Source organism: Nocardioides sp. (assembly GCF_044226765.1).
Taxonomy (GTDB): Bacteria; Actinomycetota; Actinomycetes; order Propionibacteriales; family Nocardioidaceae; genus Nocardioides.
This window is the reverse complement of record NZ_JBGAGJ010000004.1, coordinates 336,644-393,731: the sequence shown is the minus strand read 5'-3', so window position 1 is coordinate 393,731 and position 57,088 is coordinate 336,644. Positions and strand designations below refer to the sequence as shown.

The 57,088-nt window shown below is 66.6% G+C and carries 53 protein-coding genes and 1 pseudogene (1 of these 54 only partly in view); 44 read left to right on the top strand and 10 right to left on the bottom strand.

Translation table 11 applies throughout. From position 1 onward, the window contains the following. A protein-coding gene (locus tag ACILRH_RS11950; protein ID WP_395693540.1) for a hypothetical protein crosses the window boundary here: on the bottom strand, positions 1-467 show its 5' portion. The gene continues 16 nt to the left of window position 1, outside the view; the window shows 467 of its 483 coding nt (coding positions 1-467); the start codon lies at positions 465-467; the stop codon falls past the left edge of the window. A 370-nt stretch (positions 468-837) separates the two neighbouring features. Here ACILRH_RS11950 and ACILRH_RS11945 point away from each other — a divergent pair, with 370 nt between their 5' ends. From ACILRH_RS11945 to ACILRH_RS11925, 5 genes are all read left to right on the top strand, one after another. After that, positions 838-1,194, top strand: coding sequence for a hypothetical protein (locus tag ACILRH_RS11945; RefSeq protein WP_395693538.1), 357 nt, complete (start codon positions 838-840; stop codon positions 1,192-1,194). Between the two features lie 137 nt (positions 1,195-1,331). Further along, positions 1,332-3,050: a hypothetical protein gene (locus ACILRH_RS11940; protein ID WP_395693536.1), complete on the top strand. Its 1,719-nt coding sequence runs from the start codon at positions 1,332-1,334 to the stop codon at positions 3,048-3,050. Positions 3,051-3,061: 11 nt separating this feature from the next. Then, positions 3,062-4,480, top strand: a complete 1,419-nt coding sequence (locus ACILRH_RS11935) for a hypothetical protein (protein ID WP_395693534.1) — start codon at positions 3,062-3,064, stop codon at positions 4,478-4,480. A gap of 129 nt (positions 4,481-4,609) precedes the next feature. Next, positions 4,610-6,040, top strand: a complete 1,431-nt coding sequence (locus tag ACILRH_RS11930; protein ID WP_395693532.1) for an MFS transporter — start codon at positions 4,610-4,612, stop codon at positions 6,038-6,040. Continuing rightward, positions 6,041-7,213 carry a lipase family protein gene (locus tag ACILRH_RS11925; protein WP_395693530.1) on the top strand — a complete coding sequence of 391 codons (1,173 nt, stop codon included), beginning with the start codon at positions 6,041-6,043 and terminating at the stop codon, positions 7,211-7,213. It begins immediately after the preceding gene. Between the two features lie 79 nt (positions 7,214-7,292). Here the strand turns inward: ACILRH_RS11925 and ACILRH_RS11920 are convergent, their stop codons facing one another. Further along, positions 7,293-7,754 (bottom strand): nuclear transport factor 2 family protein, encoded by a 462-nt coding sequence (locus ACILRH_RS11920; RefSeq protein WP_395693528.1) that lies wholly within the window; start codon positions 7,752-7,754, stop codon positions 7,293-7,295. A 115-nt stretch (positions 7,755-7,869) separates the two neighbouring features. Here ACILRH_RS11920 and ACILRH_RS11915 point away from each other — a divergent pair, with 115 nt between their 5' ends. The 8 genes from ACILRH_RS11915 (at position 7,870) to ACILRH_RS11880 (ending at position 16,037) form a co-directional block, all read left to right on the top strand. After that, positions 7,870-8,634, top strand: a complete 765-nt coding sequence (locus tag ACILRH_RS11915; protein ID WP_395693526.1) for an IclR family transcriptional regulator — start codon at positions 7,870-7,872, stop codon at positions 8,632-8,634. Positions 8,635-8,741: 107 nt separating this feature from the next. Further along, entirely contained in the window at positions 8,742-9,662 is a 921-nt protein-coding gene (locus ACILRH_RS11910; protein WP_395693524.1) for a cyclase family protein, read from the top strand. Continuing rightward, positions 9,659-10,381, top strand: coding sequence for a cysteine hydrolase family protein (locus tag ACILRH_RS11905; protein ID WP_395693522.1), 723 nt, complete (start codon positions 9,659-9,661; stop codon positions 10,379-10,381). Before ACILRH_RS11910 ends, ACILRH_RS11905 begins: the two co-directional genes overlap by 4 nt. After that, entirely contained in the window at positions 10,378-11,301 is a 924-nt protein-coding gene (locus ACILRH_RS11900) for a branched-chain amino acid ABC transporter permease (protein ID WP_395693520.1), read from the top strand. The genes ACILRH_RS11905 and ACILRH_RS11900 overlap by 4 nt, the downstream gene beginning before the upstream one ends. Next, positions 11,298-13,016 (top strand): ABC transporter permease subunit, encoded by a 1,719-nt coding sequence (locus tag ACILRH_RS11895; RefSeq protein ID WP_395693519.1) that lies wholly within the window; start codon positions 11,298-11,300, stop codon positions 13,014-13,016. Before ACILRH_RS11900 ends, ACILRH_RS11895 begins: the two co-directional genes overlap by 4 nt. A gap of 49 nt (positions 13,017-13,065) precedes the next feature. Further along, complete coding sequence (locus ACILRH_RS11890) at positions 13,066-13,716, top strand: ABC transporter ATP-binding protein (protein ID WP_395693517.1); 651 nt, start codon at positions 13,066-13,068, stop codon at positions 13,714-13,716. 159 nt (positions 13,717-13,875) lie between these two features. After that, positions 13,876-15,126 (top strand): ABC transporter substrate-binding protein, encoded by a 1,251-nt coding sequence (locus ACILRH_RS11885; protein WP_395693514.1) that lies wholly within the window; start codon positions 13,876-13,878, stop codon positions 15,124-15,126. Positions 15,127-15,128: 2 nt separating this feature from the next. Further along, positions 15,129-16,037, top strand: a complete 909-nt coding sequence (locus ACILRH_RS11880) for an alpha/beta hydrolase (protein ID WP_395693512.1) — start codon at positions 15,129-15,131, stop codon at positions 16,035-16,037. A 6-nt stretch (positions 16,038-16,043) separates the two neighbouring features. On the opposite strand, the gene ACILRH_RS11875 is transcribed toward ACILRH_RS11880, so the two are convergent. Next, positions 16,044-17,639, bottom strand: a complete 1,596-nt coding sequence (locus ACILRH_RS11875) for an AMP-binding protein (protein ID WP_395693511.1) — start codon at positions 17,637-17,639, stop codon at positions 16,044-16,046. Between the two features lie 5 nt (positions 17,640-17,644). Continuing rightward, a complete protein-coding gene (locus ACILRH_RS11870; protein WP_395693509.1) occupies positions 17,645-18,391 on the bottom strand; it encodes an enoyl-CoA hydratase/isomerase family protein in 747 nt (248 codons plus the stop codon). A gap of 134 nt (positions 18,392-18,525) precedes the next feature. Here ACILRH_RS11870 and ACILRH_RS11865 point away from each other — a divergent pair, with 134 nt between their 5' ends. After that, positions 18,526-19,329, top strand: coding sequence for a sugar phosphate isomerase/epimerase family protein (locus ACILRH_RS11865; RefSeq protein ID WP_395693507.1), 804 nt, complete (start codon positions 18,526-18,528; stop codon positions 19,327-19,329). A gap of 8 nt (positions 19,330-19,337) precedes the next feature. Here the strand turns inward: ACILRH_RS11865 and ACILRH_RS11860 are convergent, their stop codons facing one another. After that, entirely contained in the window at positions 19,338-19,925 is a 588-nt protein-coding gene (locus ACILRH_RS11860; RefSeq protein WP_395693506.1) for a TetR/AcrR family transcriptional regulator, read from the bottom strand. A 105-nt stretch (positions 19,926-20,030) separates the two neighbouring features. Here ACILRH_RS11860 and ACILRH_RS11855 point away from each other — a divergent pair, with 105 nt between their 5' ends. The 11 genes from ACILRH_RS11855 (at position 20,031) to ACILRH_RS11805 (ending at position 30,144) form a co-directional block, all read left to right on the top strand. Next, positions 20,031-21,668, top strand: a complete 1,638-nt coding sequence (locus ACILRH_RS11855; protein ID WP_395693504.1) for a class I adenylate-forming enzyme family protein — start codon at positions 20,031-20,033, stop codon at positions 21,666-21,668. Then, positions 21,665-22,180, top strand: a complete 516-nt coding sequence (locus ACILRH_RS11850) for a MaoC/PaaZ C-terminal domain-containing protein (RefSeq protein WP_395693502.1) — start codon at positions 21,665-21,667, stop codon at positions 22,178-22,180. Before ACILRH_RS11855 ends, ACILRH_RS11850 begins: the two co-directional genes overlap by 4 nt. Further along, on the top strand, positions 22,158-23,291 hold the full coding sequence (locus ACILRH_RS11845; RefSeq protein ID WP_395693500.1) for an ABC transporter substrate-binding protein: 1,134 nt from the start codon (positions 22,158-22,160) through the stop codon (positions 23,289-23,291). The genes ACILRH_RS11850 and ACILRH_RS11845 overlap by 23 nt, the downstream gene beginning before the upstream one ends. Positions 23,292-23,403: 112 nt before the next feature. Further along, on the top strand, positions 23,404-24,177 hold the full coding sequence (locus tag ACILRH_RS11840; RefSeq protein WP_395693498.1) for an ABC transporter permease: 774 nt from the start codon (positions 23,404-23,406) through the stop codon (positions 24,175-24,177). 10 nt (positions 24,178-24,187) lie between these two features. Then, a complete protein-coding gene (locus ACILRH_RS11835; protein ID WP_395693496.1) occupies positions 24,188-24,979 on the top strand; it encodes an ABC transporter permease in 792 nt (263 codons plus the stop codon). Next, positions 24,976-26,118 carry an ABC transporter ATP-binding protein gene (locus ACILRH_RS11830; RefSeq protein WP_395693495.1) on the top strand — a complete coding sequence of 381 codons (1,143 nt, stop codon included), beginning with the start codon at positions 24,976-24,978 and terminating at the stop codon, positions 26,116-26,118. The genes ACILRH_RS11835 and ACILRH_RS11830 overlap by 4 nt, the downstream gene beginning before the upstream one ends. Continuing rightward, positions 26,115-26,861, top strand: coding sequence for an SDR family NAD(P)-dependent oxidoreductase (locus ACILRH_RS11825; RefSeq protein ID WP_395693493.1), 747 nt, complete (start codon positions 26,115-26,117; stop codon positions 26,859-26,861). Before ACILRH_RS11830 ends, ACILRH_RS11825 begins: the two co-directional genes overlap by 4 nt. Further along, complete coding sequence (locus tag ACILRH_RS11820; protein WP_395693492.1) at positions 26,858-27,739, top strand: sugar phosphate isomerase/epimerase family protein; 882 nt, start codon at positions 26,858-26,860, stop codon at positions 27,737-27,739. Before ACILRH_RS11825 ends, ACILRH_RS11820 begins: the two co-directional genes overlap by 4 nt. Positions 27,740-27,743: 4 nt before the next feature. Then, the gene (locus tag ACILRH_RS11815) at positions 27,744-28,250 is read left to right on the top strand and encodes a nuclear transport factor 2 family protein (protein ID WP_395693490.1); all 507 of its coding nucleotides are present in this window, start codon (positions 27,744-27,746) and stop codon (positions 28,248-28,250) included. Between the two features lie 2 nt (positions 28,251-28,252). Next, complete coding sequence (locus tag ACILRH_RS11810) at positions 28,253-29,785, top strand: amidase (RefSeq protein ID WP_395693488.1); 1,533 nt, start codon at positions 28,253-28,255, stop codon at positions 29,783-29,785. Beyond that, positions 29,782-30,144 carry a YciI family protein gene (locus ACILRH_RS11805; protein ID WP_395693486.1) on the top strand — a complete coding sequence of 121 codons (363 nt, stop codon included), beginning with the start codon at positions 29,782-29,784 and terminating at the stop codon, positions 30,142-30,144. The genes ACILRH_RS11810 and ACILRH_RS11805 overlap by 4 nt, the downstream gene beginning before the upstream one ends. 8 nt (positions 30,145-30,152) lie before the next feature. Here the strand turns inward: ACILRH_RS11805 and ACILRH_RS11800 are convergent, their stop codons facing one another. Continuing rightward, the gene (locus tag ACILRH_RS11800) at positions 30,153-32,078 is read right to left on the bottom strand and encodes a thiamine pyrophosphate-dependent enzyme (protein WP_395693485.1); all 1,926 of its coding nucleotides are present in this window, start codon (positions 32,076-32,078) and stop codon (positions 30,153-30,155) included. Positions 32,079-32,161: 83 nt separating this feature from the next. On the opposite strand from ACILRH_RS11800, the gene ACILRH_RS11795 reads away from it, so the two are divergent. The 3 genes and pseudogenes from ACILRH_RS11795 to ACILRH_RS11785 all read left to right on the top strand — a co-directional run bounded on the left by ACILRH_RS11795 (position 32,162) and on the right by ACILRH_RS11785 (position 33,993). Next, positions 32,162-32,914, top strand: a complete 753-nt coding sequence (locus ACILRH_RS11795) for an SDR family NAD(P)-dependent oxidoreductase (protein ID WP_395693483.1) — start codon at positions 32,162-32,164, stop codon at positions 32,912-32,914. A gap of 40 nt (positions 32,915-32,954) precedes the next feature. Continuing rightward, positions 32,955-33,146: pseudogene (locus tag ACILRH_RS11790) on the top strand (helix-turn-helix domain-containing protein); the annotation flags it as partial. Between the two features lie 124 nt (positions 33,147-33,270). Continuing rightward, entirely contained in the window at positions 33,271-33,993 is a 723-nt protein-coding gene (locus ACILRH_RS11785) for an MBL fold metallo-hydrolase (RefSeq protein ID WP_395693481.1), read from the top strand. A gap of 320 nt (positions 33,994-34,313) precedes the next feature. Here ACILRH_RS11785 and ACILRH_RS11780 read toward each other — a convergent pair whose 3' ends face one another. Continuing rightward, positions 34,314-35,489, bottom strand: coding sequence for an acyl-CoA dehydrogenase family protein (locus ACILRH_RS11780; protein WP_395693479.1), 1,176 nt, complete (start codon positions 35,487-35,489; stop codon positions 34,314-34,316). Positions 35,490-35,691: 202 nt separating this feature from the next. Between ACILRH_RS11780 and ACILRH_RS11775 the strand changes: the two genes are divergently transcribed. The 5 genes from ACILRH_RS11775 (at position 35,692) to ACILRH_RS11755 (ending at position 42,486) form a co-directional block, all read left to right on the top strand. Continuing rightward, positions 35,692-36,252, top strand: a complete 561-nt coding sequence (locus ACILRH_RS11775) for a MarR family winged helix-turn-helix transcriptional regulator (protein ID WP_395693477.1) — start codon at positions 35,692-35,694, stop codon at positions 36,250-36,252. An 80-nt stretch (positions 36,253-36,332) separates the two neighbouring features. Next, positions 36,333-39,473: a fused isobutyryl-CoA mutase/GTPase IcmF gene (gene icmF / locus ACILRH_RS11770; protein ID WP_395693475.1), complete on the top strand. Its 3,141-nt coding sequence runs from the start codon at positions 36,333-36,335 to the stop codon at positions 39,471-39,473. A gap of 195 nt (positions 39,474-39,668) precedes the next feature. Further along, positions 39,669-40,487, top strand: coding sequence for an N-acyl homoserine lactonase family protein (locus ACILRH_RS11765; protein ID WP_395693473.1), 819 nt, complete (start codon positions 39,669-39,671; stop codon positions 40,485-40,487). Continuing rightward, the gene (gene ilvE, locus ACILRH_RS11760) at positions 40,487-41,482 is read left to right on the top strand and encodes a branched-chain-amino-acid transaminase (protein WP_395693471.1); all 996 of its coding nucleotides are present in this window, start codon (positions 40,487-40,489) and stop codon (positions 41,480-41,482) included. The genes ACILRH_RS11765 and ilvE overlap by 1 nt, the downstream gene beginning before the upstream one ends. An 83-nt stretch (positions 41,483-41,565) precedes the next feature. Beyond that, positions 41,566-42,486: an SMP-30/gluconolactonase/LRE family protein gene (locus ACILRH_RS11755; RefSeq protein WP_395693469.1), complete on the top strand. Its 921-nt coding sequence runs from the start codon at positions 41,566-41,568 to the stop codon at positions 42,484-42,486. A gap of 498 nt (positions 42,487-42,984) precedes the next feature. Here the strand turns inward: ACILRH_RS11755 and ACILRH_RS11750 are convergent, their stop codons facing one another. Then, positions 42,985-44,502: a PucR family transcriptional regulator gene (locus tag ACILRH_RS11750; protein ID WP_395693467.1), complete on the bottom strand. Its 1,518-nt coding sequence runs from the start codon at positions 44,500-44,502 to the stop codon at positions 42,985-42,987. 118 nt (positions 44,503-44,620) lie between these two features. On the opposite strand from ACILRH_RS11750, the gene ACILRH_RS11745 reads away from it, so the two are divergent. The 9 genes from ACILRH_RS11745 to ACILRH_RS11705 all read left to right on the top strand — a co-directional run bounded on the left by ACILRH_RS11745 (position 44,621) and on the right by ACILRH_RS11705 (position 54,481). Further along, positions 44,621-45,565, top strand: a complete 945-nt coding sequence (locus tag ACILRH_RS11745; RefSeq protein WP_395693465.1) for a polysaccharide deacetylase family protein — start codon at positions 44,621-44,623, stop codon at positions 45,563-45,565. Positions 45,566-45,616: 51 nt separating this feature from the next. Then, positions 45,617-47,071 carry a purine-cytosine permease family protein gene (locus tag ACILRH_RS11740; protein WP_395693463.1) on the top strand — a complete coding sequence of 485 codons (1,455 nt, stop codon included), beginning with the start codon at positions 45,617-45,619 and terminating at the stop codon, positions 47,069-47,071. Next, positions 47,068-47,982, top strand: a complete 915-nt coding sequence (locus ACILRH_RS11735; RefSeq protein WP_395693462.1) for an NAD-dependent epimerase/dehydratase family protein — start codon at positions 47,068-47,070, stop codon at positions 47,980-47,982. The genes ACILRH_RS11740 and ACILRH_RS11735 overlap by 4 nt, the downstream gene beginning before the upstream one ends. Positions 47,983-48,041: 59 nt before the next feature. Continuing rightward, positions 48,042-48,872, top strand: coding sequence for a polysaccharide deacetylase (locus ACILRH_RS11730; RefSeq protein WP_395693460.1), 831 nt, complete (start codon positions 48,042-48,044; stop codon positions 48,870-48,872). Between the two features lie 13 nt (positions 48,873-48,885). Continuing rightward, on the top strand, positions 48,886-49,683 hold the full coding sequence (locus tag ACILRH_RS11725) for an SDR family NAD(P)-dependent oxidoreductase (protein WP_395693459.1): 798 nt from the start codon (positions 48,886-48,888) through the stop codon (positions 49,681-49,683). An 86-nt stretch (positions 49,684-49,769) separates the two neighbouring features. Next, positions 49,770-50,549: a hydroxypyruvate isomerase family protein gene (locus tag ACILRH_RS11720; protein ID WP_395693458.1), complete on the top strand. Its 780-nt coding sequence runs from the start codon at positions 49,770-49,772 to the stop codon at positions 50,547-50,549. Between the two features lie 49 nt (positions 50,550-50,598). Then, the gene (locus ACILRH_RS11715) at positions 50,599-51,483 is read left to right on the top strand and encodes a 2-hydroxy-3-oxopropionate reductase (protein WP_395693457.1); all 885 of its coding nucleotides are present in this window, start codon (positions 50,599-50,601) and stop codon (positions 51,481-51,483) included. Positions 51,484-51,532: 49 nt separating this feature from the next. Continuing rightward, positions 51,533-53,326 carry a glyoxylate carboligase gene (gene gcl / locus ACILRH_RS11710; RefSeq protein WP_395693456.1) on the top strand — a complete coding sequence of 598 codons (1,794 nt, stop codon included), beginning with the start codon at positions 51,533-51,535 and terminating at the stop codon, positions 53,324-53,326. 6 nt (positions 53,327-53,332) lie between these two features. Then, the gene (locus ACILRH_RS11705; protein WP_395693454.1) at positions 53,333-54,481 is read left to right on the top strand and encodes a glycerate kinase; all 1,149 of its coding nucleotides are present in this window, start codon (positions 53,333-53,335) and stop codon (positions 54,479-54,481) included. 402 nt (positions 54,482-54,883) lie between these two features. Here the strand turns inward: ACILRH_RS11705 and ACILRH_RS11700 are convergent, their stop codons facing one another. Both ACILRH_RS11700 and ACILRH_RS11695 read right to left on the bottom strand, forming a co-directional pair. Further along, positions 54,884-55,141, bottom strand: coding sequence for a hypothetical protein (locus tag ACILRH_RS11700; RefSeq protein WP_395693452.1), 258 nt, complete (start codon positions 55,139-55,141; stop codon positions 54,884-54,886). A 447-nt stretch (positions 55,142-55,588) separates the two neighbouring features. Beyond that, on the bottom strand, positions 55,589-55,924 hold the full coding sequence (locus tag ACILRH_RS11695) for a rhodanese-like domain-containing protein (RefSeq protein WP_395693450.1): 336 nt from the start codon (positions 55,922-55,924) through the stop codon (positions 55,589-55,591). Between the two features lie 220 nt (positions 55,925-56,144). Between ACILRH_RS11695 and ACILRH_RS11690 the strand changes: the two genes are divergently transcribed. Beyond that, complete coding sequence (locus ACILRH_RS11690) at positions 56,145-56,597, top strand: MarR family winged helix-turn-helix transcriptional regulator (protein WP_395693448.1); 453 nt, start codon at positions 56,145-56,147, stop codon at positions 56,595-56,597. A 330-nt stretch (positions 56,598-56,927) separates the two neighbouring features. Then, positions 56,928-57,071 carry a hypothetical protein gene (locus tag ACILRH_RS11685; protein WP_395693446.1) on the top strand — a complete coding sequence of 48 codons (144 nt, stop codon included), beginning with the start codon at positions 56,928-56,930 and terminating at the stop codon, positions 57,069-57,071. The last annotated feature ends 17 nt before the right edge of the window (positions 57,072-57,088 follow it).

The window sequence follows — 57,088 nt, the reverse complement described above, 5'->3', positions numbered from 1 at the left end:
GCGATCACCGTGCGGCTCCGATCTCCCTTGCAGTAGCGAGAGGCCTTGACCTCTGCGTAGAAGCGGCCGGGCTGCCCGGTGTTGCCGATCGACCATCGGTAGGAACGACCCTGCAGCTGGGTGGTGTCGGAGGCCCAGAGGTGGGGCACACCGCCGATCAGCTTGTAGACGTTAACGGTCCGATCGGCCGCGCAAGCGAGTGGTCGGCTGCTCACGACCTGGCCGGACAGGTCGACACCGTCCGCACGGATGGTCACGGTGACCTCGGCCGGTCGCGCGCGGGAGTCGAGCCGCTGAGCCGCGTCCGCAGCGGTCATCGTCATCGACGATGTGACGGAGCCAGCCAGCAGGATCGACGACATCGCGGACGCGATCACGGCGGTCTTCAAGGTCTTGCTCATCTCAGTCATCTCCTCGAGTTGGTGTATCTGAGGGTGGTGGACGGCGATGGATGCGTAGGCCGCCATCGCCGGCTCGCACAAGGGATCCCGACGGCAGAGGGGGCACGCGATCCTCCTAGCGGGCGAGGACCATGACGCTTGTCCTGGCGCCTGTCAGCGATCTGTCAGATGAGGTGGCGCGGACCGAGTCGCCGCACATGTGGCGGACCCGGCGGCACCGACGTACGGCGCTGTGGCGGTGGCTTCGAAGGCGCCGTCGCTGCGCCGTCACTGCGACTCATGTCGCAGCCGCCGATGCGCTCAGAGCGTCTCGCGGGGCAGTGGCCGTTGACCGCTCGCCTTGCCGATCGCCCGGAGGGGACGCGACAGGTTCGGGACAGGAGGGCCGACCAGGCTGGGTCTTGCCCTAGTAGCCCACCATGGAAAGGCGGCCCACGTGACCGCGAGCCCTCACTCCTGGATCCTGCGCCTCGGCGCGGGATCCCTCCTCGCGATGGCCCTCGTCGCATGCGGCGGAGACGACGACCCGAAGGGGGCCGACGCGCCCAGGGACGCGGATGTCACTGAGTTCTGCAGCGTCGTGAGTGAGCTGACGACCGACGACGCCGACAAGTTCGTCGATGACTTGATGAAGATCGGCACCCCCGCGGGCATCCCGGCCCCCGCCCGGGAGGGCTTCGAGGTGATGATCGACCAGGCCACCGCAGACGAGATCAGCGAGGGCGACCAGAAGAAGGTTCTCGCTCTGACCACCTACCTCGGCAAGACCTGCGCTGCTGTGCCGGCGGGCTGAGCGCCCGGACCGGTGCATCGATGCCGCGCGAGCCCCTGCCGGCGGAGAGAGACGAGCGTCCGGTCCACGGCGTGCCGTCGGTCCCAGCTGCTGCCCCGCGACAGGACGCTGACAGGTCGACCTCGGAGGTTGTGCGCATGAACCTGCGTGCTCTCAAGATCGCCACCGCGTGCACCGTCGCCGGGGTGGCGGCGGTTGCCGCTGCTCCTGACGCCTCGTGGGCGTCCGCACCCGCGCCGGAACCAGATCGCGCCGGCAGGGTTGAGGGCGCCACCGTCCGGACGAGCCTCGTGCCGCTTGCCACTGCCTATGGCACGAACGGATCGGCTGGGAGCGCGGCCGTCGGCGGGCGCATGATCTTCTCGGCGGAGACCGAATCTGCTGGTGTCGAGCCATGGGTGACCGACGGGACGCCCGGTGGCACCCATGTGCTGGCGGACATCCGGCCCGGTGCCGAGGGGTCGGACCCCCGGCACTTCGTGCCGTTCCGGGGTCAGGTCTACTTCTTCGCCGAGACCGGACCACGGAGCAATGCGCTCTGGCGCACGGATGGGACGCTGTCGGGCACCAAGGTCGTCCGGGAGGTGCCCGAAGCGACCTATCTCGTGCGGTCTGGGTCTCGCCTGTTCTTCATCGGCTTCACCACAGAGCGCGGAGCCGAGCTCTGGGCCAGTGACGGCACAGCCGCCGGGACGAACGAGGTGACAGACCTGCTCCCAGGTCCGGAGAGCGGGGTGAACGTCGAGCACCAGCTCGTCCCGACCCGCGCCGGTGTGGTCTTCTCCGGGCGAGCGCTGGTCGGCGTGTCCAAGCTGTGGACGAGCGACGGCACGGCCGCCGGCACCCAGCGGCTCGATGCCTATCCCGAGGGAGTCGATCTCCAGGTCGGGGACTTCGGTGTCCGGGGTGATCGCCTCGTGGTCGCGGGCGGTGACGCGCGCAGTGGTGTGGAGCTGTGGGGCGGTGGCTTGTTGCCAGGATCGGTGGCCGGCGTGAAGGACATCTGGGAGGGAACAGCCGGCAGTCATCCGCGGGACTTCACCCCACTCGGTGACGAGTGGTTGTTCACTGCCGCCGACCCAGCTGCGGGTGCCGAGCTCTTCGTGACGGATGGCACGTCGGGGGGCACAGCCATGGTCCGTGACCTGCGGGCCGGAGCACAGGACAGCTTGCCGCGCAACTTCGTGCCTGCCGGGGCGCGCGTCTTCTTCGAAGCGGCTGGTCCCGACGCCGACGTCGTCCTCTGGGCCACCGGCGGCTCCGCTGCCACGACTCATCCGATCACGTTGCTGACCGGGATCGTTGACGCCTACCCAGCCGCGTCCCTGAGGAACGGCGGTGCGGTCCTCGTCGGCGTGACGGGCTCCGGGGCGCCGCGCATCATCACCACTGGTGCTGCGGCGACGAGCGCGCTTCGGATCGTGCAGAACGGGGCGGTGCGTCTTCCGTCGAAGTCGAGCGTCGACGTCCTCGGTCAGCTGGGCCGCCTCGTGGTCGCCGGCGTCTACGTGCCTGGTGGCCGCTCGACGATCGTTGCCTGGAGCACTGTGTCGTCGCGGACCACCGTGCCGCGGCGTCTGGTGTGCCGGGCGGGCCAGAGGCCGCACGTCCGGGTGGCAGTCCGCGCGGCCGGGCTGCGGCCGGGCGGCGGCACGGTCCTGCTGGAGGTCGCGGGCAGGACGGTTGGGCGGGCCACGCTGCGGCAAGGAACCGCGACCGTGCGGGCTCGAACGACGCTGCGACCCGGGCGCTACCGATTCAGGGCGCACTGGTCGGGATCCATCCAGGCCGCCGGGTCCTCCTCTGATGCAGGAGTCCTCCGAGTCCTGCGTAGCCGGTCGGGGTCCTGCTCATGAGGTCTTCGACCGTGCTCCCGAAGCTCGCCGGCGTCCTGCTGGCGACCGTCATGTCAGTCCTCCTCCCCGGTGTCACCTCGGGTGCCGCAGAAGCTGAGCGTCCTGCCCAGCGTGCCGCCAGTCCACTCACCCGACTCGCCGGTGCAGCCGGTTACGTGTCAGGCGAGCGTGCAAGCGTCCGGATCCGTGTCGACGGTCAGACGCGGTTGCTCTTCGCCGCGACAGACACCGAGCACGGGACGGAGCTGTGGACCAGCGACGGGACCCGCACCGGGACCAGGGTGCTCGCTGACATCTATCGCGGCAAGGAGTCCTCACAGCCGTCCGAGCTGACAGTGGTTGGATCTCGTGCCTGTTTCCGTGCGCGAGACGCACAGCACGGCTATGAGCTGTGGTGCACCGATGGCACGCGGAGCGGCACGAGCATGGTCGTGGATCTCGTCCCCGGGATCGAGAGCTCGTCGCCGAACGACCTCACGGCTGTCGCAGATCGGATCGTGTTCAGCGCGGAGACAGCGGCGGGAGGGCGCGAACCTTACGTGAGCAGCGGGCGCGCTCGGGACACCCGGCTGCTCGGCGACCTTCGGCCTGGTGCCGCCAGCTCGAACCCCGGCAACTTCTCAGCGGTCGGTCCGCGGGTTGTCTTCTCGGCAACGACTTTTGCGTCCCCCGCGGTCGAGGTCGTCAAGCCGTTCGTGACCGACGGTACGCCGAGTGGGACCAAACGCCTGGACAGCTACGCGGCCGACGTCTCCCTGACGGTCGGCGCGACCGGCAGGCTGGGGCGCCAGGTGCTCCTCGCTGCCGGTGACGACCGCAGCGGCCAGGAGCTGTGGGTGACCCGAGGTGTACCCGGCGACGCCGTCGGGGTCCGTGACATCAGGGTCGGTCCTATGTCGAGCAGTCCTCACTCCTTCACCGCGGTGGGGTCGGTCAGCTACTTCACTGCGGTGGAAGACCGCCACGGACGGGAGCTGTGGCAGACGGACGGTTCGGCCGGAGGCACGGTGCTGGTCCGAGACCTCGTGGAGGGCGTGGTTGGTAGCGGGCCGGACGACCTGACGCGATCCGGGCCTCGGCTCCTGTTCACGGCCGGCGACGTCACGATGCGTCGCTCCTTGTGGGTCACCGAAGGCTCGGCGCCGCGCACCACCAAGGTCGTGCTCCCGCGAGCGGACGCCGACAGCGGCCCCGCCGTCATCGGGACGGTGGGTGACCTCGTCGTCGTCCAGGGCCTCAGCGGCGGCCGCGCCAGGCTGTGGCTCACCGATGGGACGCCGGACCGGACCCGGGGCGGCCCGGCGCTCGGCGTCGGCGACGACGTCTCGGCGTACGTCCTCGGAACGCTCGGACACAAGGTGCTCCTTTTCGTCGGTGGACCTGACGCGGTCAGCCGCGGCCTCTTCTCCTGGTCTCCTTCCATGGGTTGAGGTCTGCTCTGCTCGACTCCGAGCCGTGCGGCGCAGGGCCGAGGTTGGGGCATGCCGATCGGTGTTGGCGGCATGTGTCCGGCTCGGTCATGACAGGTGCGTGACAGCCCGTCCGGCCACCGTGGGGCCATGACAGCGATCACCGGTGCGGCCGTCGGGAGCCGCAACACCTCGCCCAGCAGGTGGGCGGTGCCCCTCATCTGCACGGCCCAGCTCATGGCCACACTGGACGTCACCATCGTCAATTTGGCCCTGCCGGCGGTGAACGGTGACCTGCGCTTCAGCGACGCCGGCCTGGCCTGGGTCATCGACGCCTACACACTCGCCTACGCGGGCTTGCTGCTCGTCGGCGGTCGGCTCGGGGACGGTTACGGCCGGCGGCGGATTCTCATGGCGGGTGTCGGGTTGTTCACCGTTGCGTCTCTGGTCGCCGGTGTGGCCGGAAGCCCAGCCGTGCTCCTCGCGGCTCGTGCCGGTCAGGGTGTGGGTGCCGCGCTGGCGACACCGACGACGTTGTCGCTCATCACGACCTTGTACGTCGGTCGCGACCGCGCCCGGGCGATGGTCGCCTACGGCGCCATGGCAGGGCTCGGGATCACGCTGGGCCTGGTGCTCGGCGGAGTCCTCACCGAGCACGGCTCATGGCGCTGGGTCTTCCTGGTCAACGTCCCGATCGGGGTGATTCTCCTGGTCGCCGCGCCGCGGGTCCTTCCCGAGTCTCGAGGGCCTCGTCGACCACAGGACGTCCCTGGGGCGATCCTGGCGACGCTCGGTCTCGGGACGCTCGTCTTCGGGGTCATCCGTGCCGGCAGCCACCACTGGGGTGAGCGGACGTCGCTCGCAGCGCTGGCGCTCTCAGCCGTCTCGCTGGGAGCGTTCGTCGCGTGGGAGCGCCGGCGGTCTGAGCCGTTGCTGCCGCTCACCCTGCTACGGAACCGGGTCCGGTTCGGTGCCTACCTGGTCGCCGCGCTGCTGTTCGCATGTCTCTACCCCTGCTTCTTCATCCTCAGCCAGCTCTTGCAGCAGGTCCAGGGCCTCGGCCCACTCGCCGCAGGACTCCGGTTCCTCCCGATCGGGATCGGCGTGCTGGCCTTCGCGATCCTTGCCAGACGGCTGTTGGAGCGAGTCGGTGCCCGCCCCCTCGTCCTCGTCGGCACGATCGCCACCGCCGCAGCCACGCTCGGGCTCACTCGGCTCGATGCCGACTCCCGATACGCAATCCTGCTGCTGCCGTGCTTGATCGGTCTCGGAGCGGGAGTGGGTACGACCTTCGTAGCAAACGCCGCTCTCGCCATGACCGACGTCCCCGAGACAGACGCCGGGGTCGGGTCCGGACTGCTGAGCACGTTCCAGGCAGTCGGCGGCACCATCGGGGTCGCCGGCGTCGCGTCACTCGTGGCCTCGACGACATCTCGCGCGCTCGACGGTGTCGCAGCGTCGTCCCCCGCCGTCCAGACCCAGGCGGTGATGGACGGTTTCACCAGCGGGTTCGTCGCTGCGGCGGTCCTCGCGACGCTTGCCGTTGGGGTGGCCTTCGCCACGGCACCGAGGAGGCGTTGAATGTCCGCGCAACCGGCTACCCGCTCCGCCGCGGTCCCACCCAGCGCGGACCCGTTCTACGGACCCGTGTCGCGGGTGCCCGATCCCGGCATTGTCATCCGGTCACGCAGGGTTTCGGTGGTGCACGAGACCGTGGCCCGAGCGTGGCAGCTGGTGTACTCGTCGACCGGGTCTCGGGGCCAGTCGATCGCCGTGTCAGGCACGATCCTCGCTCCGACGGCCGCGTGGCGCGGGCCGGGCCGACGTCCCACACTGACGTACGGCGTCGGCGTGCACGGCCTCGGCCGCGACGCCGCACCCAGCTTCCAGCTGACCTCCGGGACTGAGGTCGAGATCGAGGTCATTGCCCAGGCCCTTCGCCAGGGTTGGATGGTCCTGGTGACAGATGGTGAGGGACTCGGCATGCCTGGCCCCCACACCTATGGAGCGGGACTGCCCGGTGGGCACACCATGCTCGACATCGTCCGCGCCGCGAGCAGTGTCGTCCCGTCAACGGCGGGTGCTCCGGTCCTCGTCTGGGGGTACTCCGAAGGGGGGCGATGTGCCGCGATGGCGGCGGAGCTGCACCCCGACTATGCCCCGGACCTGGACCTGGTGGCGGTTGCCGCCGGCGGAGTCCCGAGCGACCTCGCCGTGATGGCTGCAGCGCTCGAGGACGGGCCCTTCGCCGGGCTGAACCTCGCCGTGCTGGTCGGCCTCGCACACGCTCACGGCGACCCGGCCCTCCTGAACGTCCTCACCGAGGAGGGTCGGGAGGCCGCGACGAGGGCCGCCGAGCTCGACGCCGCGGGCCTGATCGTGGAGTACCCCCAGCCTCTGCGGGCACACACCGTCCGTGACACGCCGTGGGAGGACCCGGTGTGGCGCGAGCTGCTGGCGCAGGAGCGGGCCGGTCAGAGGCCGCCGCGCGTCCCGACGCTCGTCTATCACGTCGAGGACGACCAGCTCGTCCCGACCGAGCTCGGCAGACAGCTCGCCGAGGACTACCGCCGGCTCGGGGCATCCGTCGACTGGTACTCGGTGGACGCCGACAACCACCTCAGCGGCGTCTACGTGAGCTCCTCGCAGGTGGTCGCCTGGCTCGCGGACGCCCTTCGTGAGGAGTCAGTCGTCGGTCGGTGCGCGCCGGCCGACCGACACCCGGAGGGTGATTCACCCAGTCCGGCGGGTTGACGACCTCGGCGGTCATCAGGCGGTCCACGCACTTCATGGCACGTGCTGGACAGACCATGACAACGGTGGCTCTGGGGCTTCAGGCACCTTCGGCGCGGAACCGATCGACCGCATCCGGACCCCAGATGCCGACCTCGCGGTCCAGGAACCGCCATCCGTCACCGGTGAGGACGACGACGTCGCTCGAGTAGCCGCACCAGATCAGCTGGCTCGGCGGTGCATCGCGCCCGTCGGTGACGATGAAGAAGGTCCGGACCGAGCGCTGGTCCGGGCGGCTGTCGGGTCCGGGGAGCACCACGATGTTGGTGACCTGGTGCTGTCGTCCCCGCTGCTCGGGGTTGCTGTGCCAGCCCTCGATGACGCCGCGGACGCCGCCAGCCCCGGAAGCAGTGACCGGCCCGTCCGGTCCGGGCTGCGTGATCGACGCCTCCGGGAGGAACAGCGCCAGCATCCCGTCGGTGTCACCGATGTCGAGATGCCAGTTGTAGCGGCTGTACAGCGTGTGGATTCCGGTGAAGATCTCGGACTCGGTCAGGTCCATCGGTGCTCCCTGGGGTGTTGCTCACTAGGCTCGTGTGTGCGCCGACCGTAGACGCAGCAGGGACAAACTGCAAGATAGCGAGAAGTATTTCAGACTATGAGAAAGCGTGTGTGATGTGACGAGTGCAGACGACGGCGACGCCCGTCAGCCGCGGATCCAGTCGGTGGCCCGCGCGGCGGGCATCCTGAGCGCCGTAGCGGGCAACCCGAACGGGCTCACGCCCAAGGACGTGAGCGTGGCCCTGGACCTTCGCCTGCCCACCACGTACCACCTGCTCCAGACCCTCGAGGCCGTGGGACTTCTCCGTCGCGAGGGCGGCACTGGGAGCAGGTACCTCCTTGGCTTCGGTGTCGGCCAGCTCGCACGTGGCTTCGACCGTCAGGTGTCGGTCCCCGAGCAGCTCGCCGCGGTCGTCCGTGCGGTGGCGGAGCGGACTGGTGAGTCGGTGTACGCCTCGGGGTGGTCGGACGGCGAGATCGTCATCCTGGACCGGCAGATCGGCACGCACCCGGTGGGTGTGGCCGCGCTGCCCATCGGGCTGGCGGGTCACGCCTACGCCCGCGCCTCCGGAAAGCTCCTGCTCGCGCTCATGTCGGAGGAGGAGCGGGAGACCTACTTCGCGCGGCACGACTACGCGCCACTGACACCCTCGACCCTGAGCATGGAAGAGCTCGTCGCGCAGCTCGACGTCATCCGGGAGCAGGGCTATGCGCTGGACGATGAGGAGCACACGCCAGGGGTGTGCTGCGTTGCGGCGCCATTCGAGCTCGGCGGTCGACAGTTCTGCGTCGCTCTCTCGGCCCCGAGCGATCGCTTCCGCGAGCGGCAAGATGACTTGATCGAGGCGGTCTGCTCGAGTGCCTCCAGTTTCACCATTTGAAACTTTCATCGCTATCTTGACAAGTTCCGGGAGCGTCCATACGCTCCCGGCGTGCAGATCCGAGCTCGCCTACAGTCGTCGCCCCGTCACGTCGAGGGCGGCCGGGCATGACACCCGAGCAGCTGCGCGACCTCGGCGCGGCCATCAGCAACTGGGGCCGGTGGGGTGCCGATGACGAGATCGGCACGCTGAACCACGTCACGGAGGAGCGGATCCTCGCCGCCGCGGCGCTTGTCCGACGCGGCCGAGTCTTTGATCTCGGCATGCCCCTCGACGCTCATGGCCCCCAGCCCGGTGGGGTGCGCTTCAACCCGATCCACCGGATGTCGGTGACACCCTCCGACTACGCGAACTCGGCGGACGGCATGGTGGCGGCCGACGACATGGTCATGATGACCCTTCAGGCCGCGACGCAGTGGGACAGCCTCGCGCACGTCGGATATGACGATCGGCTGTACAACGACGTGCCGGCCTCGGCCGTGAACAGCTTCGGCGCGAGTCGCAACGCCATCGACAAGACGGTCGGACGGATGGTCGGGCGCGGAGTCCTGCTGGACATCGCCCGGCTCAAGGAGGTCGATTCGCTCGCATCCGGTGAACGCATCGAGGCCGAGGACCTCGAGGCAGCCGAACGTCGCCAAGGTGTGACCGTCGGAGCCGGGGACTTCCTCTTCGTCCGGACCGGGTGGTACCAGACATTCCTCGGTGGCGACTCCGCGGCCTACCTCGGACCGTCCCCGGGTCTTGCGCTCTCCTGCTGTGAATGGCTTCACCGTCGCGACGTCGCTGCCGTGTGCGCGGACAACAGCGCCGTCGAAGTCCTGCCGAGCGAGATCGAGGGCGTCGACGTACCGCTCCACATGGTCCTCATCCGGGACCTGGGTCTCACGCTGGGCGAGATGTTCAACCTGGAGGAGCTCGCAGCCGACTGTGCGGAGACGGGCGTCTCCGAGTTCTTCTTCAGCGGGTCGGCCTTGAAGTTCACCGGAGCCGTCGGCTCCCCGCTCAGCCCACTGGCGATCACATGAGCGCCCCGGCGATCTTCGGCGGCGACGTCTCGTTCGTCGACCCGCTCGAGGCGCGCCCGGAGAGCACAGCCGTCGTCGTCACGGACATGCAGCTGTCGAACACCTCGTTGGAGCACGGCGTCAACCGGGCACTCGACCGGATCCGTCCCGGCTCGGTGGACTACATCGACGCGCGCGTGCGTGGCGTGGTCCTCCCAGCCGTCACCCGCCTCCTCCGAGCGAGCCGGGAGCGTGGGGTCGTGGTGATCTACCTCGCACTCGGCTCGGCTTACCGGGACCTCCGTGACATGACGCCGCGAACCCGGGGGTTCGTGCGTCGCCTGGAGGCGGCGAGCGGCATCGAGGACATCTTGTGGCGGGGTGACCCCGGCTACGCCTTCTGCCCGGAGATCGCCCCTCGCGACTCGGACATCGTGGTGCGGAAGACGGCGTGGGGGGCGTTCAACAGCTCGGCGCTCGAGCAGGTCCTGCGGGACCGTCGCATCGACACCATCCTCATGAGCGGGGTCACGACCAACTGCTGTGTCGAGACCACGGCGCGCGACGCGGCCGACCGCGGCTACGGCGTCGCCATCGTCGAGGACTGCGTGGCCGACTTCGACCTCGCGGCCCATCAGGCAGCTCTGGACGCCTTCCGGTTCAACTTCGGGCACGTCCTGCCCAGCGTCGAGTCGGCGACGACGCTCCTGGACGCTTCGTCCGGAGCGGGGCAAGCATGACCGCGCTTGCGCAGGCGCTCGCCGGGTCAGCGGTCGACGGACTTCTCTACGGAGTGCTCGCCGCCGGTCTGGGTCTCATCTTCGCCGTGACGGGCCGCCTCCACTTCGCCATGGCTGCCTCCTTCGTCCTCGCCGTCTTCGTCGCGGCCGACGCGGTCGAGCGAGGCGCCCCGTTCGGCGTCGCTGCCGCGCTCGGCCTGCTCGTGGGAACTGGGCTGGGGCTGCTGGTCGAGGTGGTTGTGTACGCACCCATCGTGCGGCGCGCCCCCGACGTCGCCCTCCTCAGCGTGTTCGTCGCCGGCATCGGCGTCGTGACAGTGTGCGAGAACGCGGTCCGTCTGGTGTGGCCTGTCGTGGAGAGCCGGCAGCTCGACCCCGGGATCGTCCCCGAACGGATCGTGCTCTGGGGTGACGTGGGAGTCACCAACCTCGACGTGGTGGTGGGTGGGCTAGCAGTCGCACTGCTCATCGGCCTCCAGATCCTCCTCTCCCACACGCCGTTCGGGCAGCAGGTGCACGCGACCCGAGGCAACCCACTCCTCGCGACCTTGGTGGGCATCTCAGAGCTGAGGATCCGGCTGTGCGTCTTCGCGATCGGCTCGTTCCTCGTAGCGGTCGTCGGGATCGCCACTGCGATCAGGTCCACGGTGACGCCGAGCGGGGGCATCGAGCCGACTTTCATGGCCATCGTCGTGCTCTTCCTCGCCGGTACGGGCAGCTCGCCCGCCCGATTCGCGGTCGCTGGTCTCGCAGTGGCGGCAGCCGAGGCACTCTGCGCGGTCTACGTCTCCTCAGCCTGGAGCCCGATCGTCGTCTTCGGGATCCTGTTCGGGTACATCGCCCTGACGCCGACCGTCGAGAACCTCAGAGAGCGGCGTGCCCGCGGGCTGCGGACCGCACGGATTGCGAGCGTGCGATGACCCCGTGGATCGACGCACTGAACCAAGGGCTGATCATCGGTGTCTTCGCCGTGTCGCTCAACGTCCTCCTCGGCCACGCCGGACTTCTCTCCGTCGCCACCGTGGGGTTGGGGGGAGTCGGAGGCTACGCCGCCGCATACCTGTCCCTGTCGGAGGATTGGCCGGCCGGGGCGGCGTTGCTTGCCGCAGCGATGCTCGGACTGGCCGCGGGAGCTGTCGTCGGGCTCCCGGCGCTGAGACTGGGACCGGACTACGTCATCGTCCTGACCCTGGCCTTCGGCACGATCATCGGCGCGCTCGCCGCAGCCGTGCCGAGCCTCGGCGGGACTCAGGGTCTGGTCGGCCTCGAGGCTCTGGACATCGGCGGGCGGTTGCTCCGCCCGATCGACCTGCTCCGCTTCGTGCTCCCACTGGCAGCGTTGATGTTCTTCCTGTGCTGGCGTCTGGTCCACTCGCCGTTCGGTCGCGTTCTCCGTGGGATCAGGGAGGACGAGGTCGCCGTGGAGGCTCTCGGCAAGCCGGTGGTCCGGTTCAAGGTCACCGCCTTCGCCCTGACCTCCGTCGTGGCGGCCATAGCCGGCGCCATGCTCGTGTTCTACCAACAACTCGCCTCGCCCTCCCAGTTCGGGTTCGGCACGACGACCGCCGTCGTGGCGGCCGTCGTCATCGGTGGAACGGGCAACCTGGTCGGATCGATCGTGGGGGCCATCGGTCTCAGCATGATCCGCCCGGCGCTGCAGGAGCTACTGCTGCTGCCCCCGATCGACGCCGCTCAGTGGCAGCTGGTGTGCTTCGGACTGCTGCTCATCCTCGTCCTCGTCCTCCGCCCGGCCGGGCTGCTGCCCGAGAGGCTGCGAACCCACGATGACCACCGGGAGACGGAGCCCCCTGTCGAGCACGGTGCTGACCGGTCGCGAGCGTTCGGGAGCGACGAACGTCGTCACGAGGAGTCCTCCTCGTCGGCACTCACGGCCACCCACATCTCCAAGAGTTTCGGTGCGATCACCGCCGTGGACGACCTCACCCTGAATCTTCGTCCTGGTCAGGTCACGGCACTGCTCGGTCCGAACGGGGCAGGGAAGACCACGGTGTTCAACCTGCTCACCGGAAGGACGAGGACCGACTCAGGAGAGGTCGTGCTCCACGGCCGGACGATCACGGATTGTCCCGTCCATCGCGGCGTCCTCCTCGGCATGGCACGAACCTTCCAGGACGTCCGTATCTTCAAGCGCCTCACGGTGCTCGACAACGTCGCGATGGCAGTGCCGAACCAAGCCGGCGAGAGGCTGCGCCACCTCTACCTCCGACCAGGGATGGTCCGGCTCTCTGAACGGTCCACCGTCGCTGTCGCCCGTGGCTGGCTCGACTTCGTCGGGCTCACTGAGCATGCGGGTCGCGCAGCGGGCAGCCTGGGGTTCGGCGAGCAGAAGCTGCTGACCGTGGCACGTGCGTTGGCGACCGGAGCCGACGTCATCCTCCTCGACGAACCTGCCTCAGGGATCGACCGAGCCAGCCTCGAACCGGTCCTCGAGCTCGTCGAGAGGCTGCGAGACACCGGTCGCACGATCTGCCTGGTCGAGCACAATCTCGATGTCGTCGATCGACTGGCGGACTCGGTGCTCTTCATGGAGCAAGGTCGCGTCACGGCGACTGGCTCGATGGAGGAGATCAGGCAGATCGATCGACTGGCGGAGGTGTACTTTGGCCAGTCCTGACCCCGTTCTCAGCGTCGCGGGCCTCTCCGCTGGCTACGACGGGCGACCTGTGGTCTTCGACATCGACATCGCAGTTCTTCCCGGTGAGGTCGTCACCCTTCTCGGCAGCAACGGTGCGGGCAAGACCACCGTCCTCAACAGCATCGTCGGCCTCGTTCGCCGGATCTCCGGAGACGTGGTGCTGGACGGCGCGACCTGGGACGGAGCCCACCCGCATCGAGCGTTCCGACGGGGTATGGGTCTCGTGCCCGCGGAGAGATTCGTCTTCCCGGGGCTCTCGGTGTCCGACAGCTTGCGGCTCGGTGCGCGCAACTTGGGACAAGGTGAACGGGCCGACAGGATCGAGCACGTCCTCGACCTCTTTCCCAAGCTGGGGCATCGCCTCACACAGCGGGCCGACACGATGAGCGGCGGCGAGCAACGCATGCTGAGCATGGCCGTCGCACTGCTCGGCCGACCGCAAGTTCTGCTGCTCGATGAGCCATCCCTCGGTCTCGCCCCAGCCGTGGCGACGCAGGTCGCGGACACGCTTCGCCGCCTGGCCACAGAGGAGGGTCTCGCGGTCGTCCTCGTCGAGCAGAACGTGCGTCAGGCACTGAGGATCGCCGATCGCGCCTACATCATCCGCTCGGGACGGATCATCCACGACGCCCGCGCGGCAGTGCTTCGCGAGCAGACGGAGTGGTGGTCGCTCTTCTGAAGCGGCCCCTCACGGACCTTCCGGTCGCACAAGCGTCCGGTCAGCACGAAGTAGGAGAAGGTCATGACCGCAAGAACCAGAGGGAGCGTCCCCGGCTCAGGAGCTGGGATCCGACTCGATCGCCGGCGACTGTTGGTGCGGACGGGGCAGGCGGCAGCGGTGCTGGGGGCCGCGCGTCTGCTGGGTGGCTGCAGCACCGACGGTGCGAGCGACTCGGTCGCGGTCTCGGGGACCGTGGGCGAGCGACTCGGCTCGATCCTGGGGATCGAGCCGGGCGAGGCATCGGGCAAGGGCCTGAAGATCAGTGCTGGGGCGTCCATCATCCTGTCGGGGGCACTGGCTCCGCTCGGTCAGGACCATCTGCGGGGTCTCGAGCTCGGCCTGGCGCACGTCCGCGCGGCGGGCGGGCCGAACATCCAGCTGATGACCAGAGACAACGGGATGGACACCGCGAAGGGTGTCGCGAACGTGCGTGAGTTCGCCGCCAGCGGCTGCCCAGTGCAGTTCACCGACTATGCAGCGTCACTTGGCGCCGAGGTCCCCGCCTACAAGGACAACAAGATCTTCGCCGTCGACCCGGGCGGAAGCATCGCAGCCTACGCCGGTAGCGACTTCTACTACATGACCCGCCCGACGCCACCGCAGAGCTATATCGGGGCTCAGGTCGCGTTCATGCGCGACCGCTTCCCTGACGGCACGAAGTGGGCGCTCATCGGAGCTGACGCCGGGACGGACTACAACACCGAGGAAGTCCGGGTCTCTCGTGCCGCAGCGGAGGCAGCCGGGTACAGCTGGGCCGGTGACACGCACGTTCCCTACGACACCACGAACTTCTCCGCAGCCTTCTCCAAGCTCGGGCAGGGCGATCCCGACGTCATCCAGGTCGACCTGTACGGAGGCCAGCTCGGCATCTTCCTCAAGCAGTACGCCACGTCGGGCTTGTCCGCCAAACTCATCGGCATCGACTTCACGCCGGAGGCACAGAAGGCAGCGGGGTCCATCAAGGAGTACTACTTCGCCAACGACTGGTTCGACCCGGTCAATCCGACCAGCGACTGGGCCGCGCTGCTCGTCGAGGAGTACCGCCGACTTCACAAGACTGACCCCCTCTACCCTGCCGCGGAGTACTACCAGGCGGCGTTCATCGTGTGGGACGTGATCAGGCAGGTCATCGCCGATGGGAACGACCCGACCAAGGGTGGCACCGACAACTACGTGCGGGCGGTCTCCAGCATCGATGGTCACCAGAGCGTCTTCGGTGGTCGCGGCAAGAAGCTGGGCACGTTCAAGTTCGACGCCAACCACCTCCCTGCAGCGCTGCCCTGCACCATCTGCTCGGTGAGCGGACAGGACTTCCCGGTGCCGCAGGCGCGATTCAACGTCTCCGAGTCGACCCTCCAGGAGGTCTGACGATGTCGGTGCGGCCGGAGATGCGGGCGTTGGCGGAGGCGATCTGGGCCGCCGTCGCCACCGAGGAGGTGGAGCCCGGATCTCCGGCCGCGCTGTCGGCTTGGCGGCAGGGATACGACCAGTTCGGTCAGGAACTCCCACTGCCGCCCGGTACCTCGGTGCGTCGTCTCATGCTCGGGTCACGCCCGGGGGAGCTTGTGACAGTGGGTGGGGCTGAGCCGACTCGCCTGGTCGTCTTCGTGCACGGCGGTGGCTACATAGTCGGATCACCGACCTCGCACCGATCCTTCGCTGCTCACCTGGCGGCGACAGCAGGCGTTGCCGTCCTTCTGCCTGACTACCGACTGAGCCCCGAGGTGACCTACGGCTCGGCGGTCGAGGATGTGGTCCTGGCGTTCGAGCACATGCTGGCGAACGGCTGGGATGAACGATCTGTCGTGCTCGGCGGGGACTCTGCCGGAGGCGGCGTCGCCCTGGCCGTGACGATGACCCTCCGCGACCGGGGGCGACCGGTGCCCAGTGGTCTCGTGTTGTTGTCCCCGTGGGCGGACATGACGCACCTGGATCACGGGTCACGTGTGACCTACGGCGACGAGCCGATGTATGACCGCGACTTCACGCACCTGATGGCGAACGCCGTCATCGGAGACGGGGATCCGGCGGACCCACTCGTCTCCCCCGTGCTCGGGGACTTCACTGGGCTGCCCCGCATCCTCGTCCACGTCGGGAGTGTTGAGGCGATGCGTGACGACGGAGAGCGCGTGGTCGAGCGCGCTCGCGCGGCGGGAGTCGACGCGACACTTCGTGTCTGGCCAGGCGCCGGTCACAACTTCCAGGTCTTCCCGAGCTTCTTCCCGCAGGACTCGATGGCGTGGTCGGCGCTGCGCGACATTGCTGCCTTCGTAGCGTGACAGTGCTCAACGGTGCGCGTCTGCATCCCACGTGGTCGTGGTGACGCCGCGCGCCGTCAGGAGGTGCCTTTCCAGCTTCTCAGTGGGGGTTCTCGGTAGGGAGGTTGTGAGCTCCACGAAACGAGGCACCATGTACCGCGCCATCCGTCCATGGCAGTAAGACCACAACTCCGCCTCCGTGACATCCGAGCCTGGGTGGAGAACGACCACTGCCTTCACCTCCTCTTCGGTGTACTCGCTGGGCACTCCGATCACGGCAGCCTCGGCCACCGCGGGATGCGAGCTGAGGACGTCTTCGACCTCGACCACGGAGATGTTCTCGCCGCGGCGCCGGATCACGTCGCTGCGCCGGCCTTCGAAGAAGACGTTGCCGTCTCGGTCGCGGTGCACCAGGTCCCCGGTGTGGAACCAGAGGTCCTTCCGCGATGCCAGGGTTGCCTCGGGGTCGCCGTAGTAGCAGTCCGCCAGCAGCGATGGTTCGAGGGGACGCAACACCAGTTCACCGATCTCACCAGGCGAGGCGCACGTCCCGTCGTCGCGATGGACGTCGACCTCGAAGGTGCCGACAGGGCGCCCGCAGCTGCCTGCAACCGGCTCGCTCGGTGGGTACAGCACGACGCCGGCATCGGTTGAGCCATAGACCTCGACCAGACGGAGACCGAAACGCTTCTCGAACTCGTCTGCGAACGACGGCATCGGCACCCCCCAGGCCAGGCGGACCTCGTGTGCCCGGTCCAGCCCCGTCGGAGGCTGGTTGTTCAACATGGTCAGCGTCGCACCCATGAAGTTGAAGACCGTGGCGCCGAAGGTCCGGACCTCTTCCCAGAACCGAGTGACCGAGAACCGCTCACCGATGGCAGCCACGGCTCCGGTCGCGAGTGCGGGCATCAAGGTCAGCACGACAGCGTCCACGTGGAAGAGCGGGAAGGGGCAGTAGAGGACGTCGTCCTCGCGCAGTCCGAGCTGCTCGGCGAAGACCTCCGCGTGCCGGAGCAGGTAGCGGTGCGAGATCTGGCAGGCCTTCGATCGACCAGTCGTCCCGGAGGTGAAGAGAAGCATCGCTGGATGGTCCGCGTCGCCGGGCCGGTCGGTGTCGGTCTGTCCGATGGACCGCAGGTCGTCGAACGCCCCCCACCGGATGCCCTCGTCGTCAGGTCGCTCCCACATCGAGTCCGGGAGACCTGGATCGACCTGGCCGCTGACGTAGATCTTCCTGACGTGGATCAGATCGGCCAGAACTGGCTCGAGGGAGCTCAGGAGGGTCGAGTGCACGATTAGCGTGTCCGCGCGGGTGAGGTTGATGGCATGAGCCAGGCCGGCACCGCGAAAGCTGGTGTTGATCGGCGCGAATGTCCGACCAGCGCGGCACGCGGCGAAGAGGAGCGTGATGATCTCCATCCCGTTCGGTAGGAGACCTGCGACGATCTGCGACGCACCCTGCCGATCCACGCTGAGTCCCGCCGACAGGACGTCAGCCTCGTGGTCGACGTACCCCAGTGAGTAGTCGCCCTCCCTGGTGCGAATCAGAGGACGCGTTGGGTCGACCGCGGCGCGGAACCGGAGGGCAGCAGCGATCGACAGCCCTGTCAGGCGTGGCTGCACCGGCATCATGCCGTGGGGGCGGACGGGACATGGATATCGCGATACGACAGGCGGCTCGCCAGGTCGATCAGCTCGCTCAGCTCGGCTGAGAGCGTGGCCGACCAGTCCTCCGGGTCGCGGTTCAACAGACGCTTGGTGGCCGCTACGGCGGGCGCCACTGCATGTGCCACGCGGCCAGCCATGCTGAGTGCCCGTGGGAGGAGTTCCTCGGGAGAGACGACCCGACTGACCAGACCGACACGAAGGGCGGTCGAAGCGTCGACACGGGTGCCGAACAGCAGCATTTCTCGCGCCCAACCGTCCCCGACGAGTCGCTGCAGGAGCTGGGAGGCGCCGTTGGTCATGAGCAGTCCGTGGTCGACCTCAGGGCAGAGGAACCAGGCATCGGTCGACGCCAGCCGGACGTCGCAGTTGACCGCCAGCTCCATCCCGCCCCCTACGGCGGCGCCGTGGACGGCCGCAATCGTGGGGAGCGGGCACGACCGCACGACATCGGCCAGGCGTTGGATCGACCGGAGGTATCGTCGGAGGCCCTCCGCGTCCATCGCCGCGACAGCATTCAGGTCGGCGCCGGAACAGAACGCGGCGCCCTCGCCCGCGAGGACGACGGCGTCCACGTCCGCCTCATGGATTCGCTCGAACGCGTCGGTCAGAGCCGCTACCACCGACGGGTCGATGGCGTTGCGCACCTCGGGTCGGCTGATGGTGACGACGGCGGTGCGCGCGTGACGGTCGAGGGTGACGACACTCATGAGGCGCGAGTGTGGTCGACTGGTCCCAGTGATGTCAACATGATGATGGAACTATAAAAACATGATAATGTCGAACAATGATCCACCTTGGACTGGATGCTGTGTGCTGGCGCGCTGCCCTCGCCTCAGGGCGCATGAGTCTGGAGGACGTCATCGACGAGGCGGCAGACCTCGGCGCTGCACATCTCCAGATGAACACCGCGACGCTTGCCCACGCACGATCGCCGCTGGCTCGCGACGTCCGCGCTCGGTGCGAGGACAGGTCCCTGGTGATCAGGCTGACCGGTTCACCGATCGGCAGCGACAACCATCGCGGTGACATTGCTGCCGCGGTCGCAGGGCTCGAGGCCGACCTCGCCCTCGCGTATCAGCTCGGCAGCGGATCCCTCATGGTGTACTCAGGCGTCTACCGACCCGACCTGCTCGCGACTCCCGAACGCATGGTGGACGAGACCACCTTTCTTCGGTCCGTCCTAGGGCGAGCGACCGGCGTGGCCTCGGACCTGGGTGTCAGGGTCGAGGTCGAGAATGCGTCTGACTTCAAGAGCCGCGAGCTGCTGGAACTTGTGCACTCGTTGCCGGAAGGCTCCGTCGGCACGTTCCTCGATCTGACCAACCCCTACAACGTGCTCGAGGACCCGATCCAAGCGGTCGAGCGGCTCGCACCCACCTCCAGTGCAGGACACGTCAAGGACTTCGCGCTCGAGTCGATCTACACCGATGACCGCTACCACCGGTTGGGTGTGTCATTGCGCTTCAAGCTGCCTGGAGAAGGAGCCTCCGATGTGCGGGGAGCGATCCATGCGCTCCGGCGCAGCCTGGCCGGGCGTACGTTCCACCTGGCCATCGAGGGTCTCGACACCGATCCCCGTTCGCCCGTGATGAAGCCTCGGCTGGAAGCCAGTCTGGCGTTTCTGCGGCGGTGCTTGGACGGCTGAGACCGGCTTCACGAAGCATCGACGGACACGATCCCCAGGTCGTCGAGAACATCGGACAGCACCCGGTGCTGGCGTTCCACGGGCCAGCCGTGCTGATACGCCTCGAACGTGATGCCGGTGACGACCGCCCGCAGCACGTCGACCGTAGGTTCGATGCGCGGACCGGGCACCAGCTCCTCGAGGTGCTCGCGGAACAACCCCCGCATGTAGTCGTCCCACGCCGCGAACACATCGCCCGCAGCCGGGAACTCGTCACGAGCCGCCAGCAGCTGGAGTCGGGCACGCTCGATCAGCATCTGGTCCTCCGTCGCGGGCAGCGCCCACACGAGGAGTGCCCGCATCCGCGCGGCAGGATCCGAGCTTCCCGCGTCCAGGTCGGCGACCGTCTCGCTCCAGCCGGCTGTCAGCTGCACGGCGAGGTCGTTGATCAGCTCGTCCCGGGACCGGTAGTAGTGCGTCACCAGGGTGACCGAACCGCCGAGCTGCTCGGCAACCGCGCGGATGGTCAGACCGGCGAGGCCCTTGTTTGCCAACACGGTCACCGTCGCACGCACGATCTCGCGCCTTCTGCCGTCGTGGTCGACGTAGCGAGGCATCAGGTCCTCCCGTTCGGTCTGCTGGTGAAGGCAATCGTAGGGTACTTGCCGTTACATAACAGGTGTTGTATAACAGTGCGAACAAAACGATGCGAGGAGGTGAACGTGGCCGGACCGACCGTTGGCGGCGACCAGGTGACGCATCACGCGTGGCGTGAACCGGGACCCATCTGGTCCGGTACGCCTCTGCGCTCGATCGCAGACCTGGTCGACGAGCGCGCTCGCCAACGCCCACAAGCCGTGGTGCTCCACTTCGAGGACGGGGTCCAGGTGACCCGCGCCCAGCTCGCGGAGTCGGTCCGGGAGTTCGCAGACCATCTCGCGGGCCGGATCGTGCCCGGAGACCGGGTAGCGGTGGCAGTCGGCAACCGCGCCGAGTTCTTCGTGGCCTGGCTCGGGACGCTCGCAGCGGGTGGGGTTGTCGTCCAGATGAACCCCTCGGTCGGTCGCCACGACGCGAAGCATGTTCTGGCTGACTCGGGAGCGCGACTCGTGGTCGCGGACGACGCCGCGGTGGCGGTGATCGGCGAAGTGCGCGCCGCGTGCCCGGAGCTGGAGGAAGTCCTGGTCGTGGACGCCTCCCGGCCCGAGCCCTGCGGCCTCTCTGGCTTCCGGTCAGGTGAAGGCGTTCGGGCTGCCCTTCGTGAGTGGGATGCCGACGCGCCGGCCACGATCTACTACACCTCGGGCACGACGGGTGCCCCGAAGGGCTGCGTGAACAGTGAGGCAGGCATTCTCCGTTACGTCGACCTGATGTGTCGGCTCTACCGACCGGCTGCCGACGACCGTCTGTTCAACCCGCTGCAGTTCTTCTATGGCGATGCGATCTGGCTCTTCCTGACGGCGCTCCGGGCCGACACACGCATGGTGTCCATGCGGAGGTTCAGCGTGAGCCGCTTCTGGGCGACCGTCCGTGACACGGAGGCGACGATCCTGCTGGGGATCGGTGCCATCCCGAGTCTCCTCCTCACCTCCCCCCCGACGCCCGACGAGCGCGATCACTCGGTCCGGATGGCGCTCCAGATCGGTGTCCCCGTCCGCCGCCATGCGGAGCTCGTCGAGCGCTTCGGGTTTCCTTGGATCGAGCTCTACGGACAGGCCGAGTCAGGCCTGACGATCGGGATGCCGGCCCACCTCGCCGACGACTACACGGGCACCGGCGCCATCGGGATCCCGATGCCCGAGGTCGAGGTCCGACTCGTCGAGCGCGGGCGCGTCGTCGGGGGACCCGGCCAGGGGGAGGTCCAGGTGCGGGCTCCTCACATCATGCGGGAGTACCTCGGGCGTCCGGATGCCACCGCGGAGGCGATCACGGACGACGGTTGGCTTCGCACCGGAGACCGGGTCTCGCGCGACGAGCACGGCGTCCACTACTTCTTAGGGCGCATCAAGGAGATCATCCGCCGCGGTGGCGAGAACATCGCTCCGTTCGAGGTGGAGTCGGTCCTCCGCATGCACCCCGATGTCGTGGACGCCGCCGTCGTGCCCGTCCACGACGCGCTGCGAGGCGAGGAGGTGATGGCGTACGTGCAGCTTCGCCCGGAAGCTCGGGTAAGCGAGGCGGACCTCGTCGAGTTCAGCGCCGGGCTCCTCGCTGCGTACAAGGTGCCCCGGTTCGTCAGGCTGAGGTCTGCCGAGTTCCCACGCACCCCCAGCCACCGCATCAGGAAGTCCGACCTCACTGTCGATGGTCGGCACCAGTCTGCGGGGGCCTGGGACCGCGACGCAGGGGCGAGTCGATGAGCGACTTCACGTACGACGCCGCGGGGCTGGTGTCGCTTGGTCTCGACGAGATCGCCGCGCTCGAGGGTCGTACGTTCTCCGGACCATGGTTCGAGCTCGACGACCGCGACCGGGATGCCTTCGCGGCCGCGACCTGGCTGGACCAGGTGTACCCCGATCCCCCTCCGCCTGAGTTCGGCAACGACGTCGTGGAGGGCTTCCTCACGCTGGGGCTCCTCGATGCACTCTGGAACCAGGTGATGCGGTTCGACCGCGAGTCGACCTACACGATGAACTACGGCCTCGACCGGGTCCGATTCGTCTCTCCTGTGCGGGTCGGTCAGCGGTTGCGGCTCGAGCTGCAGGTCCGCCAGGTCAGCCGCAGGCCCGATGGCCTGGTCGTCCGACTCGGGTGCCAGATCGCGATCGACGGCCAGGACCGACCCGGTCTCGTCGCCGACTGGCTGTTGATTGTCCGCCCTCGCGGCGGTGATCGGTATCACACTGGAGATGAAGGAGATTGCGGTGTCTAGAGTTCGGAGCAATTGGGTCCGGCTGGCTGCTGGAGCCGCAGCACTGGCTGTACTGCCACTCTCGGGATGTGCTGGGGATGAGGAAGACGCGAAGCCGTCGTCGACGGCCACGTCCGCAGGCCCGGCGAAGGCGGGGACGGTCGCCGAGGGGATCTTCGACGGTCGCACGGTCACCTTCGTCTCCTGGGGGGGTGAGATTCAGGATGCCCAGGTGGCCGCACTCGACGGCTTCGTCGAGACGTCGGGCGCCGAGATCGTCCAGGACGGCCCGACGGACGGCGCCAAGATCAAGGCGCAGGTTGACGCCGGAGTCGTGAACTGGGACGTCGTGGACATCGCTGACAACTGGGCAGTAGCGAACTGCGGGACTCTTCTGGAGAAGATCGACTACAGCGTCGTCGACACCTCCGAGATGATGCCCGGCGCCGAGCCGACCGAGTGCGGCGTCCCAGTGATCGCCACTGGGAACGTGCTCGCCTACAACGAGGAGGTCTACGCCGACGAGGCGCCCTCGGGGTGGGCCGACTTCTTCGACACGGAGAAGTTCCCTGGCAAGCGCGGTATCTACATCGGCAATCCTTCGGTCGCGCTCGAGGTCGCCCTGCTGGCAGACGGGGTCGCTCCCGAGGATCTGTACCCGCTCGACGTGGACCGAGCCTTCGCCAAGCTCGACACGATCAAGGACGACATCGTCTTCTGGGACGGAGGTGCGACCGTCCAGCAGATGATGGAGTCGGGGCAGATCGACATGGGCCTCGTGTGGTCGGGCCGGGTCTACGGTGCGGTCGAGGCTGGCGCACCGTGGGCCGTCGCCCACGAGCAACCGTTCCTGACGTACGACTACCTCGTGATCCCGAAGGGCTCCGAGAACGCCGACGTCGCCAACGCGCTCATCAACTACTACATCGGCGCTGAGCAGCAGGCGAGCATCACCGAGAAGATCACCTACCCGGGTGTCAACAAGAACGCAGAGCCGGAGCTTTCGGAGAACGCAGCTGCGTTCCAGGTCGACAAGGCGCCGTTCAGCGACCAGCAGTACCTCGACTTGGACTACTGGGTCGAGCACTTGGACGAGCTGACCGACCGCTGGACGTCCTGGGCGAATGGGTAGTCCTGGAACGACTGGTCCCGGGGTGGCGAGGCGTCGCAGGCGCCTCGCCACCCCGGACCGACCGGGGCGGCTGCCGTGGGGTGTCGTTCCCGCCCTGGCGCTCGTCTTCCTGGTGCTCGTCTACCCGTTGGCTCTCGGGGTCTACCGCTCCGTCGTCGACCGGGACGGCGGGACCAACGCCTATGCGTGGTTCCTGGACAACACGGTCTACGCCAGGATCCTCCTGCGGACCTTCATCACGGCGGGATGGGTGACACTCATCTGCCTGGCGCTGGGGTTCCCGTACGCGTACCTGATGACGGTTGCGGGACGCCGCACGCGGTCGGTGCTGATGCTCGTGGTGCTCCTACCGTTCTGGACGAGCGCGCTCGTGCGCATCTTCGCCTGGGTCGTTCTGCTGCAGCCAGGGGGCATCGTGTCCACGGCTCTCTCACCAATCGGCGTCGGAGAACGGCTTCTCGGCACTCAGGCCGCGGTCCTGATGGGAATGTCGCAGCTGCTCCTTCCCTTCATGGTGATTCCGATCTACACGGCGATGCGCACCATCGACCCGCAACTCATGCTGGCTGCCGAGAGTCTCGGAGCCAGGCCGACGGTCGCCTTCTGGAGGGTCTTCGCCCCACTGTCAGCGCCAGGAGTGTGGGCGGGCAGCGCCCTGGTCTTCATCCTCAGCCTGGGCTTCTACGTGGTGCCGGCACTGCTCGGTTCGCCCTCCCAGTCTTTGATCGCCCAGACGATCTACCAACAGGTGAGCGGACTCCTCTACTTCGGCCGCGGCGGCGCGCTCGCCGTCTTCCTCCTGGCTGCGACGATCCTCGTCTTCGGGTCGGTCGCCCTGGTCAGACGACTCGTCTCGAGACTGCGGGGTGACCGGTATGGCACGTAGGTACGGACGCGTGTCGCTGTACGTGTTCGGCGGTCTGGTGGGCGTGTGGCTCACGCTGCCGACGCTCATCGTGGTGCCGCTCTCCCTGACCGACCGTCGATCCTTCCAGTTCCCGCCCCAGGGTTGGTCCCTGGAGTGGTACCGGCGATTCTTCGATCCCGAGTCCGGGTGGATGGATGCGACCTTCGCGTCCGTCAGGATCGCCCTCTTGTCTGCCGCGGTCGCCACGGTGGTGGGCACCAGCGCTGCCCTGGCTCTGCACCGGTGGCATCGTCGCAAGGCCGCCGGAGCGGTCCGGGCGCTCCTGCTGCTGCCCTTGGTGGTGCCCGGGATCATCGTGGCGATCGGTGTCTACGCACTCGTCCTCGAGCTCGGCCTCTTGGGCACCACGATCGGCTTCGTCACCGCGCACGCCACGATCGGGCTCCCGTTCGTCATCGTCACGGTCGGCGCGAGCCTACGCAACCTGGATCCTCAGCTCGAGCGCGCGGCGGCAAGCCTCGGCGCGGGACCCTTCGAGACGGCGCGCCGGGTGACGCTGCCCCTGATCGCACCCGGCATCGCCTCGGGCGCCCTGTTCGCGTTCATGGCCTCGTTCGACGAGGTGGTGGTCGCGCTCTTCATCAAGTCGCCGTTCCTCGAGACCTTGCCCGTCCAGATGTTCGCCAGCATGACCCGCGACACCGAGCCGACTGTCGCTGCCGCTGCGACCCTCATCCTCGCGCTCACGACCACTGTGCTGGTCGCGGCAGGCCTTGTCACCGGTCGACGTGGTCGCACCCACACTTCGGAGGAAGCATGATCGCGACAAGTGGGGGTGGCGCCGCCATCTCCTTGGTCCGTCTCACCAAGAGGTTCCACCACCACCTGGCCGTTGACGACGTGTCGCTCGAGGTGGAGCCCGGAGAGTTCATCACCCTTCTCGGTCCGTCTGGTTCGGGGAAGACCACGACGCTCAACCTGCTCGCCGGGTTCGCGCGGCAGGACTCCGGGCACGTCAGGATCGACTCACGCGAGGTCGACTCCGTTCCCCCTCACCGCCGCGACCTCGGCATCGTGTTCCAGAACTACGCCCTTTTCCCCCACATGTCGGCCGCCGAGAACGTTGCCTTCGGCCTTCGACAGCGGAGGGTCCCACGCGCTCAACGTGCCGAGCTGGTCGCTGCAGCCTTCGAGACGGTGCGGCTGTCCGGCATGGAGAACCGACGGCCGACAGAGCTCTCCGGCGGACAGCAGCAGCGCGTCGCCTTGGCCCGGGCGATCGCCTTCGATCCGCGCGTTCTGCTGATGGACGAACCCTTGGGTGCGCTCGACCGCGCTCTCCGGGAGGAGATGCAGTTCGAGATCCGACGGATCCACCGGTCCGTGGGAAGCACGGTCGTCTTCGTGACCCACGACCAGGAAGAGGCACTGGCGCTCTCCGACCGGATCGCCGTCTTCGACCGCGGCCGCCTGCACCAGGTGGGCACGGCCGACGACCTCTACGAACGTCCACAGACCCCGTTCGTCGCGCGCTTCATCGGGGAGTCCACGATCGTCGACGGCGTGGGTGGCCAGGTCGCAGCGGGGACCTGCAGCGTCAGGACAGCCGGCGGTGAGGTCCGCGTGCGGGGGACGCTGTCAAGCGAGCAATCCGTCTCTGTCATGGTCCGCCCGGAGCGCCTGGTCCTGTCCAGCATCGACGCCGACCCCCAGCCGGGCGGCAACCACATCGTTGTCGACGTCCTCGATTGCGTCTACCTCGGTTCGAGCCGCAAGGTCGTCGTCAGGCTCCCCGACGGCTCGGCCGGGCTGGTCCGGGAGACCTCCGGGCGGACCTCAGACTTCCGGGCCGGCGACCGAGCACGGCTCGACTGGCAAGTGCAGGACGGCGTCCTCCTCGTTGAGCCGGGCGTGGCCGCCGCGCCAACGTCGAACGCCCACGGGGGTGAGGAGCAGTGAGCAAGGACTTCGAGGGACGGGTCGCCCTCATCACCGGGGGATCCGGTGCACTGGGATCGGCGTGTGCCCGGCGACTGCTCGCTGGAGGTGCCCAGGTCGCTCTCCTGGCACGCGACCGGACCGGGCTCGACGAGGTACGTGGGGCCCTGCGCTCCGCTGACGTCCGTGTGTACCCCGCCGACGTGACGCGGTCCGGCGAGGTGGACTCGGCGGTCCAGCAGATCGAGTCCGACTTCGGCCGGGTCGACATCGTCGTGTGCGCCGCCGGGACGGCCGACGAACCGCTGGAGATCACCGACCTCACGGACGAGGGCTGGCGCACCATGTTCGCGACCAACACCGACGGGACGTTCTTCACGATCCGTAGCGTGCTACCGGGCATGAGGCGTCGTGACTACGGACGCATCATCGCCCTGGCCTCGGTCGCGGGGTCCGACGGCAACCCCCACGAGATCGCGTACTCGGCGAGCAAGGCCGCCGTGATGACGCTGGTCCGAGCGCTCGGCAAGCATCTCGCCACGACTGGGATCCGCGTGCACGCCGTCGCTCCTACCGTCATCGACTCTCCGATGGGCACCGGGCCCGAGGTCCCACCGGAGCTGGTGGACTACCTCGTCGCCCAGGTGCCCGTCGGACGGCCCGGACGACCCGACGAGGTCGCCGACCTCGTCGCCTTTCTCGCCCGTGAGCAGTTTCAGCTGTCCACTGGCGCCACCTTCGACCTCTCAGGAGGACAAGCATGATCAAGCTCGGAGTCGAAGCGATCTCCTGGCACGCGCGAGTCGCGAGCCGGGAGATCGACCTGGTCGGCATCCTCGAAGAAGCCGCGGCCGCGGGAGGCGAGTTCGTCCAGGCCGGAGTGGACTACCTGACCGCAGTGGCTGGCGGTGCTGAGGCAGCGGCCGACGCGGCCCGGGCGCACGGGCTCTTCCTGCGGGCCACGGGCCGACCGATCGGTCGCAGGTACTGGAACGGGGATACGGCAGAGGTAGTGAGACACGTCTGCGAGTGGCTACACACCGCGGCTGAAGCCGGGAGCGACAGCCTCATGCTCTACAGCGGGGTCTACCGACCGGAGCTTGCCGGCAAGCCCGAGGAGATCAGAGCCGAGCTCGATCACCTGGTCGGGGTCCTCACGGGCGCTGAGGACACCGCCGTGCAGCTGGGGGTCACGCTGCTGCTCGAGAACGCCTCGGACTTCACCTGTGACGAGCTGCTCTCGCTCTACCAGCGATGCCTGTCGGAACATGTCGGCCACTTCCTGGACCTGACCAACATCTACAACGTGTGGGACGAGCCGAGGCGAGCGATCGAGCGTCTCGGGCCGCTCTCGCGAGCGGGGCACGTCAAAGACTTCGTTCTGGAGTCGATCTGGGCCGATACCGGCTACCACCGAGACGGCTATGCGGTCCGCTTCCGCTATCCGTTCGAAGGCGTCACCCCGGTCACCGACCTGGTCACACGTCTTCGAGATGTTGTCGGTGACCGGGAATTCTGCCTGGCTGTCGAGGGCCTCGACAGCCAGCCAGGTGTGGCAGATCAGGTTCGGCGTCTGACCGCCAGCTTCTCGTCGTTACGCGAAGCGCTGGAGGCGCAGCGCGAGTCCTCGACTGTGGGGTGATGGCATGACGACAGAGCATCCGATCCAAGACCTTGCCGGGCTGACGCGACGCTTGGCCAAGCTCGAGGCTGTCGAGGAGATTCGGGCCCTCAAGCTTCGGTACGGCCGGTTGTGCGACTCGGGGTATCCGACGGACGAGATCCTCCAGATGTTCACTGACGACGCTACCTGGGACGGAGGGGAGACCTTCGGTGTGTTTCGAGGTCTCGACGAGATCCGTCGCTTCTTCGTCTCGATCAATGAAGAGGTCGGCTTCGCCGTCCACTTCATGATCGGAGACTCGATCACCATCGGGGAGGATCTCGACACCGCGGCCGGCACCTGGCACATGCTCGAGGCGGCCACCATGGAGGTCGACGGCGGACTCCACCCCATGTGGCTGATGGCGGTCTACAGTGATCGTTACCGTCGCGTCGACGGCCAGTGGAAGTTCTCCGCCGTTCGTCTCGACTTCCGGATGCAGGCACGTCACGACCTGGGCTGGGGCGAGCGCCTGCTCCAGCTGCAGTGACGATGAAGGAGCTCGCGGACATCGCAGATCGCCGCCCGATCGCGATGACCGCGGAGGAGAGGCGTACGGTCCTCACCCTTGCCCGAGACATCGTGGGCGGCGATGGCGATTCGACACCGGGGCCGGTCGAGCCCCTTGAAGCGCCGGGACCGAGCATCACGCCACCGCGGGCTCGGCGTCGCGCAGACCCAACAGGCTCAGTCCTGAGGTGGTGTGACGTCGGCCCTCTGGGTGACGGTCCGCTCAGCGGGTGGACGATCTCAGTCAAGGATTCGATAGCCGTCGGCGGGGTGGCCATGAGCTGCGGGCTCCGCGAGCTCCAGACCCACGTTCCGGCCGCCGACAGCGTCGTCGTCCACCGCCTTCGCTCGGCTGGCGCACGCATAGCTGCCGTCACCAACATGGACGCACTCGGCATGGCCGCCAGCGGGGAGACCAGCGGCTATTGGGTCACCACCAATCCCTTTGACCCCACGAGGACTGCTGGTGGGTCGTCCTCCGGGGCAGCGGCCGGGCTCTACCTGCCTCAGATCGACGCGGCGCTCGGGACAGACCAAGGAGGTTCGGTCCGGGTGCCCGCCTCCTGGTGCGGAGTTCTCGGGATGAAGCCGACCCACGGCATCGTCCCCTACCGCGGGAACGCCGGCATCCACAGCGTCTTGGATCATGTCGGTCCGCTCGCCCGAACGGCCGAGCAGCTCGCGAGCATGATGGACGCTCTCACCTCGGACACCTCGGCGGGCCGGACCGTGTCCAATCCGGCGCCGGGTCACACGTACCGGGCGGCGGTCGAACACGCCCCTGTCCGACTGAGGGGCACCCGGATCGCGCTCTTGAGGGAGGCGATGGGCACCGAGTGCGAAGAACCGGTCGCCCGCGGCATCCACGAGGCTGCTGCCCGGCTCGAGATGCTCGGGGCAAGGCTCCGCATCGTAGAGGTGCCCGAGCACCTCAAGGTCGAGGACGCATCCGGCTGGCTCAATGCGCTCGGCATCGCGGACCTGCTCGACCACCGCGTCATCGGTCCGGCCGGACCGCGATTCTCACGTGAGCTGATTCGCTCCATCAAGCAGGACGGTGCGTCCGTGTCGCCTCAGGTCAAGGCCGCGTGGATCGCCGGCGTGAGGCTCGGCAGTGATCGCTCGAGGGTCCTCAATGCCGTGCGCAGAGCCAGACGGCAGCTGGCCGCGGCCTACGACCGGGCATTGAACGAGGTCGACGTGCTCTTCCTGCCCACGACACCGCACCCGGCGTTCGTCGTCCCATCGGTGCCGTCCGTCTCAGGACTGGTCCGACGTGGCTGGACCATGCTTCGCCACACCGAGCCCTTCAACCTGACCGGTCATCCGGCGCTGAGCGTCCCGGTCGGCATCGTCGAGGTGTCGGGCCGCAGGCTCCCGGCGGGCGGGATGTTCATCGGCCGGATGTTCGATGATGCCCGGCTGCTGAGCCTGGCGGCCACCTACGAGCGTGGCTTCGGTTGGCAGACCCCGACCGCACACCGAAGGCCCATGAAGACGGTGGATGACCGATGAAGACGTTTGTGCTGACCTACGTGTACATCACGGATGACTGGCGGCGGTTGAACGTGCGGGACCGACACGTCCATTACCTCAGGAGGTTGACTGACACTGGTTCACTCCTGGTGGCCGGTCGTCTGGCCGACGGCCAGCCCCCAGGAGCGATCCTCGTCCTCCTCGCTGAGAGCTGGGACGACGCTCGAGTCGTCATCGAGGCCGACCCGTTCGTCACCGAGGGCATCGTCGCGGCGTGGACCCTGGTCGAGTGGCTGCCGGCCCTGGGCCTCCTGGCTCCAGGGTTCGACACGGAGGCTTCGCAACCTGGTGATGTGGACAGGAACAAGACTGACGAGCGCGCGGCATCTCCGGAGTGATCTGGATGTCAGTCGCCTCGACCCAATCCGGTCAGTGCTGCCTGGAAGATCTCGGTCGCGGTCGGGATGATCGCCTGCTGCAGGCTCGGGGCGGAAGGAATTCTCGACGGGGCGGCGCCCAGCCGCTGGACCGGTCGAGACAGCTCGCCGGCGAGTGCGCCCGACATCCAGGCAGCGAGCTCCGCCCCGAACCCGCCGAACGTGTGCGCCTCATGGACGATGAGTGCTCGTCCGCTCGAGGCGCGAACGGCGGCCTCTACCGTGGCCGTGTCGAGCGGGCGGAGCCAGCGCAGGTCCAGGACCGCCGCCTCGACACCTCGTGCCTCGAGTTGCGTCGCTGCATCGAGTGCGTCGTGGACCATTCGGCCCCAGGTGAGGATGACCAGGTCACCGCCGGAGCGGACCATTCGGGCACCTTCTGCCCTCTCGAGCGCTTGGGACGGATCGACAGCTCCAACGTCCTGGTACAGCGCGCGATGCTCGATCACGATCACTGGGTCGGGGTCGGCGATCGCCGCGCGGAGCATCGCGTACGCATCCTGCGGCGTGGAAGGCAGCCCGACCTTCAGGCCGGGGACATGAGCAAGGACGCCCTCCACGCTCTGGGAGTGCTGGGCGCAGGACCCGGGGGTCACTCCTTGTTGCATCCGAACGGTCAGCGGCGCGGTGAGCTTCGACCGGTTGACGTAGCGGACGTTCGCCGCCTGGTTCACGATCTGATCGAGAGCGACGTACATGAAGTCCGCCCACATGATCTCCGCGACGGGTCGCATGCCCTCCATGGAGGCGCCAACGGCAGCACCGAGGATGCCTGCCTCAGCGATGGGGGTGTCGAAGACCCGGGATGGCCCGTACTCCTTCTGGAGACCGCGGGTCACCCCGAAGATGCCGCCGGCGAAGCCGACGTCCTCACCGAAGACCACGAGCTCAGGGCGCTCAGCGAGCTCGGTCCTCAGAGCGAGGTTGAGAGCTCGTTGGTAGGTCATCTCGCGGGCAGGACCGCCGGCTGGTGCCGGCACCGGGACCGGTGGTCCGTAGAGATGGTCTGTTGCTGTCGAGGGGTGAGGACTCGGCATGGCTCGTGCCTCGGCCGTCGCTTCGTCGACCTGTGCCGTGACCTCGGCATCGATGGCGGCGAGCGTCTGCACATCGATGGTCGAAGTCTCGCGGAGGCGAGCGAGGGGTTCGGCGGCCTCTGCCGCGCGCCGGTCGTCGACGGGTCGGTAGTGCTCGATGTCGCGGTTGTAGTGCCCCTTCAGCCGGATGGTCTTGCACTCGAGAAGGACCGGGCCCGCTCCTTCTCGACACCTGTCGGCCGCCGATGCGACAGCATCTCGAACTGCGAACGGATCGCAGCCGTCCACCACGTGGCTCTCGATCCCGAGCGCCTCCCCGCGCGCGCTGAGACGCGGTTCGCGCACCAGCGAGTCGGACGGCGTCATCTCCGCCCAGCCGTTGTGCTCGACGACGAAGATGACGGGCAGCGAGTAGGCGGCTGCCATGACCATCGCCTCGGTTGTGGCGCCCTGGTTCATCGCCCCGTCGCCGATGGACGCCAGCACCACGCGGCCGGTGCCCAGACGGTCCGCGGCAAGCGCTGCGCCCACCGCGATCGGGACGCCTCCCCCGACGATCGAGTTCTCCCCCAGAAGTCCGTTCGCGGGATCGCTGAGGAGAGCGGAACCGGCACGTCCGCCGTTCGTGCCGCCGGCGCGCTGGAGGATCTCGCCCAAGACCTCTGTCATCGACGAACCACGCGCAAGGGCCCAGCCATGTCCGCGGTAGGTCGAGACGATGCGATCCTCCGGCTGGAGTCCGGCCACTGCGCCCACGGGAATCGCTTCCTGCCCCAGGCAGGGGTGCACGGAACCAGCGATCTCACCGGCCGCCGAGAGCTCGAGCACCCTCTCCTCGAACCGCCGGATCGTCAGCATGCCTCGGTAGGCGTCACGCGGATGCATAGCCTTCCTCTCATATTATGATGACTACGTAAAATAATGATAGCAAGAGGTGTGTCGTGATCGTACGAGAATCAGTCGCTGTTGTCACCGGTGCTGGGTCAGGGCTCGGTGCCGCCACGGCCGCCGCTCTGGCCGCTGAAGGGGCCCGAGTCTTCGGCCTCGACAGCGACGCCGCGTCGATGGGGGAGGACGCCGAGGGCGTCACGCTCGTCTCCTGCGACGTCACCCGGTCGTCCGAGGTCGTCCAAGCGCTCGACCGTGCGTGCGAAGCGGGTCCGCTTCGGGTCGTCGTCAACTGCGCTGGCGTCGCGTTGTCGCGACGCCTCATCGATCGAACCGGTCCGCACGCGATCGATGCGTTCGAGGCAGCTCTTCAGGTCAACCTCGTCGGCACCTTCTCCGTGATGACCCTCGCGGCCCAGAGAATGGCGCAGCTCGATCCGATGCCGTCCTCCGAACGTGGCGTTGTCGTGAACACCGCCTCCGTCGCGGCGTTCGAGGGACAGGTAGGCCAAGTCGCCTACAGCGCGTCGAAGGCTGGAGTCGCTGGCATGACCCTGCCGGCCGCCCGAGACCTTGCCGACCACGGCATTCGTGTCAATGCCATTGCTCCCGGCATCGTTGACACACCGATGCTCGCGTCGGTGTCCGAGTTCTTCAAGGGACGCCTGGCTGGAGGCGTCCCATTTCCCAAGCGCGTCGGTCGGCCGAGCGAGTTCGCCGACCTGGTGCTGTTCCTCGTCAGGAACGAGTACGTCAACGGGGAGGTCATCCGTCTGGATGGCGGACTGCGGATGACCCCTCGGTAGTTGCCTGGGAAGCGTCGAGAGAGACCGGTGGTATTCAAAGGTGTTGCTCAAAACGGCGATAGGTCGCTGTCTTCGCGCTGCCCGGACGCGAGCGGGGATGACCCTCGCGGAGGTGGCTCACGCTGCGGGCGTGTCTGTTGCCCACCTCTCGGCGATCGAGCGAGGCGTGAGCGAGTCGTCCTCGGAGGTGATCGCGGCAATCTGCAGAGCCCTTGGGGTAGGACTTGGCGAGCTGCTAGACGCTGCGATTCGAGAGCTCGAAGCGGTCCCCGACCGGTCGAGGACATCTCGGCGAGAAATTCTCTCGAGAGCGGAAACCTGCGGGTCGATGCAGCTTCTCGGTCTACCGTCCACGCATGTCAGACGGCCTGCCGCAGCTGCTCGAGATCGCTCCCGACCTCTTCCGACTCCGAATCCCTGGAGACGGCGCCCACCTCCTGAACAGCTACGTCTGGCGCGGACCGGAGGATGTCGCGCTGTTCGACACGGGTTGGCCGGGAAGCGCACGCACGATCGAGGCGGCGCTCCGGCACCTGGGTCGGCGAAGGGATGACGTGCGGTACGTCGTCCTCAGCCACTTCCACGAAGACCACTCGGGTGCGGCGGCTGAGATCGCGACCTGGCCGAACACCCTCATCGTCTCCGGCGCTGACGAGGCCGCGGTCGTGCGCGGAGACCTTCCCGGGGTCCGCCCACAGTTCACGGAGGCCGAGCGCCAGATCCATCCAGAGCCTGACGCGCCGCCGCGAGCGCCAGCTGTCCGCGTGGATCTTGAGGTCGCGGGCGGCGACCTGCTGCCGATAGCCGGTGGCGCTGAAGTCCTCCATCTCCCGGGTCACACTCCCGGCAGCATCGGCCTGCACCTGCCCGAGCTGGACGCCGTCCTGACGGGTGACGCGGTCGCCGAGCTCCATGGATCTGTCATCCGCGGCGTGTTCAACACGGATCGGGACGAAGTTCGGCGATCCGTTGCCGCCATCGCCGGAACCGGGGCATCGATCGCCGGCGTAGGTCACGGCGAGCCGATCACGCACAATGCCAGCCGGCTCGTGGCGGATGCACCAGATCCCTTCGCCTAGATCCGAAGGCGCCTATCGCGAGCGCTTGCGGGCACGCCGCTGGGTCAACTCGGCCGTGACCACCCGAGCACACTCGGCGCAACCTTGATCGCCTGCGTCCTGGAAGTCGAGAGACCAGAAGAAGCGCCAAGCCACCGCCGACCGTCCGCATGCGGTTTGGAGGCTCCCGACCTGGCGGGCGTGCCACTCGCCGAAGGGGCGCCACTCCACGTCTGTTGGCCCCCTCGATGGAGCACAGTGCTGCGCTGTGACCAAGAAGGTTGGCCACTTCCGCCTGCTCCGTCCACGATTGCTCGGACCCGAGGATGGCGAGCGGCCGCTCATGACACGGCCGGGCAGACGTCGCGAGGTCTCCGCGGCGACCTCGCCAGCTGGCGGGCGATGACGATGCGTTGGACCTGGTTGGTGCCCTCGTAGATCTGGGTGATCTTGGCGTCGCGCATCATCCGCTCGACGGGGTAGTCGCGGGTGTAGCCGTAGCCGCCGAGAACCTGGACCGCGTCGGTGGTGACCTGCATCGCCACATCGGAGGCGAAGCACTTGGCGGCCGCCCCGAAGAACGTCAGGTCGGCGTCGCCGCGCTCGGACTTCCCGGCCGCGGCGTAGGTCATCTGGCGGGCGGCCTCGACCTTCATGCCCATGTCGGCCAGGAGGAACTGCAGCCCCTGGAAGTCGCTGATCGGCTTGCCGAACTGTCGGCGCTCCTGGGCGTAGCCCAGCGCGTAGTCCAGTGCCCCCTGGGCGATCCCGACCGCTTGCGCCGCGATCGTCACCCTCGTGTGGTCCAGGGTCCGCATCGCGGTCTCGAACCCGGTGCCCTCCGCGCCGATCATCCGGTCCGCCGGGATACGGACGTTGTCCAGGTACACCTCGCGGGTCGGGGAGCCCTTGATGCCCAGCTTCTTCTCCGGCGCACCGAACGACACGCCCTCGTCGGACCTCTCCACCACGAACGCGCTGATCCCCTTGGACCGCTGGTCGGGGTCGGTCACCGCCATCACGGTGTAGAACTCGCTCACGCCCGCGTTGGTGATCCACCGCTTCACCCCGTTGAGCACCCACGTGTCGCCGTCGCGGACCGCGCGGGTCTTCATCCCGACCGCGTCCGACCCCGCGTCCGGTTCGGACAGGCAGTAGGAGAACCCACCCTCACCGGCCGCGAGCCTGCCCAGGTAGTGCTTCTTCAGGTCCTCCGACCCGGCCAGCTGCACCGGCAACGACCCCAGCTTGTTCACCGCCGGGATCAGCGAGGACGACGCGCAGGCGCGGGCGACCTCCTCGATCACGATCACCGTCGCCAGCGCGTCCGCCCCCGCACCGCCGTACTCCTCCGGCACGTGCGGGGCATGGAAGTCCGCCGCCAACAGCGCCGCCGCCGCCTCCTCGGGATACCGCGCATGCTCGTCGACATCGGCCGCGAACGGCGCCACCTTCGCATCACACACCGCACGCACGGCCTCACGCACCGCCACGTGCTCCTCGGACAAGCAGAACATTGATGCCACCCCAGCTGGGCTCGACCTCCCGCGTTGGGACCGAGAAGCGGGACGGCAAATACTAGGACGTCCAAGTACTAGTCAGTCATGTGGTCCAGATGTTGGATCTGTGCCGGTGCTGCCGCGACACCGCGCCGGTGACGCGTGCCGCGTGATGTGCTAGTTGCGTGCCACGTTGCCACCGCGGTGACAGGCTGCCGTCATGACGCCGACGCAGGACGACGATGCCAGTAGGGCCCGGCCGGGGGAGCCCGCGACTGACGTGGGTCGCCGAGACCCCATTGCCGTCGCATACGAGTTGTGGCGTGAGCATGGCTGGGAAGACGCCGCCGACGGAATGGCTCTGGTCACCTCGCTGTCGCGGGTGAACCAGCTGATGACCGAGCGCATCGAGAGGACCCTGCGTCCCTATGAGCTCAGCTTCGCGCGCTATGAACTCCTACGGCTCCTGGCCTTCACCTCGACGGGTCGGGTGGCGATGACGAGGCTGGGATCGCTGCTCCAAGTGCATCCGACCAGCGTCACGAGTGTCGTCGCACGACTGGAGCGCCAAGGTCATGTCGAGCGACTTCGGCGAACAACCGATCGTCGTGTCGTCCTGGCGTCAATCACAGGAAGTGGTCGGCACGTTGCCGAGGTCGCGACGCGGGCACTGAATGAGGATGTGTTTTCGCGTCCTGGCCTTCCGCTGGAGGATGTCCGCACGATGACTCGGCTCCTGGGGTCGCTCCGTGGCCATCTCGGCGACATGACCACTCCGTGAACGCGTGACGGAAGAATACCTGGACGTCCTAGTATCTGATAGTTGGATGTCCAAGTAACCGCCTTGCAGGAGCCCTGTCAATGCTGCACGCACCACGTAACGCCGTTCGAATCGTGACCGCGTCGAGCCTGTTCGACGGTCACGATGCGTCGATCAACATCATGCGCCGGATCCTGCAGAACCAGGGCTGCGAAGTGATCCATCTGGGACACAACCGCTCGGTGGACGAGGTCGTGGGAGCCGCCGTCGACGAAGATGTTCAGGGTGTAGCGGCTTCTTCATACCAGGGCGGTCATGTCGAGTACTTCGAGTACTTGGTCTCCCTGCTCCGTGAACGGCGAGCTGAACACATCAAGATCTTCGGCGGCGGAGGGGGCGTCATCGTTCCGTCGGAAGTCGACCGGCTGCGAAGAAGTGACGTCCGGATCTTCTCGCCCGAGGACGGGCAACGGTTGGGCCTTCCAGGGATGGTCAACCAGATTGTCGAGGCCTGCGACTTCAACCCGTGTGAGGTCATCGCACCCTCCGCAGAACGCGTGGTGTCCGGAGATCGGTCGGCGCTGGCGCGGGCGATCACGGCAGCACAGTCAGGGCGCCTACCGACCGATGTCCTGGATGATCTGCGGGCGGCGAGTACCGGCCCGGTGATCCTCGGCATCACTGGAACCGGAGGATCTGGCAAGTCCTCCCTGACAGACGAGCTGCTTCGCAGGTTCCTGATGGATCGGGGAGAAGGGCTTCGCATCGCGGTGCTGGCCATTGATCCGAGCAGGCGCAGGGGCGGTGGCGCACTCCTGGGCGACCGAATCAGGATGAACACTCTTGACGACCCATCGATCTACTTCAGGTCGCTGGCGACCCGTGGGGCGCATGAGGTCCCAGACACCCTCGAGGAGGTACTTGCCGTGGTGAAGGCGGCTTCCTTCGACTTGGTTGTCGTCGAGACGCCGGGCATCGGACAGGGTGATGCCGGGGTCCTGGAGTTCGTCGACACCTCCATCTACGTGATGACGCCCGAGTTCGGTGCCGCGTCACAGCTCGAGAAGATCGACATGCTCGACCACGCCGACATCGTCGCGATCAACAAGTTCGAGCGACGAGGCGGGATGGACGCTCTCCGCCACGTCACTCGGCAACTCGTTCGGAACCGCGAAGCATTCGGGGCCGGTGCTTCAGGCATGCCCGTGTTCGGCACCTCGGCAGCGACGTTTGACGATGACGGTGTCACAGCGTTGTACCAGCGACTGCGGGCCACGCTGCAGGGGCAAGGTCTCGCGTCGTCCGGCAGCCGTCTCGATCCAGTCGAGACGAATTACTCGACTCGAATCCAGAGTGTGGTTCCCGCTGAGCGGACACGCTACCTGGCTGAGGTCGGCGCTGCAGTTCGCACCTACCATCGAGAAACCGAACGCCTGGCACGGACCGCACGTCGTCATCAGGCGCTGCAGGCTCTTGCTGAGGAGCTCCTCGATCCCTCGAACGACCTGGTAGCCGGTGACGTGCCGGCGCTGCTCGCTCGCACTCGCGCCGAGATGCCCGACCATCTGATGGACGAAATCGCAGGGTGGCAAGCTCGAGTCGAGCATTACGTCTCCATGCCCGGTCGTGAGTCGTTGGCGGGGACCCAAGTGCCTCGGGTGGCATTGCCACGCTTCACGGATCATGGGGAGCTGGTGCGCTTCTGGCGACGCGAGAACTTGCCTGGGTTCTTCCCATTCACCGCCGGCGTGTTCCCGTTCAGGCGGGAGGACGAAGATCCTGCCCGGATGTTCGCCGGCGAGGGCGACCCTGCGCGGACCAATCGTCGATTCAAGCTTCTGTCTGCGGGGCAGTCGGCGACCCGGCTGTCAACCGCCTTCGACTCAGTGACGCTTTACGGGCGCGATCCGGACGAACGCCCCGATGTCTACGGCAAGATCGGGACCTCCGGAGTGAGTGTCGCGACTTTGGAAGACATGAAGGAGCTCTACGAGGGTTTCGACCTGCTCGCGCCGACGACCTCAGTATCGATGACGATCAATGGGCCCGCTCCGACGATTCTCGCCTTCTTCCTCAATGCCGTGATCGACCAAGCCCACGAACGAGGGGCCACGCCTGACGAGGCACTGAAAGCGGTCCGAGGGACTGTCCAGGCCGACATCCTGAAGGAAGATCAGGGACAGAACACGTGCTTGTTCTCGACCGAGTTCTCGTTGCGGTGCATGGCCGATGTGCAGGAGTGGTTCATCGAGCGCGGCGTCCGGAACTTCTACTCTGTGTCGATCTCCGGGTACCACATCGCCGAGGCGGGGGCCAACCCCATCAGTCAGCTGGCATTCACCCTGGCCAACGGGTTCACCTATGTCGAGGCCTACCTCGCCCGTGGCATGGACATCGACGACTTCGCGCCGAACCTGTCCTTCTTCTTCTCGAACGGCATGGACCCGGAGTACTCGGTGATCGGACGGGTTGCGAGGCGGATCTGGGCGATCGCAATGCGTGACAGGTACGGAGCGAACGAGCGGTCGCAGAAGCTGAAGTACCACGTCCAGACCTCTGGTCGGTCACTCCACGCGCAGGAGATGGACTTCAACGACATCCGCACGACCCTGCAGGCACTCATTGCGATCTACGACAATGCGAACAGCCTCCACACCAATGCGTATGACGAGGCGGTCACCACCCCTTCGGAGGACTCGGTCAGGCGAGCACTAGCGATCCAGCTCATCATCAACCGGGAGTGGGGACTCGCCATGAACGAGAATCCGCTCCAGGGTTCCTTCATCATCGAGCAGCTCACGGATCTGGTCGAAGAGGCAGTGCTCGCGGAGTTCGATCGCATCACTGAGCGTGGCGGTGTGCTGGGAGCGATGGAGACCGGTTACCAGCGGGGGCGGATCCAGGACGAGTCGATGCTCTATGAGCACAAGAAGCACGACGGAACGCTCCCGATCATCGGGGTCAACACCTTCCGTCGACCTGAGGATGAAGCAGCACCAACGGTGAGCCTTCCGCTGGCCAGGGCAACCGAGACGGAGAAGCGCGCGCAGCTCGACAAGACACGCACGTTCCGTGCAACCCACGAGGAGGAGGCGCGCGTTGCCCTGGACAACCTCAAGCGCGTGGCAAGGTCGGAAGAGAATCTGTTCGCGGCCCTCATGGACGCGGCACGCGTGTGCACGCTCGGTCAGATCACCGAGGCCTTCTTCGAGGTCGGGGGACAGTACCGGCGGAACGTCTGAGCGCCGAACGCCCGTTCTGTGAGCGGGTTCGTCGCCGGGTCTGTCGACTGATTGCGTTGAGTAGGCCCCGACTCGTCCAGGCGAACGTGCCGAGGGGCGGAATGACAGGGAGACGACAGGCCGGGCAATCACGATGGTGACCCGGCACGAGTGGACCGTGCTGCCTGGCTCCGTTCGCCCACAAGGAGGACACGAATGGCCGTCAACAGGATCGTGCTGCTCACCCTCGGCTGGGAAGATCTGCCCAAGAGCTACTCGGTCTTCGGTGCCGATCCGCGGGAGCGACTTCGTGAGCCGACTCCTGGGATTCTCCTGGAGACCGATGCCGGATGGATCCTGCTCGACACAGGGTTCAACACAGCGCTGGTTCGAGACCCGTACCTGCGCGAGCGCTTCTACCCGGATGCGGACTACCTGCCGGTGGTTGCCGAGGAAGGAGAACCGCTCGTCGAGGCACTCCAGGGGGCTGGCCTCGCGGTGCCAGACATCACGGCAATCGCTCTGAGTCATCTTCACTCCGATCACGCCGGAGGACTGAAGCTGTTCGGTGCGGACGTGCCCGTCCACATTCAACGAAAGGAGCTCGACTTCGGTCTGAACGACCCGCGTGCTGAGGCGGACGGGGTCTTTCGCGTGGACTTCGACGACCCACGGATCGACTGGGTATTGATAGATGGGGATGCCGAGATCGCTCCGGGTGTTCGAGCCGTCGCGACTCCCGGACACACGCCGGGTCATCAGAGCTTCGTCGTCGACCTTGCAGGCGGTCAGGGCGGATACGTGTTCGCGTTCGATGCGGCCGACCTGACCGAGAACATCGACCACGAGCGGCCAATCGGATCGTTCATCGACGTCACCGCCGACGAGACGGTGGCGCCGATCCGTCGCTTGAAGCAGATCGCTCAGGAGACCGGCTACCGCCTCGTGCCCGGTCACGATCCCCTCGTGTGGCCGGCGCTCAGCGGTGAACTCGCAACGTTGACGCCGGCGAGCCGTGGCGAACAGGGAACCTGATGTTTGGAACGGCCATCTCCGACAACATGTCGATCGCTCGGTTCGACGGTGAGTTCTGGACGAATCCGGAAGTGGTGTCCTCGCGGTCTCTGTCTCTGCATCCGGGCGCACACGCACTCCACTACGGCAGTGCCTGTTTCGAGGGTCTGAAGGCACATCGGGGTGTCGACGGTCGTATCCGGCTCTTCCGTCCGCTCGACCACGCCCGACGGCTCAAGGAATCGGCGGCCTCGATGCTCCTACCTCCGCCGCCCGTCACGCTCGTGACCGAGCTGATCGACCTCGCCGTAGCGGCCAATAGCGAAGACGTCCGCGTTGCTCCCGCCTCGCTGTACGTGAGACCGACGCTACTCGGCACCATGGTCGACATCGGTGCCGCGTCTCGACCCAGCGTTGAGGCGGTTCTGTACGTGCTGACGAGTCCAGTCGGGGACTACTTCAGTGGCGGACTGCGGCCGCTCACCCTGCTGGTGGAGACCGAAGTCCCGCGGACCGTCCCTCACTTCGGCATGGTGAAGGCCGGCGCCAACTATGCGCTGGCACTGCGATCCACTCTCGAGGCGCGCAAGGCGGTGGCCGCGGACCAGGTGCTGTTCTGCCCGAATGGCATCGTCGAGGAGACGGGCGCGTCGAACTTCTTCTACTTCGACGGCAGCACGGTCGTGACCCCGAGCCCGACCCCGGCCTTCCTGCATGGGGTCACCCGAGACACCGTCATCTGCCTGGCGCGAGCGCGTGGGTTCACGGTCGACGAGCGTCACCTGCCGACAGCCGAGCTGTTGGCGCGAGCGCGACGCAGCAGAGCCGAAGCATGGCTGTCGGGAACGGGCGCAGGCTTGGCGCCGGTCGGAACGCTGGTCAGCGGAGGTCAGAGAGTTCCGGTGGGCACGAGTGAGATCGGGCCGACCGTGACCGTGCTTCGTCAGGATCTCGCTGCCATGCAACGAGGAGCTGCCGGCGACCCTTACGGCTGGCTTCGCGTGGTCGAAGCATGACTCACCGGCGGCAGATGGGGCCGACGGCAGTGGTCGGTCCGCCATGCGCGCGCCCCACCCATCTACGAGAAGCGAGGTGACCAGTGGAAACGCCCACGATCGAGACGAGGTTCTTGTCGTTGGACAGTCGCTTCACGTGCGACGGAGACTCAGTTGTCGAGGTGCTTCACCAGGGATCGAGGAAGTCCGAGGGGCCGGTCTATCTCCCCGCAGGGCGATTCCTGATCTGGAGTGACATCCCGAGCTCGCGCCTGATGAGGTGGGACGAGGTGACCAACTCGGTCGGCGTCTTCCGCCACGACTCGGGGTACGCAAACGGGAACACCATCGACATGTCTGGGCGCGTCATCACGTGCGAACAGGGCAATCGTCGGGTGACGCGGACCGAACATGATGGTCGAATCACCATCCTCGCCGACCGGTACCGCGGAAGACGGCTCAACAGCCCGAACGACGTGGTCGTGCGTTCCGACGGGACTATCTGGTTCACAGATCCGAGCTACGGCATCGACAGCGACTACGAGGGCACCGCAGGAGAGAACGAAATCGGGGGGTGCTTCGTCTTCAGGCTGGATCCTCGGACCGGCTCCCTCCGCGTCGTCGCCGATGACTTCGTCCGACCGAACGGCCTGGCGTTCTCGCCCGACGAGACTCACCTCTACATCGTCGACACCCGCCAAGAGCCCAGTCACGTCCGCCGCTTTGTGGTTGAGGCCGACGGGACGCTGTCGGACGGTGCGATCTTCGCAACCTGCAACTTCGGCAAGTTCGATGGGATCCGATTCGATGACGCGGGCCGACTCTGGGCGGCGGCGTGGGACGGTCTCCACTGTTTCGCCACCGATGGTCAACTCATCGGCAAGCTCCTTCTGCCTGAGCCTGCTGCGAACCTCACCTTCGGTGGCCAGAAACGGAATCATCTGTTCATCACTGCGGGCCGATCCATCTACACCTTGCGAGTGAACTTTTGTGGGGCTCGACCCTTGGGGAGATCAGGTGACTGACCCGGCTTTGGTCGTCGACGCTGGCCTCTGACCCACGTTTCAGATGCGCTGCGGGCGATCGACCGCACAATTCGCACGTGTGCAGCGAGGGCAGTGGAGGTCGAGATCCGCTCGCAGCGCCTGGACGAGGTCCTCAGTTCGCCCCGCGGAACGTCCTCCCGACCCGCTCCGCTTGTTCGGTCCTTTGTTACGGACTACAGCAACGAAACAGCTCGGTCCCCATAGCCCGATCCCGTTGTCGGCCGACCTTGCCTGGGTCTAAGTTTCCGACTCGGGAGCGGGCCGGGGCTGGACAACACCGCAGGCTGGCGAAGCCGTCACGCCGACTGCCGGGGCACCCGGACCGTCTCTCCGTGTCAGCGCACGTGAACGTCAAGATCGTACGAGACGGATTCTCGGTGACCTGGCGACCGGCCGATGTGTTTCTTGGGCGCAGTCGACGACAAGCGCCGGGCCCGAAGACGTGTGACTTACGAAGCGATTCCACGGTGGGAGCAACTAGGCCTCAAGGGAGGTGGCGACAAGGAGAGATTCGAGTGCGAGCCATACCTCGAATCGATCTCGCATCACGTCAAGGCGTCGGTCCATGACGACTTCGACCCGCTGGAGTCGGTTCCGCACGGTGTGACGGTGCACGCCCAGGGACGAGGCTGCAGCCTCGAGGTTGCAGCCGCTGTCAAACCACGCGATGAGGGTGCTCAGCAGGTGGCGGTCGGGTCCACTCGTCGGAATGAGGATTGGGTTCAGAACGGCCTCGGCGTATGCGCGCAGCGCCGGGGCGCCACCGAGCTGCAACAGCAGAGACGAATTGCCGATCGCCATCGCATCCACCAGCCCCCCGCCTCCCCGCAGCGCAACCGCCACTGCTTGGGTTGCCTGTCGGTGGGCCATTCGCAGCTCGTGAGGAGGAAAGGCCCCGCTCAGCCCCACCGCTGAGGACCTGGTCAGTTCCTCGAGTCTGTGTCGATGGTCGGGAGCCGTCTCAGGAATGATCAGGACGACGTCGTCACCGTCCTCCGTGCCCAGGGCTTCCCCCAGGAAGCGGTTCGCTGTTGCAAGCAGCTGATGGGAATCAGGCGGCCTCGAGACTGTGGCGACGTAGAGACGGGTCGCCTCGACGCCGAAGCTCGAGAGGATCCGTCGCGCCGCCGCGGCGCTGAGAGGTGACCCGAGAAGGCGCTTCGCTGCGTCAGAGCGCGGCTTCCGCTGAGCTTGCTCGACCGCGGCTCGACGTTCAAGGTCGATCGCGAGAAGCGAGGATGCGAAGGTGGCGAGCGCGGCCGAATCCTGACCGATTTTGCCGTCGTCGGTCCCGTAGAGGAGGTAGCCACGAAGTCTCTCGGCCCCGACAGCCTGGACTCGCGCGTGTCCGTGGTCGGAGGGGATGACGGCGGTTCCGCGCAGTTCGCGCGGCCGGATCTGGTCAACCGTGAGCTGAACTTGGTCGGTTGAGATCCATTCGGGGAGCTTTCCTGCGATCACGTCCGACGTTGCAGAGTCACGTAGCTGAGCCCAGAGACCTGTCAGACGAGTCAGGGCTGCGATGACGTCCGGACTGCTGCCGGGCCGAGCTGCTGCCTGCACCAGGCGCGACTGTGCCTCCGCCGTGCGCTCCGCATCAGTAGCTCGCGTGCTCAGGATCATGGAGTAGACGGCATCGGTGATCCGGATGAACGGCGTGGTCTCCGGAACCCGGATGAGAGGGAGACCCGCCGACCGACAAGCCTGGCGCAACGGCTCCGGCACCTCCTGGTACCGCAAACCCGGGCCAACGCCCAGCGCAAGTGCGGACACTCGAGCGTCGATCAGACGCCGTACGAAACGCCGCTGCTCGGCCCTGCTGTCATCGATACCCATCCCGTCCGTCATGAGGATCTCGCCACCCTCGAGCCATGGGCTGGGATCGCTGTGCTCATTGACGAGCGCGCCACTGACCGAAATGTCGCCGACGTCGACAGCATCGATGAGCAGCGCCACAGACCCGACCTTCTCGACGACCTCGTGCACGGTGACCACGGCCAACCTCCTTGTGCCTGGCGTATAGCCGGCGAGAAGAAATGGGACGTCGTGTCCAATGACAAGCATCGCACATCACCGAGATTCTTTGCGCAGCCGTACTGCGAAAGGACCACGCATGGGAGCCGACGTTCGACCGCCGTCGAACAGCCCCGCACTACGCCCGCTTCGACTGGCGTCGCCGGCCGACACGCCCGCAGACTGGCTGGGGGAGAAGATCTCTGCCGTCGCCGTCCTGTCGTTTGCGCTTGATGGCCCGACCCCGATCCTGTCGTCCGGGCGACGCTACGCGGATCACGCGATGACCATGTCGCACCAGTCATTCGAGTCAGAGGTCGCGGTTCCCCGACTCCTGCAGCTGCTCGCGGATGTCGACGTCGCAGCGACGTTCTTCGTCCCAGGAGCGGTCGCAGAGTCCCACCCGGCGATGGTCGCTTCGGTTGTCGAAGCCGGGCACGAGGTCGCCCACCACAGCTACTCTCATCGGCCGCCCATCGGGCTCAGTCTGGAGCAGGATCGCGAGGAGTTCGAACGGGGTCTGGCGGCGCTCGGTCGGCTGGACATCGCTCCGCGTGGCTATCGCGCGCCCATGTGGGCAGCGACCTACGACACCCCTGACCTGGTCGCTGAGTACGGCATGACCTACGACAGCAGCCTCATGAACCGTGACTCCCCGTACCGCCTCGAAACAGGGAGCGACCCGATCGTCGAGCTCCCACCGCACTGGTCTCTCGACGACTGGGAGCAGTACGCCTACCTGCCAGAACCTCACCTCGGGTACCACATCAACCGTCCGGAGTTTGTCGTCGATGGATGGCTCGATGAGCTCTCGGCGATGCGGACGGTTGGTGGCCTGTTCATGCTGACCAGCCACGCTTTTCTGACGGGCCGCGCTGGGCGCGCCGTAGCACTTCGCAGGCTGATCGAGACGGCCCAGTCTCTGAGTGACGTTCGATTCGTCACCGCCGCGCGACTCGCCGACGAGGTCAGTGCCAGCGGCACCAAGGAGCTCTATCGGCTTGAGCGCGTCGCCGCAGATCCCGACACGTTCTCGGTCTGGTGATCGATCCCGTCGCCACCCTCGTCTCGGCCACCACCAAGAGGAGTCCGCACCATGTCTGAAGCAGCTGCCACCGACGCAAACCCGCTCTTCGGGGTCGAGACCCATGGTTTCGAACACATCCCAGAGGCTGAGCGCAAGATGACGTTGCGCGAGACCGCATTCTTCTGGGTCGGCACGAACGCCAACCTCTTCTTCGTCTCGGTCGGCGCTATCGCTGTCGCTCTCGGCCTGCAGATCTGGCAGGCAGTGCTCGCCTGCATCCTCGGGAACCTCCTGTTCGTCCTGGTTGGATACGCCAGCGTGGCTGGAGTCCGAGCCGGGCTGCCAGCGATGACCTTCACCAGAGCGACGTTCGGACTGCTTGGCAACCGGCCGAACGCCCTGCTGGCCTGGGTAGCTTCCGTGGCGTTCGAAGCCATCAACACGATCTTCGGGGTCTACGCACTGCTGGCACTGATGGAACTTCTCGGCTGGCAGGATCCTGGTACGCCGGGGAAGCTGCTCGCAGTGTTCCTCCAGTTCATCGTCTCGGGCGGGGTAGCCGTGCTCGGCCACGCGACGATGCTGTGGTTCCAGCGGATCTTCGCTGTCCTGCTGTCCGTCGCACTGGTGCTCGTCTTCGCCTTCTCTGCCGGCGACCTGTCCTGGCACGTCGACGGTGCGCTACACGGATCGGCCGCTCTTGCAACCTTCACGATTGCCTGCGCCATCATCGCTTCCGGGCCGATCTCATACCTCTATAACTGCCCGGACTGGGTGCGCTACCTGCCGAGTCAGACGCGATCCAGCAGCGTCGTTTGGACCGTCACCCTTTCGGGTGGCCTCACGGCACTACTTCTCTGCATTATGGGTGCTCTTCTCGCCGGGATCGGCGACATGTCCGATCCGGTGGCGGGCGTCAAGGCCCACGTGCCGACCTGGGCATTCCTCCTGTACACGATTGCCGCCGCCGGCGGTTCCATCGCGAACAACGTCGTCACCTACTACTCATCGGGACTGGCGCTGCAGTCGATGGGAGTCCCTCTGCATCGCTACGTGGCGACCGCGCTTGACGCCATTGTGAGCACGGGGATCGTCTTGTACATCCTGTTCGTACAGGACTTCACAACGGCCCTGAACAGCTTCGTGTCTCTCTTGATCGTCTGGCTGGGACCGTTCGCAGGGGTATGGATCGCAGACGGCCTGCGTCGTCGCTGGAGGTACGACTATCGAGCCGTTCACGTCGACGTGCGCAACGGGCGAGGGACCAAGTACTGGTACTGGCGCGGCATCAATCTGACCAACTGGACGGCGATGCTTGCCGGCGTCGTGGCCTGTCTTCTCACCGTGGACTCGCCGGCATATGTCGGCGTTCTTTCGAACGCATGGGGGGGCGCCGACCTGAGCTGGATCGTGGGGCTCGTCGTCGGTGCCGGTTCATACCTCCTCCTGACGCGATTCAGCCAGAAGGATCTCAAGGTCGAGATCGACCTTGAGAGGCTCCACGCGACGGAGGAGGCCAAGTGAGCATCCTCGTCACCGGCGGCCTCGGCTTTGTGGGCCGAAGGATCGTCGACCTGCTGGTGGATGACGGTCACCAAGTAGTCAGCTACAACCGCGACTTCTCGCTGGATGAACGCCCCGGCGTAACGGCTGTTCAGGGGGAGCTGTTCGATCTCCCGGCGATGGTGCGCACCTTCAAGGAGTTTGCAGTCGACGCGGTCATCCACACTGCGGCGATGTCACATCCGGAGATCTCCATTGAGCTCCCGGTCACGACCTTCGCGGCGAACGTCGATGGCACCCTTAAGTTGCTTGAAGCGATGCGGCTGGCAGGGGTGCGCCGGCTCGTCAACTTCTCCTCTGAATGCGCTTACGGGCACCAAGCTGAGGACGTCCCCGTGCGTGAGAATGCCACCCCGATGCCGAACACCCCTTACGGCGTTTCTAAGGTCGCAACCGAGCATCTTGGGCGTGTCTACAACCAGCTCTACGCGATGGATGTTGTCTCACTCCGTGTCACGGAGGTCTTCGGCCCCGGCTTGAAGATGCCCGAAGTACTGCAGGACATGGTCAAGGCAGCTGTACGCGGCCAGACGTTTGTGCTGGAGCACGGCTTAGACCACAGGTTCCACTTCGTCTATGTGGACGACGTCGCCCGTGCCGCGATCTCGGCCTCGAAGTCTCGCTCGCTGACCCAAGCCGTCTACAACATCTCCGGGGGTCTGCAGGTGACGCTGAAGGAGGTTCGCGAGCGAATCCTCCAGCGGGTTCCCGGTGCGGCAATCCACATCGGGCCGGGGCACATTCCTGACTGGGATCGGCAGGGGCCCTTCGACATCTCTGCAGCGGCTAGAGATCTCGACTATCGCCCCCAGGTATCGCTCGACGCTGGCCTCGACTCCCTCCTCAACGAGTTCAGCATGGAAGATCTCTGATGGAGCCCTTGCCTACGGTAGATCGCCCCGAGTGGCTTGGCGGTTCGGCGGCTGCTCTGGTGCTGACCTTCGACATCGATGCCGAGAGCTGCATGCTTGCCGAGGGACGGAGGTACGCCCAGCAACCGGGACTCATGAGTCACCAGGCGTTTGGACCCAAAGTGGGTGTCCCCAGAATTCTTCGTGTACTACGGGCTGAGGACGTGCGAGCCACCTTTTTCGTCCCCGGCCTCACCGCCGAGCGCTACCCGGATCTCATTCGACGCATCATCGATGAGGGGCACGAGGTCGGCCACCACAGTCATAGTCACCGAGCCCCCCTCGAGCTTTCCGAAGGCGAGGAACGGCTCGACTTCGAACGCGGGATGGAAGCGCTCGACAGGCTGGGTATCCGACCGCGCGGACATCGCAGCGCCCTCTGGGCGGCGACATGGGAGACGGCGGCAATCGCGGTCGAATTCGGAATGGACTACGAGTCCAACATGATGGACAACGACCGGCCGTACGTCCTTGAGACCGGCGGAGGCACGATCGTCGAAGTACCACCGCACTGGAGCTGGGACGACTTCCCGCAGTACGCCTACCTCTGGGACCCAGATGTGGGCAAGAACGTTGTGGCCCCGAGCCAGGCACTGAAGGTCTGGGCGGAGGAACTCGACGCCATGCGTGAGTGGGGCGCTGCGCTCGTCCTGAACGCCCATCCCTTCCTCAGCGGTCGGGCCTCCCGAGTGCGAGCCATTCGCGATCTCATCAGGCTGGCAAGAGATTGGGGTGACGTCGCAGTTCTATCGGCCAGTGAGCTCGCGGACCGAGCTCGGACCGACCCAGCGATCGAACGCAGGAACAACGATCCCATCCACGTCGACCCCAACGTCTATCCCCATGAATAGGGAGCCGCAGGACATGGACATGCAGAACCGCAAGGTGGTCGTGACAGGCGCCAGCTCAGGAATGGGGCGAGCAGTTGCCGCGTCCCTCCTGGCCAGGGGAGCCTCGGTTGCATTGATGGCGCTGCCCGGACCCGAGCTTGATGCGACCGTGGAGGACTTCGCGCGATCCGCGGGCCCCCGTGTTGTCGCCTGCGCACTGGACGTCGCAGACGCGGTCCACGTGCAGGAGGCGTTCGACGTAGCCGAGCGTTCGATCGGACCGGTCGACGGAGTCTTCAACAACGCTGGGATGTCCACGGTCTCGGCACTTGCCGACACGAGCGACGAGGAGTGGCGTCGACAACTCGATGTCAATCTCTCCGGGAACTTCTACGTCATCCGCGAGGCCGCCCGCCGGATGCAGCCTCGGCGCTACGGATCCATCGTCAACACTGGATCCGAGCTCGCCTTCATCGGACAGGCAGGTTACGCAGCGTACTCCGCCACCAAGGGCGGCATCTTGTCCATGACCCGCGCCGCTGCAGCAGAGCTCGCGCAGTACCAGATCCGAGTGAACGCGGTCTGTCCCGGCGCGATCGACACTCCGCTTCTCCGGGCCGAGTTCGCTCAAGCCGCCGACCCCGCCCGTGAGCTCCGGGAGAACGAGGGATCGATCGTCTGGGGCCGGATCGGGACTCCTCAGGAGGTTGCGAACGCAGTCGTCTTCCTGCTGTCGGACCAAGCGAGCTACATCACCGGTACACAGCTGCTGGTGGATGGCGGTCGTGTGGGTTGCTTCCCGGTTGGCTCGATCGCCACGGCCAGCAGGTGATTGCGCCGACCGTCCGCCCTGGTTAACGCACGCACACCTTCCAATAACCAACGATTCCGTCGGCCAAGATTGAGGAGTTCGTCATCATGCTCGAGCTCGTTGCCAATTGCTCGCTCCTGTTCACCGAGTTCGACCTCTACGATCGGCCGTCAGCTGCCAGGGCCGCCGGCTTCAACCAGATCGAGCTGTGGTGGCCTTGGTCCACACCGGTGCCGGATGATGGGGAGGTCGACCGGCTGGTCAGCGCTGTCACGGGGGCCGGCGTGCAACTGGCCGGCCTGAACTTCTTCGCAGGCGACTTGGCAGGTCCCGACTGCGGTGCACTCTCCGTCCCAGAGTTCTCGGAGGGCTTCAGCCGCAATGTGCCAGTGGTCGTCGACATCGCCGAGCGCTTGGGAACACGTCTCTTCAACGCTCTCTACGGCAACCGCGACGACGGGATCAGCAGCGAACTCCAAGACGAGTTGGCGGCCGAGAATCTCGCCCTAGCGGCCGACGCCGTCCGGCACCTCGGTGGTGTCATCCTGATCGAGCCGGTCTCGGGTCCCAAGCCATACCCCCTTCGTACGGCAGCGGATGCGGCTTCCGTGGTCCTCGCTGCTCGATCCGCTGGAGTCACGAATGTTGGGATGCTGCTCGACATCTACCACCTTGCGGCCAACGGCGACGATGTTGGCCGTGCCATCGAGCACCACATCGGGATGATCGAACACGTGCAGATCGCCGACGCACCTGGGCGAGGTGAACCGGGCAGTGGCCTGCTCGACCTCGACGGATACGTCCGCTGCCTGGAGAGGCACGGCTACCGAGGGGCCATCGCGCTCGAGTACAAGCCCACCGGCGCCACAAGCGACGGCCTCAGCTGAATGACGGCCCTGCGCAGCAGGGAAAACTGACTTGGAACGGAGCACGCGCATGGCATCAATCGCATTCATCGGCCTCGGCATCATGGGCAGCCCCATGGCTGTGAACCTGGCACGTGCAGGTCACCACGTCGTGGGTTACAACCTCGTCCCGGGCAGGACTGGACCACTAGTCGAGGCTGGCGGCAGAGAAGCAGGCTCCATAGCGGCATGCGTGGCCGGTGCTGATGTCGTCGCCATCATGGTCCCGGACTCCCCTGATGTCGAAGCGGTCATCAGCGGCGATGATGGCGTTCTCGGCAACGCCGCGCCAGGTTCCCTCATCATCGACTTTTCGAGCATCCGACCCGATGTCACGGCAGCGCTGGCGGCCACGGCGAAGAGACACGGCCTGCGTTACCTCGATGCTCCAGTATCTGGGGGCGAGGTGGGCGCCATCAAAGCCACGCTGTCAATCATGGTCGGAGGTGACGAGACCGACGTCGAGTCAGCGGGCGAGGTCTTCAGCGCAGTCGGCAAGACCATCGTCCACGTGGGTGGTCATGGCGCTGGTCAGACTGTCAAGGCCGCGAACCAGCTGATCGTCGCAGCAAACATCCAAGCGCTGGCCGAGGCGGTCGTCTTCCTCCAAGCCTTCGACGTCGATCTAGACGCGGCTCTCACCGTGCTCGAGGGTGGCCTGGCCGGCTCGGCGGTCCTGAACCAGAAGCGTTCGAACATGCTCGCCCACAAGTTCGAACCCGGGTTCAGGATCGACCTTCACCACAAGGACCTTGGGATCGTCGGCGCTGCGGCGCGCGAGGCCGGTGTGGTCCTTCCAGTGGGCACTCTCCTCGGTCAATTGATGGCCTCGTCCCGCGCAAATGGCGACGGCTCCCTGGACCACTCCGCCCTCCTACGTGGAGTCGAGCGTCTCTCCGGCCTCGCGGTCGACTAGCCACCCTTTCCAAGAGCTCAATACCTTCGAACTAGTTGGGACTCCATCCATGGCACGCATGACCGCTGCTCGCGCTGCAGTCGAAATCCTCAAGAGGGAGGGAGCCACTCAACTGTTCGGGCTCCCCGGTGCAGCTATCAATCCCTTCTATGCGGCGATCCGGGCCGAGGCGGCCGAAAACGGCGGCGGATCGATCAAGCATGTCCTTGCCCGCCATGTCGAGGGAGCTGCCCATATGGCAGAAGGCTTCACACGAGCAGTGGCGGGCAATATCGGCGTCTGCATCGGCACCAGCGGCCCAGCAGGGACAGACATGATCACGGGTCTGTACTCCGCGGCCGCGGACTCGATTCCCATCCTCTGCATCACTGGGCAAGCACCCGTATCCAAGCTGCACAAGGAGGACTTCCAGGCTGTCGACATTGCCTCGATCGCCGCACCGCTGACGAAGATGGCGAAGACCGTTCTCGAACCGGCACAGGTCCCCGGCGTCTTCCAGCAGGCGTTCCACCTCATGCGCTCCGGTCGCCCGGGTCCCGTGCTCATCGACCTCCCAATCGATGTCCAGGGGACAGAGATCGAGTTCGACATCGAGACCTACCAGCCGTTGCCGGTCTACAAGCCAGTAGCGTCCTTCGCTCAGGTCGAGAAGGTGCTCGACATGCTGCTCGCGGCAGACCGTCCCCTGATCGTTTCTGGAGGAGGGGTCATCAATGCCGACGCAGCAGAGTTGCTCGTTGACCTAGCTGAGTTGCTCCACGTGCCTGTCGTGCCGACGCTGATGGGCTGGGGATCGATGGACGACCGCCACCCGCTGAACGCAGGGATGGTTGGACTGCAGACCTCCCATCGCTATGGAAACGCCACGATGCTTGAAGCGGACTTCGTGCTCGGCATCGGCAATCGCTGGGCGAATCGCCATACGGGGGACCTCGACGTCTACAGGCGCGGCCGGAAGTTCGTCCACATCGACATCGAGCCAACTCAGGTCGGACGCGTCTTCCCGCCCGACTACAGCGTCGTTTCCGACGCCCACGCCGCACTCGAACTGCTGCTCGCCGCGGCACAGGACCGTCAAGCGCGCGGCGCGCTTCGCGACTACCGCGGCTGGGCATCCGACTGCGCGCAGCGCAAGGCAACGATGCATCGGCGCACCGACTTCGACGATGTCCCCGTCAAACCACAGCGTGTATATCACGAGATGAACAGGGCCTTCGGATCGGATGTGCGCTACGTGTCCACCATTGGCCTGAGTCAGATTCAGGCGGCCCAGATGCTGCAGGTTCACCTGCCCCGCCACTGGATCAACGCCGGCCAGGCTGGTCCGCTCGGCTGGACTGTGCCAGCGGCCCTCGGTGTGGCCACCGCTGTCCCGGACGCGCTCGTCGTCGGACTTTCGGGGGACTATGACTTCCAGTTCATGATCGAGGAGTTGGCCGTCGGAGCGCAGTTCGGGATTCCTTACGTCCATGTCCTGGTCAACAACGCATATCTAGGGCTGATCCGGCAGGCGCAGCGTGCCTTCGACATGGACTACTGCGTGCAGCTGTCGTTCGAGAACATCAACGCCCCAGAGGTCAACGGCTATGGGGTCGATCACGTGAAGGTTGCTGAGGGCCTCGGCTGTAAGGCGATCAGGGTCTTCAAGCCAGAAGGCATCCGTCCGGCGCTCCTGGAGGCACAGGAGCTGGCGAGCCAATTGAGGGTCCCGGTCGTCGTCGAGGTCATCCTGGAGCGGATCACGAACGTCTCCATGGGCTTGGCAATCGACAACATCATCGAGTTCGAGGACGTCGATGACCGCACCGGACACAACGATGAAGTCCTCGCACTCTCCGACTAGCTGATCATGCCCACTGTCGTCATCGCGCCCGACAAGTTCAGGGGATCGGTCACCGCAGACGCGGCCGCGCGTCATCTGGCTCGGGGAATGGAGGCGGCGAGCCCGGGAATCACGACGCTCTGCCTCCCCGTAGCTGACGGCGGCGAAGGTACGGTCGAGGCCGCGCTCAGCGCGGGATTCGACCCAGTGCGTGCCCGTGTGCGAGCTCCGCTTGGCGGGTTCGTCGACGCCATCTTCGCCGTGCGAGGGCGAACCGCCTTGATCGAGCTGGCATCGGCTAGTGGTCTCAATCTCGTCCACGGCAAACGAGACCCACTTCGCGCCAGTAGCCATGGGACTGGAGACCTCATCCGCGCTGCCCTCGACAACGGATGTGACGACATCATCGTGGGGCTCGGCGGGAGTGCATGTTCCGACGGTGGCGCCGGCATGGTTGAGGCACTGGGAGGGAAACTGCTCAATGAAGCTGGCGGTCGAGTGGGACCAGGCGGCGCGGAGCTTGCAGGCATCGCCAAGCTCGACCTGTCGGGCTTAGACGGGCGGCTCGGGCTGGCGAAGATCCGAGTCGCCTGCGACGTGGACAGTCCTCTGCTCGGTCCGCGTGGCGCCGCGCAGACATACGGCCCACAGAAGGGTGCCGACTCCCGCAGCGTGGCAGTCCTCGAAGCGGCAATGGCTCATTGGGCGGACGTGGTGCACGCGGCCATCGGATCAGAGCATCGATTCCGTGAGGGAGCAGGGGCAGCAGGGGGAGTCGGTTTCGCTTGTCTGGCTCTACTCCGGGGCCACCTGGCTCCCGGGATCGAGACCATCCTCGACATCGTCGAGTTCGACGGCCGGCTCGACAGTGCAGACCTGGTGGTTACGGGGGAGGGATCTCTTGACGATCAGACGTTGAGAGGTAAAGCTCCGGCCGGAGTGGCGCGGGCTGCGGGTCGGAAAGGCGTGCCGGTCGTAGCAGTAGCAGGGGTCTCCCGCCTGGCTTCCGCTGATCGTCGACGCCTGGGCATCGAGAGGCTATATCTTCTCTCCGCTCTCGAACCAGATCCGGAGCTCAGCATGCGCCATGCCCCGGAGCTGCTCACCCGCGTGGGCCGACAGATCGCCTCAGACTTCTTCCCAGCGCCTGCTCGCGAGTTGCGCAGGCCGTCGTGATCCGATCCGGCCCTGGTTGGCGAATCGGTCAGGCGTCTGACCGACAGGTAGCTCGTCACCATCGGATGCCGCGTGGTGAGCGGCAGCGAGCGGGAACAGTCGGGTTGCGTGATGGCGAGCAAGAGAACGCCATGCCGGTGGTCCACCTGATGGTGTGCGCTCTGGGCGTGATTCGTCGGCTCCTGCCTTCGAAGAGGTCGATCCACTGACCCATGCAAGAGTCGGGGTGGGCGGGCCGCTCATGACGCCCCGCCCACCGGCTCGTCCGACCGCGCAGGACTGCTCAGAGTTGAGCTTCACTCCGGTGAGTTTCCTGTGCAGGACGGCACCGCGGACCACAGACAGTCCGAGCGCGCGGAGCCGCCGGGTCGATCGCCCCCCGAGACCTTGTCGGCACGGCGCTCACAGGTTGCAGTAGCGGTTCAGGTTCACCAGTGCGCGATTCGCTCGGTCGGTCGCATAGTCCCAGTACGAAGGGCTGGTCGTGTATCGAGCCTCGTAGGTCCAGAAGTCGTAGGCGTCTTGCTGGGTCTGGCAGTACTTGTTGACCGGCGGAGTCGCCTGCGCAGAAGTGGCAGGCACAACAGCCGCCAGGCCTGCAACGACGGCCGCGAAGGTCAGCAGCGCAAGGCGGCCGGATGCGGCACGGGCAAGAGACATAGGTTGCTCCTCACAATGTTCTCGGACAGTCGTCTGCCAGCGGACCTCGATGGGTCGATCGAGAGCTGGCTGGCGCCAGGCTGTCGGCCGCACCTGTCGTGACCCTGTCAGTCGGGCCGCTGCCTGCGAGTCGATGGGACGCGCTCGCGACTCGGATCGCAGATGAGTCCTTGGCCGATCCGTCGTTTGAGCGGCCTTGCCGGCTTGCGGGCGCAACAGGATGGCGGTTGGCCCGTCCGCGACCGTCGACACGCGAACCCCGTGCATTCGCGGTCAGTGCCACCTTGTTGCTGAGTGCCCTGGGCTCGAGCGCCCTGGCCATGAGCGTCCCCCTCGAACTCTCTCCCCGTTCAGCCGACCTGAACTGCGACACCGGGGCTCCCCAGCGACGCAGCCGCTGAGGAACCCCGGGCGAGGCATGGAAACACTGCGGTGGTCGGCCCGACGTCAGCGCCCCGGCCCAGTCTCGGTCGGGAGTCCGGCTCCGACCCAGTCCTCGATCCCGTCGCGGTACTTCCGGACGTTGGTGTAGCCCGCCCTCTCCAGCAGGCCAGCAACAGCCTGGCTGTTGTTGCAGGAGGCATTGGAACAGTAGGTGACGATGGACGCCGTCTTGTCCGGGAGAAGGGTGGGCGCCTGTGTCGCCACATCCGTGTCGACCAGGTTGAGTGCACCGGGCAGGTGCTGCTGCTCGTAGTAGGCGGCCGGGAGCGCGTCGAGAACGACGACCTCGCCGGCTTCGATCGCCGACGCGAGCTCGTCGCGAGAGATGAGTGCTGTCATGACTGTCAGTTCTCCTGAGGTGTGGTGATCGCGGCCCTGACCAGGAGCCGGTGATGTGGATGGTCGCGTGCGCCGACCAGCGACGGTGCGATGCGCACGGCGCAGTAATCTGTGCGCACGCACATATTATCCGAAAAACGTGCGTACGCACGCATTTTCATGAGCCCGCTCCGGTGAGTCACCTCACACTCATGCGGTTGTCCGCCATAGGCTGGGGGAGATGTCGACTACCAAGCTCGCGGCGGAGGCCTGGGGCTCGGTGTTGCGTGCGCACGCCGTGCTGGTGCCGGAGATGGATCGCCGTCTCCACGAAGACGGCGGGCTGCCGCTGAGGTGGTACGACGTACTGCTGGAGCTCGCGAGTGCAGACGACCAGCGCCTCACCATGGGACAGCTCGCCGAGCGCGTGGTCCTGAGTCGGACGCGGGTCAGCCGCGTCGTGGATGAGCTCCAAGCCGCCGACCTCGTTCGGCGGGACGTGAACGAAGCAGATCGTCGGTCGTCCTTTGCCGTTCTTCTGCCGCAGGGACGGCGTGCCTTCGAGGCTGCCGCCCCGGTCTACCGCCGACTCATCAGGGAGCTCTTCGGACACCACCTCGACAGAGCCGAGATGGTGGTCGTCCGGGATGCTCTCGGACGCGTTGCGGCAGACCAAGGCTCAGTCGGCACCTGACCTGCTCCGGGTGCGACAAGACTCCTGATCGTGCGTATGACCGACCGACGGAGAAGCGTCCGCTGAATCCCGCTCGGGCGACAGGTTCGTGCCAGCCGGCTCCCGGATGCTCCCAGAGGTCCGCTGGTCCCGTGGGAAGGTGTCCTCTTGTTCCCTCCGAGCACTTGTCCGAGCTGGCGCGGTTTCGGCCGTCGAGCGAGACCGAATCTGCCTCAATCGAACTCCCGTCAACGTTCTCGGGGGCGGGGTCTCCGTTGTCATGACAACGTCACCCGCCAGCTTGCTCGACGCCATGGCAGATGCCGGGCAGGAGCGGACACCCCGATGGGGGTGTCGCTCGAGGTCCGCCGCCGCTTCGAGGAGTTCATCACGGCGAGCGGTGCTCCGAGGAACGATGCCGAACGCGCACAACTGATCGCGGTCGCCAGGTACGTCGTGGGTGCATTCGGTGCGCTTCTGCCGGATTCGCCGTGATGTCAACCCGCCCGACC

Coding starts and splice junctions, on each gene's coding strand:
- ACILRH_RS11930 (WP_395693532.1), top strand. CDS start 4,610: ATGACAGCGATCACCGGTGCGGCCGTCGGGAGCCGCAACACCTCGCCC.
- ACILRH_RS11740 (WP_395693463.1), top strand. CDS start 45,617: ATGTCTGAAGCAGCTGCCACCGACGCAAACCCGCTCTTCGGGGTCGAG.
- ACILRH_RS11805 (WP_395693486.1), top strand. CDS start 29,782: ATGAAGACGTTTGTGCTGACCTACGTGTACATCACGGATGACTGGCGG.
- ACILRH_RS11850 (WP_395693502.1), top strand. CDS start 21,665: ATGAGCGACTTCACGTACGACGCCGCGGGGCTGGTGTCGCTTGGTCTC.
- ACILRH_RS11845 (WP_395693500.1), top strand. CDS start 22,158: ATGAAGGAGATTGCGGTGTCTAGAGTTCGGAGCAATTGGGTCCGGCTG.
- ACILRH_RS11870 (WP_395693509.1), bottom strand. CDS start 18,391: ATGAGTGTCGTCACCCTCGACCGTCACGCGCGCACCGCCGTCGTCACC.
- gcl (WP_395693456.1), top strand. CDS start 51,533: ATGGCACGCATGACCGCTGCTCGCGCTGCAGTCGAAATCCTCAAGAGG.
- icmF (WP_395693475.1), top strand. CDS start 36,333: ATGCTGCACGCACCACGTAACGCCGTTCGAATCGTGACCGCGTCGAGC.
- ilvE (WP_395693471.1), top strand. CDS start 40,487: ATGTTTGGAACGGCCATCTCCGACAACATGTCGATCGCTCGGTTCGAC.
- ACILRH_RS11720 (WP_395693458.1), top strand. CDS start 49,770: ATGCTCGAGCTCGTTGCCAATTGCTCGCTCCTGTTCACCGAGTTCGAC.
- ACILRH_RS11765 (WP_395693473.1), top strand. CDS start 39,669: ATGGCCGTCAACAGGATCGTGCTGCTCACCCTCGGCTGGGAAGATCTG.
- ACILRH_RS11900 (WP_395693520.1), top strand. CDS start 10,378: ATGACCGCGCTTGCGCAGGCGCTCGCCGGGTCAGCGGTCGACGGACTT.
- ACILRH_RS11880 (WP_395693512.1), top strand. CDS start 15,129: ATGTCGGTGCGGCCGGAGATGCGGGCGTTGGCGGAGGCGATCTGGGCC.
- ACILRH_RS11775 (WP_395693477.1), top strand. CDS start 35,692: ATGACGCCGACGCAGGACGACGATGCCAGTAGGGCCCGGCCGGGGGAG.
- ACILRH_RS11905 (WP_395693522.1), top strand. CDS start 9,659: ATGAGCGCCCCGGCGATCTTCGGCGGCGACGTCTCGTTCGTCGACCCG.
- ACILRH_RS11745 (WP_395693465.1), top strand. CDS start 44,621: ATGGGAGCCGACGTTCGACCGCCGTCGAACAGCCCCGCACTACGCCCG.
- ACILRH_RS11860 (WP_395693506.1), bottom strand. CDS start 19,925: ATGCCTCGCTACGTCGACCACGACGGCAGAAGGCGCGAGATCGTGCGT.
- ACILRH_RS11715 (WP_395693457.1), top strand. CDS start 50,599: ATGGCATCAATCGCATTCATCGGCCTCGGCATCATGGGCAGCCCCATG.
- ACILRH_RS11695 (WP_395693450.1), bottom strand. CDS start 55,924: ATGACAGCACTCATCTCTCGCGACGAGCTCGCGTCGGCGATCGAAGCC.
- ACILRH_RS11940 (WP_395693536.1), top strand. CDS start 1,332: ATGAACCTGCGTGCTCTCAAGATCGCCACCGCGTGCACCGTCGCCGGG.
- ACILRH_RS11800 (WP_395693485.1), bottom strand. CDS start 32,078: ATGCTGACGATCCGGCGGTTCGAGGAGAGGGTGCTCGAGCTCTCGGCG.
- ACILRH_RS11690 (WP_395693448.1), top strand. CDS start 56,145: ATGTCGACTACCAAGCTCGCGGCGGAGGCCTGGGGCTCGGTGTTGCGT.
- ACILRH_RS11820 (WP_395693492.1), top strand. CDS start 26,858: ATGATCAAGCTCGGAGTCGAAGCGATCTCCTGGCACGCGCGAGTCGCG.
- ACILRH_RS11785 (WP_395693481.1), top strand. CDS start 33,271: ATGTCAGACGGCCTGCCGCAGCTGCTCGAGATCGCTCCCGACCTCTTC.
- ACILRH_RS11920 (WP_395693528.1), bottom strand. CDS start 7,754: ATGGACCTGACCGAGTCCGAGATCTTCACCGGAATCCACACGCTGTAC.
- ACILRH_RS11700 (WP_395693452.1), bottom strand. CDS start 55,141: ATGTCTCTTGCCCGTGCCGCATCCGGCCGCCTTGCGCTGCTGACCTTC.
- ACILRH_RS11810 (WP_395693488.1), top strand. CDS start 28,253: ATGAAGGAGCTCGCGGACATCGCAGATCGCCGCCCGATCGCGATGACC.
- ACILRH_RS11725 (WP_395693459.1), top strand. CDS start 48,886: ATGGACATGCAGAACCGCAAGGTGGTCGTGACAGGCGCCAGCTCAGGA.
- ACILRH_RS11895 (WP_395693519.1), top strand. CDS start 11,298: ATGACCCCGTGGATCGACGCACTGAACCAAGGGCTGATCATCGGTGTC.
- ACILRH_RS11910 (WP_395693524.1), top strand. CDS start 8,742: ATGACACCCGAGCAGCTGCGCGACCTCGGCGCGGCCATCAGCAACTGG.
- ACILRH_RS11780 (WP_395693479.1), bottom strand. CDS start 35,489: ATGTTCTGCTTGTCCGAGGAGCACGTGGCGGTGCGTGAGGCCGTGCGT.
- ACILRH_RS11705 (WP_395693454.1), top strand. CDS start 53,333: ATGCCCACTGTCGTCATCGCGCCCGACAAGTTCAGGGGATCGGTCACC.
- ACILRH_RS11830 (WP_395693495.1), top strand. CDS start 24,976: ATGATCGCGACAAGTGGGGGTGGCGCCGCCATCTCCTTGGTCCGTCTC.
- ACILRH_RS11815 (WP_395693490.1), top strand. CDS start 27,744: ATGACGACAGAGCATCCGATCCAAGACCTTGCCGGGCTGACGCGACGC.
- ACILRH_RS11925 (WP_395693530.1), top strand. CDS start 6,041: ATGTCCGCGCAACCGGCTACCCGCTCCGCCGCGGTCCCACCCAGCGCG.
- ACILRH_RS11865 (WP_395693507.1), top strand. CDS start 18,526: ATGAGTCTGGAGGACGTCATCGACGAGGCGGCAGACCTCGGCGCTGCA.